Source organism: Pseudomonas sp. R38(2017) (assembly GCF_002112395.1).
Classification (GTDB): Bacteria; Pseudomonadota; Gammaproteobacteria; order Pseudomonadales; family Pseudomonadaceae; genus Aquipseudomonas.
In genome coordinates this window covers 1-57,671 of sequence record NZ_NEHN01000011.1, presented here as the reverse complement: position 1 = coordinate 57,671, position 57,671 = coordinate 1, and the positions used below count along the sequence as shown (strand labels likewise).

The window sequence follows — 57,671 nt, the reverse complement described above, 5'->3', positions numbered from 1 at the left end:
GCTGCTGCGCGGAGGGCAGGTTTACTACCTGCACAACGATGTGAAGACCATCGAGAAATGCGCCGCCGAACTGGCCGAACTGGTGCCGGAAGCGCGAATCGGCATCGGCCACGGGCAGATGCGCGAACGCGAACTCGAACAGGTGATGAGCGACTTCTACCACAAGCGTTTCAACGTGCTGATCGCCTCGACCATCATCGAGACCGGCATCGACGTACCGAGCGCGAACACCATCATCATCGAGCGCGCCGACAAGTTCGGCCTGGCGCAGTTGCACCAGTTGCGTGGTCGCGTCGGCCGCAGTCACCACCAGGCTTACGCTTACCTGCTGACTCCTCCGCGCCAGCAAATCACCGGTGATGCGGAAAAACGTCTGGAAGCGATTGCCAATACTCAGGATCTGGGTGCGGGCTTCGTGCTGGCCACCAACGACCTGGAAATCCGTGGCGCCGGTGAATTGCTGGGCGACGGTCAGAGCGGGCAGATTCAGGCAGTCGGCTTCACGCTGTACATGGAAATGCTCGAGCGCGCGGTGAAGTCGATCCGCAAGGGCGAACAACCGAACCTCGATCAGCCGCTCGGCGGTGGCCCGGAAGTCAATCTGCGGGTGCCGGCGCTGATTCCGGAAGATTATCTGCCGGATGTTCACGCACGCCTGATCCTGTACAAGCGCATCGCCTCGGCCACCGACGAGGAAGGCCTGAAGGATCTGCAGGTGGAGATGATCGACCGCTTCGGGCTGCTGCCGGAACCAACCAAGAATCTGGTGCGCATCACTGCGTTGAAATTGCAGGCCGAACAGCTGGGTATCAAGAAAGTCGATGGCGGCCCGCAAGGCGGACGCATCGAGTTCGCGGCGCAAACGCCGGTCGACCCGATGACTCTGATCAAACTGATCCAGAGTCAGCCAAAACGCTACAAATTCGAAGGCGCCACGATGTTCAAGTTCCAGGTGCCGATGGAGCGCCCGGAAGAACGCTTTAATACTGTAGAGGCGCTGTTCGAGCGCCTCCTCCCGAAAACTGTTTGAAGGACGCCGCATGCGCCTGTTTCGCTCATTGACCTTGCTACTGACTCTGGTAGCACCGACGGCGTTTGCCGACGACCTGTATCAGGTCGAAATGATTCTGGTACGCCAGAACGCCGTGCCGGCCATCGTCAGCCGCGCCGCGCCGGAAGACTGGGCTGCCGGTGCCCAACGCCTGGGCGATGACAGCAAGCGCACCACCGCGCTGAACGACGTCGCCACCAAACTCACCGCCAGCGGCGAGTACAGCGTGCTGATGCACAAGGCCTGGCAGCAGACACTTGGCGAGACGCCGGCGAAGGTCGCGGTCAGCGAAGGTCAGGAGCAGTTCGGCCAGTTCCCGATCGAGGGCACGATCGAAATGAAGCTCGGCCGCTTCACCGACGTGAACGCCGACTTCTGGGTCAACCAGATCGACGCCAACGGTATGGTCACCGCCAGCGAACGCCTGAAACAGGAAAGCCACACCAAGAACGGCCAGCTCAACTACCTGGACAACGGCCACTTGGCCCTGCTGATCAAGATCACTTCACTGACGGCGCCTGCGCCTCGGGAAGCGCCTGAAGTCGTACCGGACTGATTGAAGTCCTTATGTCCCCGCCTCTGAGTAAACCGCTGGCCTCCTCCTGGGTCAGCCGATTCAAGGAACAAAGCCTGGAGCGTGGCCGCCGCTACGCGCTGGAGAACCGGGTGCGGATCGTGCAGGTCGGCGATGCGACCATTACCGCCAGTTGCGAAGGCTCTGGCGGCAACATTTATCGTCAGACGATTCATCTGCGCGAGTCGGCCAAAGGCACACTGCTGATGGTCGACGCCACGTGCACCTGCCCGGTCCACAGCAACTGCAAACACTGTGCGGCGGTCTTGCTGCAGGTGCAGGAAACTCTCGAATACCCTGCCGCTGCCAAAGACGCCGAACTGCTGGAAAAACTCCAGGCTGTTCTGGAAAACCGCAGCCCCAAGGCGCCGCCACAAGTGCTGGTGGACAATGTGCAGCCGGTGCCGCGCCTGTGGCTGGCCAGCGTCGAGTTCAGCGCGTTCGAGCCGCGCAACGGCAAGATGCAGCGCTATATCCAGCATCGTGCGGCGCTGTCTTTCAGCTACCTCGACGAATACGTCAGCGGCCAGAAAAACAGCGACATCCTGATTCGCCAGGAAGCACAGACTCTGCGTGTCAAACGCCATCCTGACGTAGAGCAAAGCTACCGCGAACAATTGCGGATTCTCGGCTTCCGCATCGCCACGAGACAGAGTAAAGCCCTGCCGGAAAGCGCCGGTGAACTCTATGAGATGGTCAACGACAGCGCGTGGCTGACATTCACTCTCAACGATCTGCCAAAGCTGCGCACCCAAGGTTGGGAATTGCAGATCGACGAAGAATTCGGCTTCGATCTGACGGCCGTCGACGACTGGTACGCCACCGTCGAACAAACCCCGGAACGCGACTGGTTCGATCTTGAGTTGGGCATCATCGTCAATGGCGAGCGCCTGAGCCTGCTGCCGATCCTGCTCAACCTGATGCGCTCGCACACTGAAATCCTCAACCCCGAACGCCTTGCCCGGCGACGGGATGACGAGTTGATTCTGGTGAACATCCCGCAACGCAACAGCGAGCATGGCCCCTTGCAGGTCGCCCTACCCCTCGGCCGGTTGAAACCGGTGCTGGCAACGTTGGGCGAGTTCTATCTGCAAGAGCCGGGCGAAACCACCCTGCGCCTGAGCAAGGCTGACGCCACCCGTCTCAACACGCTGGAAGGCATCCCCCTGCTATGGGAGGGCGGCGAGCAGATTCGCAGTTTCGCCCAACGCCTGCGCGATATCCGCGACTACAGCGCCGAGGCGCCGGAAGGACTGAACGCGACACTGCGGCCTTATCAGCTCGAAGGCTTGAGCTGGATGCAGTCGCTGCGGCAACTTGAGGTCGGCGGGATTCTTGCGGACGACATGGGACTGGGCAAAACCCTACAGACCCTGGCGCACATTCTCAGCGAGAAAAACGCCGGACGCCTGGACCGGCCGTGCATGGTGGTGATGCCCACCAGCCTGATCCCCAATTGGCTGGACGAAGCGGCGCACTTCACGCCCCAGCTCAAAGTGATTGCTCTGTACGGTGCCAGCCGCAAAAAGCATTTTGAGCATCTGGCCGATTACGACCTGATCCTCACGACCTATGCGCTGCTACCCAAGGATGTCGAGCGCCTGGCAAAGCAGCCATTGCATGTATTGGTGCTGGATGAGGCACAATACATCAAGAACCCGAACAGCAAAGCCGCCCAGGCGGCTCGTGAACTGAACGCCCGCCAACGTCTGTGCCTCAGCGGTACGCCGCTGGAAAACCACCTGGGCGAACTGTGGTCACTGTTTCACTTCCTGCTGCCCGGCTGGCTCGGCGACGTTAAAAGTTTCAACGCCGATTACCGTGTGCCGATCGAAAAACGCGCCAGCGAAGTCAGACTTCAGCACCTCAACGGTCGGATCAAACCGTTTCTGCTGCGCCGCACCAAGGAACAGGTCGCGACCGAGCTGCCGCCGAAAACCGAGATCATCCACTGGGTCGATCTCAACGAGGCCCAGCGCGACATGTACGAAACCATGCGCCTGGCCATGGACAAGAAGGTTCGCGACGAGATCACCCACAAAGGCGTGGCACGCAGTCAGATCATCATTCTCGAAGCGCTGCTCAAGCTGCGTCAGGTCTGCTGCGATCTGCGTCTGGTCAATGACGCCACCCTGCCCGCGCGCGGCAGCACCTCGGGCAAACTCGACAGCCTGATGGAAATGCTCGAGGAGCTGTTTGAGGAGGGGCGACGGATCCTGCTGTTTTCGCAGTTCACTTCGATGCTGTCACTGATCGAGGATGAACTGAAAAAGCGCAATGTCCCCTATGCGTTGCTGACCGGGCAAACCCGGGATCGGCGCACACCGGTGAAGGAATTCCAGAGCGGCAAACGTCAGATCTTTCTCATCAGCCTGAAGGCCGGTGGCGTTGGTCTGAACCTGACGGAAGCGGATACCGTGATTCACTACGATCCATGGTGGAACCCGGCGACCGAAAATCAGGCAACCGACCGTGCGTATCGCATTGGTCAGGAGAAGCCGGTATTCGTCTACAAGATGATTGCCCGGGGCACGGTTGAAGAGAAAATTCAGCTTCTGCAACGGGAAAAATCCGACCTGGCGGCCGGTGTGCTAGATGGGCGCAAGGCCGGGGACTGGAAGTTGCAGAGTGATGATATCGAGGCGCTGTTTGCGCCGTTGCCGGACAAGTTTGAAAAGCGCTGAGATCCTCAGCGCTTATTCGTACGAGTCATTCGGAGCCAGACTCAGCCCTTGAGTACCCGCGCCAACGTCGATTTCACCTTGCCCATGCCGTCATGCAGCGCCTGCTCGATCTCGGCCATGGTGATCACCGCCGTGGTCTTGCCCGCCGCCGGGTTCACCACCAGCGACAGACAGGCGTAATCCAGATCCAGCTCGCGGGCCAGCGCCGCTTCCGGCATGCCGGTCATGCCGACGATGTCGCAGCCATCACGCTCCAGGCGCACGATCTCAGCCACGGTTTCCAGACGCGGGCCCTGGGTGCAAGCGTAAACGCCTTGATCGCTGTACTCGCAACCTTCGGCAGCCAGCGCAGCAATCAGTTGCTGACGCAGTGGCTCGCTGTAGGGAAAGCTGAAGTCGATGTGTGTGACATGCTCCAAGTCATCGGCGAAATAGGTGTGTTCGCGACCGCTGGTGTAGTCCACGATCTGATGCGGCACGCAGAAATGTCCGGTGCCCATTGCAGGATGAATCCCACCCACGGCGTTGACCGCGATGATCGCTTCGGCCCCAGCCTGCTTCAACGCCCACAGGTTGGCGCGGTAGTTGACCTTGTGTGGCGGAAAGCGATGCGGATGACCGTGACGAGCAAGAAACAGCACTTCCTTGCCGGCGTATTCGCCAATCTGTACTTCGGCCGATGGCGCACCGTAAGGCGTATCCACCGCCAGCGACTGACGAATGCTCAGGCCTTCCAGCTGAGTCAGACCGGTGCCACCGATGATTGCGTAAACCGTCATAGCGAAAAATCCTTAATCGATCAGTTGAGCGTCTTTGAGCGCGCCGACAGCGGTCAGCCAGCGCGGATCCTGACGGTATTCGGTGCTAGCGAACGCCTGACCGCGCATCCGCGCGATGCGCTGTGATGGCTTCACCTTCATGCGCTGCGCGGCGCTCAGGGCCAGCTCGGCGGCCGCCCGGTCGTTGCACACCAGGCCCATGTCGCAACCGGCGCTGAGTGCGGCTTCGATGCGGCTGGCGGCATCGCCTACGACATGCGCACCGGCCATCGACAGGTCATCACTGAAGATCACGCCGTCGAACTGCAACTCACCGCGCAGGATGTCCTGCAGCCAGCGGCGGGAGAACCCGGCTGGCTGCGCATCGACTTGCGGATAAATCACGTGGGCCGGCATGACGGCGGCCAATTGCTTACTCAGTTTGGCGAACGGCACCAAGTCGTTGGCGCGAATCTCCTCCAGGCTGCGCTCGTCGCTGGGGATTGCGACGTGAGAGTCGGCCTCCGCCCAGCCGTGGCCAGGGAAATGCTTGCCGGTGGCAGCCATGCCGGCGCTGTTCATACCTTTGATGAAAGCCCCGGCGAGCAGTGCTGCACGCTCCGGATCGCCTTCGAACGAACGAGTGCCAACCACGGCGCTGCGCTGGTAATCCAGGTCCAGCACCGGGGCAAAACTCAGATCGAGGCCGACAGCCAGCACTTCAGTGGCCATGATCCAGCCGCATTGCTCGGCCAGATACTCGGCATTCGGGTTGTCAGCGATGGCACGCATGGCCGGTAGACGCACAAAGCCCTGACGCAGGCGCTGGACGCGACCGCCTTCCTGATCCACCGCCAGCAGCAGGTCCGGGCGAATGGCACGGATCGCCGCGCTCAGCTCACGCACCTGGCGCGGATGCTCGATGTTGCGGGCAAAAATGATCAGGCCACCCACTTCGGGCTGGCGCAACAATTGGCGATCTTCGGCCGTCAGCCAGGTACCGGCGACGTCCACCATCAACGAGCCTTGCAGGCCAGCAGTCATAGAGATTCCTTGAAAACGAAAAACCCGTTGCTCACGAAACCACCACCGGGGGCATTTTCCGGCAGGTCGGTGATTTCAATGAGAAACGGGTTCAGAACGAGAGTCGGCATGGGCGGCTAGCTTAGCGGATGTCAGCTGCCGCGCCCACCCATGGACAGTTAAACCTTGGCCGGTGCCGGCGCTGATTTGCTGCGTGGTCGCAGCTGCGCGGTGGCCATCGCGGTATCGGTGACGCCGGTTTCGGCACGCATGCCGGCCGCGAGAAACGGCACCATCAGGCGCATCACCTGTTCGATGGAGGTGTTGACGCCGAAATCAGTCTCGGCAATCGCGCGCAACGCCTTGATACCCGACATGCTGAACGCCGCGGCTCCAAGCATGAAGTGCACACGCCAGAACAGTTCGATAGGAGGAATACGTGGTGCAGCTTCGTTCACCAGCAACATGTAGCGGCGGAACACCTTGCCGTACATGTCTTCCAGATAGCGCCGCAAGTGACCCTGACTCTGGCTGAATGCGAGACCCAGCAAGCGCATGAAAATCGACAGGTCGTTGCCACTACGTGGCTGTACCACCAGTGCTTGCTCGACAAGGATTTCCAGCAGCTCTTCGAGCGAAGGCTTGTTCTCTGGCTTGGCCTGGCGGCGCTCCAGCTCTTTGTCGAGGCTGATGCAGAACGGACCGAGGAAGCGCGAGAATACCGCCTGGATCAGCGCCTTCTTCGAACCGAAGTGATAGTTCACCGCAGCGAGGTTGACCCCCGCCTTGCTGGTGATCAGACGCAATGAGGTTTCAGCGAAACCTTTTTCCGCGAACAGCTGTTCTGCAGCATCAAGAATGCGTTCAACTGTTTCCGACTGGGCCATGGCTACTCCGCCTGACAAACACTTGTTTGAAACATACGTTTCAGCCTATGCCTTGTCAAGTCTGCCAGTTCGTTTTGGGAATGGTCGGTCAGATATTTAACCACAACAAGGACGCCACATTAATCAGCGTCGTCACTGACCGTCCGGCGGCATGGCAAAAAAGGATCATTGCCAAGCCCGCTTCACTGTATATAATCCCAGTCACTGTATAAAAAGACAGAGCGATCAATATGCTTAAGCTGACGCCACGCCAAGCCGAGATTCTGGCCTTTATCAAACGCTGCCTCGAAGACAACGGCTACCCGCCGACCCGCGCGGAAATCGCTCAGGAACTGGGGTTCAAATCCCCTAACGCCGCCGAAGAGCACCTCAAGGCGCTCGCCCGCAAAGGCGCGATCGAGATGACCCCGGGGGCCTCTCGCGGCATTCGAATCCCTGGCTTCGAAGCGAAGGTCGACGAGTCAACGCTTCCGATCATTGGTCGCGTGGCCGCCGGTGCACCGATTCTCGCCCAGCAGCACATCGAAGAGTCCTGCAACATCAACCCGGCCTTCTTCCACCCTCGCGCCGACTACCTTTTGCGCGTCCACGGGATGAGCATGAAGGACATCGGTATTTTCGACGGCGACCTGCTGGCCGTTCACACGACCCGAGAAGCCCGCAACGGTCAGATCGTGGTTGCCCGGATCGGCGACGAAGTGACTGTCAAACGCTTCAAGCGCGATGGCAGCAAGGTCTGGCTGATCGCCGAAAACCCTGAGTTCGCCCCTATCGAAGTCGACCTGAAAGATCAGGAACTGGTGATCGAAGGCTTGAGTGTCGGCGTCATCCGCCGCTAAAGGAGGCTTTATGCAGTTCCCACACGCACCTCAGCAAACACAACTGCCGTTGTTCGAGGCATTTCTGGCGCAACCACTGGCCCCCATCCTCAAGGATGTAGCCGAGCGACCATGGAATGTCGAACCCGAAGCGTTCAGTGAGCTGTCGCTGCGCGGCGCGGCCGGGAACTGCCTGAACCTGCTGGCGCCGATTCTTCGCGAATTGAGCGAGGATCAGGACGCGCGCTGGCTGACCCTGATCGCTCCACCTGCGAGCCTGACCCAAACCTGGTTGCGGGATGCTGGATTGAATCGTGAACGCATCCTGCTGTTGCAACCGCGCGGCACTCAGAGCGCTCAGCAATTGGCTTGCGAAGCCCTGCGCCTGGGTCGTAGTCATACAGTGGTGACATGGTTGAACCCGCTCGCCTCAGGTTCACGCCAACAACTGATCAGCGCTGCCCGCACCGGGGACGCTCAAAGCCTGAATATTCGACTGGGCTGACTGCATGCGCGCTAATTCGAGCGCGGGGCTTCTCAAGGGATAGAGAAGCCGAACCGAAGCGATAATCGACGGGCGGTGCTCAATGAAGAACCCGCGGCCCATCTTCCTTATCAAACTCGCCTTCAACCATACGACCGGCCATTTGCACGCCGACGCTCAGCATCGCCTTGGCAATTTCAACGTGTTGGCCCTGCAGAAATGCCTTGGCATCCTCGGAGAAATCAAGAGTCACCAGGGAACCCTCGTCCTCGGCCCTGCGCAGTTCGATTCGGCCGTCTGGTAGCTCGACAATTTCTAGAAAGGACGTTGGCATATAGGTCTGTTCTCCACGAAAGGCAGGGATTATATAGACATCATTCAGGATTCGCTCAGGATCTTGACCAGCAGCATGCATCTCGTCGCCACCAGCCAAGAAGCCATCAGCACTCGTTCAAGCCTTCACGGAAACGGATAGCCAGGCCCTTCAGATTCTGCCGCCAGCTCTCCAGCTCTTCACGACTCAACTCTTCCGGGGCTTGCTCTTCATCCAGATTGACCGCCTGAATCAGCGGCTGGGTCACATCGCCTTTTGGCTTGTGTGGCACTCGCGGCGGCTGAAACAGCGCCGAATGCGCGGCCAGCAATTTAGCCAGCCAGGTTTCCGGATTACCCGCCAACTCAACCATCTCGGCCAACTCGGGGATCGCAATCGACTCAAGCACTTCGCGGGTCAACAGCGTTTCCGCCCGCGGCGCGTTAGCCTGTGGCAGCCTGTAGAACCCGGCAATTTCGTGACACAACCCCAGCAACGCACCATAGAGATGAAACAGTGCGGACTCGCGCCCGGCCTGAATCAGCGCCAGCGAATTCATCGCCCGCCCCTCTTCGGCCCTGGCCAGCGCTTCCAGCGACAAACCCGCGAAATAGATCTTCTGATTGGTACGGGTATAGAGTTCGTGGGCCATGTCGGCACTCTCCACAACGAAATAATTGCTTCACACAGGCCGGACAGTGTCATGGATCAGCCGATCCGACCGCAAGCTTTAAACAAAAAGGCCGCATGAAAACCAGAAGGTTGTCATGCGGCCTTTTGTGTTGAAGATGCCTGATCAGCGCACCTTCAGTTCAGCGTTTGCTCAAGCCTTGGCTTTTGCCGGACGCTTGTCTTCGACCGTCCACTTGCCACCATCGAAGAACGCTTTCCAGCCTGTTGGCTTGCCGTCGACTTCGGTCTGAACATATTGCTCCTTGGTCTTGCGGCTGTAGCGGATCACTGCCGGCAGACCATCTGGATCCTTCTGCGGCGCTTCGCACAGGAAGTGGTACTTCGGATCGATCTCGTCCTTGTGCGGCAGAATCTCGACCACCAGCGGAGCACGGGTCTCGCGGTTTTTCGGGAACTGGCTGGCCGCCAGGAACAGGCCTGAAGCACCGTCGCGCAGGATATAGGTGTCGTTGACCTTTTCGCATTTCAGTTCAGGCATTTTCACCGGATCCATCTTCGGCGGCGCCGCGTCACCGCTCTTCAGCAGCTTGCGGGTGTTCTTGCAGGTCGGATTGGTACAACCGAAGAACTTGCCGAAACGACCGGTCTTGAGCTGCATCTCGCTGCCACACTTGTCGCATTCCAGGCTCGGACCTTCGTAACCCTTGATGCGGTAGCTGCCCTCTTCGATTTCGTAGCCGGCGCAATCCGGGTTGTTACCGCAGATATGCAGCTTGCGCTTTTCGTCGAGCAGGTAAGCGTCCATCGCCGTGCTGCAGATCGGGCAGCGATGCTTGCCGCGCAGCACCAGGGATTCCGATTCACCCTCGTCGTCCGCAGCGATTTCATCGCCCGGCACCAGGTTGACGGTGGCCTTGCAGCGCTCTTTCGGCGGCAGGCTGTAGCCCGAGCAACCGAGGAAGACGCCGGTCGAAGCAGTACGAATCTGCATCGGACGACCGCAAGTGGTGCACGGAATATCGGTCATCACCGGCTGGTTGGCACGCATGCCGGCTTCCGGATTCTCGGCTACTTCAAGTTTCTTTTTGAAGTCACCGTAGAACTCATCCAGCACGTTCTTCCAGTCGCGCTCGCCCTGGGCCACGTCATCGAGGTTCTCTTCCATGCCGGCGGTGAAGCCGTAGTCCATGAGGTTCGAGAAGCTCTCGGACAGACGTTCAGTGACGATGTCACCCATCTTTTCCGAATAGAAACGACGGTTGTGCAGGGTCACGTAACCGCGATCCTGAATGGTCGAAATGATCGCCGCGTAGGTCGAAGGACGGCCAATGCCGCGCTTTTCCATTTCCTTCACCAGGCTGGCTTCCGAGTAACGGGCCGGTGGCTTGGTGAAATGCTGGGTTGGATCAAGCTTGATCAGCTTCATCACGTCGCCCTGCGCCATGTCCGGCAGGACATCGTCATCGCCAGGCTTGGTGATTTGCGGCAGGACGCGGGTGTAGCCGTCGAACTTCAGAATACGGCCCTTGGCGCGCAGCTCGAAGTCGCCAGCGGCCACGCTGACGGTGGTCGACAAGTATTGCGCCGGCAGCATCTGGCAAGCCAGAAACTGGCGCCAGATGAGCTCGTAGAGGCGCTCAGCGTCACGCTCCATGCCAGCGAGCTTGCTTGGCGTGGTGTTCGCGTCGGAAGGACGAATCGCTTCGTGAGCCTCTTGTGCGCCTTCCTTGCTGCTGTAGACGTTCGGCGTTTCCGGCAGGTACTTCTTGCCGAACTCGTCTTCGATATAAGTACGCGCCATCGCCACGGCATCGACCGAGAGGTTGGTCGAGTCGGTACGCATATAAGTGATGTAGCCGGCTTCGTACAGACGCTGGGCCATCATCATGGTTTTCTTCACGCCGAAGCCCAGGCGGTTACTCGCGGCCTGCTGCAGCGTGGAGGTGATGAACGGCGCCGACGGTTTGCTGCTGGTCGGCTTGTCTTCACGCTTGACGATGCTGTAGCTGGAGGACTTCAGCTTCTCCAGGGCCGCCATGGCCTGCGCTTCATTGAGCGGCTTGAAAGCTTCACCCTTTTCACGGGCCACTTCGAAACGAACGGTCGAGCCCTTGGTGGTGCCGAGGTCGGCATGCACTTCCCAGTACTCTTCCGGGATGAACGCACGAATTTCACGCTCACGCTCAACCACCAGCTTCACGGCTACCGATTGCACACGACCGGCGGACAGACCGCGAGCGATCTTTGCCCACAGCAGCGGAGAAACCATGTAACCCACGACGCGGTCGAGGAAACGACGGGCCTGCTGCGCGTTCACTCGATCGATATCGAGCTCGCCCGGCTCCGAGAAGGCTTCCTGAATCGCCTTCTTGGTGATTTCGTTGAACACCACGCGCTTGTAGCGGCTGTCGTCACCACCGATGGCTTCGCGCAGGTGCCAGGCAATGGCTTCCCCCTCGCGATCCAAGTCGGTTGCGAGATAGATGGTGTCAGCATCCTTGGCGAGCCGGCGCAGCTCTTCGATGACCTTTTCCTTGCCCGGGAGGATCTCGTACTTGGCTTTCCAGCCATGATCCGGATCGACCCCCATGCGCGAGACCAGCTGCTTGCGCGCCTTCTCTTTAGGCGACAGCGCTGGCGCTTCGCCCGCAGCAGCCTTGCCGCGCTTGGCGGCAGGCTCCTTGCTGGCGCTAGCCGAACCGCTGGTGGGCAGGTCTCGGATATGGCCGATACTCGACTTCACCACGTATTGGTTGCCCAGATACTTGTTGATGGTCTTGGCCTTAGCCGGGGATTCCACAATGACCAGCGATTTGCCCATGGATCAGAAAATTCCTGAATTCTAGAAGTGAAAGGCGGTTGGCGCCTGACGCGGCACCGCTATATATAGTGGCTACAAGGTGAGGTCAAGCGCAGGGTTTTGCGCGCCCTCGCCTTATGGCTTCGAAAAAAGGCTTGGTTCGGCTTGCACCAAAGCAAAGCGCGGGACCTGCTCGCCGTCAACTTCGACGGACTCCAGGAACATGCTCAAGGGACGTACCCAAAAGCCGTAATCGCCATACAGGGCTTGGTAAAAGACCACTTCTTCTTCAGTCTCGGAATGCCGCGCAACACTGAATACGCGGTACTGCGGACCTTTGTAATGTTGGTAGAGCCCAGGTTGTATCGGCACGCTTCGGCCCTCACTCAAATTTTTTCATAATAAATACAAAAATAAATCCGCAAAAACAAAAACCGGGGCACTTGGCCCCGGCTTCCATCGACGAGACGCTTAAACGCGTTCGAAGACGGTGGAGATGCCTTGGCCAAGGCCAATGCACATGGTGGCCACCCCGAAGGTGCCGCCATTCTGCTTCATCACGTTCAGCAAGGTGCCGGAAATACGGGCACCGGAGCAACCGAACGGGTGACCCAGGGCGATCGCGCCGCCGTGCAGGTTAACCTTCTCGTTCATCTTGTCGAGCACTTTCAGATCTTTCAGCACAGGCAAGGCCTGCGCTGCGAACGCTTCGTTGAGCTCGAAGAAGTCGATATCGTTGATACCCAGGCCGGCACGCTTCAGTGCTTTCTGCGTAGCCGGTACCGGACCATAGCCCATGATCGCCGGATCCACACCTGCCACTGCCATCGAACGAATCACGGCCAGCGGCTGAATGCCCAGGTCCTGTGCACGCTGCGCCGACATCACGATCATGCACGAAGCACCATCGGTGATCTGCGACGACGTACCGGCAGTCACGGTGCCGCCCTTTGGATTGAACGCCGGCTTCAGAGCCGCCAGGCTTTCCAGGGTGGTTTCCGGACGAATGGTTTCGTCGTAGTCGAAGGTTTTCAGGAAACCATTCTCGTCATAGCCCTGCATCGGGATGATCTCGTCCTTGAACTTGCCTTCCACAGTCGCCTTGTGGGCGAGCTGGTGGGAACGCACGCCAAAGGCGTCCTGCTGTTCGCGAGTGATGCCGTGCATTTTGCCCAGCATTTCAGCGGTCAGGCCCATCATGCCCGAGGCTTTCGCCGCGTACAGGGACATGTGCGGGTTCGGATCGACACCGTGCATCATGCTCACATGACCCATATGCTCGACGCCGCCAACCACGAATACGTCACCGTTGCCGGTCATGATCGCTTGCGCAGCGGTGTGCAGCGCGCTCATCGACGAGCCGCACAGACGGCTGACGGTCTGGCCGGCCGAAGTGTGCGGGATCTGGGTCATCAGCGACGCCATGCGCGCGATGTTCCAGCCCTGCTCCAGGGTCTGGTTGACGCAGCCCCAGATCACATCCTCGACTTCGGCAGGATCGACCTTGGTATTGCGTTCCAGCAGTTTGCTGATCAGGTGCGCCGACATGTCTTCGGCGCGGGTGTTACGGTGCATGCCGCCCTTGGAGCGGCCCATCGGAGTACGACCGAAGTCGACAATCACGACGTCTCTAGGATTCAAGCTCATAAGTTCACTCTCACTCTAGTTGGGGGCGCTTAACCGAAGAAGCTCTGGCCGTTCTTGGCCATTTCGCGCAGCTTCGCGGTCGGGTGGTACAGCGCGCCCAAATCAGCGTACTGGTCGGCCAGGGCAACGAACTCGGCAACACCGATCGAATCGATGTAGCGCAGCGCACCGCCACGGAATGGAGGGAAACCAATACCGTAGACCAGACCCATGTCGGCTTCGGCGGCGGTTTCGACAATGCCGTCTTCCAGGCAACGCACGGTTTCCAGGCACAGCGGGATCATCATCCAGTTGATGATGTCTTCGTCAGTGACTTCACGCTGCTCGTAGACGATCGGCTTGAGCACTTCCAGTACCGACGGGTCGGCGACTTTCTTCTGCTTGCCTTTCTTGTCGGCCTCGTAGGCGTAGAAGCCCTTGCCGTTTTTCTGACCCAGACGCTTGGCTTCGTAAAGCACGTCGATGGCCGAACGACGGTCGTCCTTCATGCGGTCCGGGAAGCCTTCAGCCATCACGTCACGACCGTGGTGACCGGTGTCGATGCCGACCACGTCCATCAGGTATGCCGGGCCCATCGGCCAGCCGAATTTTTCCATGATCTTGTCGATACGGACGAAGTCCACACCCGCGCTGACCAGCTTGGCGAAGCCGCCGAAGTACGGGAACAGTACGCGGTTGACCAAGAAGCCCGGGCAATCGTTGACGACGATCGGGTTCTTGCCCATTTTCTTGGCGTAGGCAACGGTGGTGGCAATCGCCAGCTCGCTGGACTTCTCGCCACGGATCACTTCCACCAGCGGCATCATGTGCACCGGGTTGAAGAAGTGCATGCCGACGAAGTTTTCCGGCCGCTTGAGCGCTTTGGCCAGCAGGCTGATGGAAATGGTCGAGGTGTTGGACGCGAGGATGGTGTCTTCTTTGACCTTCTCTTCGACTTCCGCCAGAACGGCTTGCTTGACCTTCGGATTCTCGACCACGGCTTCAACAACCAGGTCGACGTGCCCGAAATCGCCGTAGGACAGCGTCGGACGAATGCCGTTGAGCACTTCAGCCATTTTCGCGGCGGTCATGCGGCCTTTATCAACGCGGCCAACCAGCAGTTTGGCGGCTTCAGCCAGACCTTGCTCGATGCCGTGCTCGTTGATGTCCTTCATCAGGATCGGCGTACCTTTGGAAGCCGACTGATAGGCGATACCGCCACCCATGATGCCGGCGCCCAGTACGGCAGCCTGCTTCACGTCCTTGGCGATTTCGTCGTAGGCCTTGGCCTTTTTCTTCAGTTCCTGATCGTTCAGGAACAGACCGATCAAGCTCTGCGCGGCAGAGGTCTTGGCCAGTTTCACGAAACCTGCGGCTTCGACTTCCAGCGCCTTGTCACGGCCGAAGTTCGCGGCTTTCTGGATGGTCTTGATCGCTTCGACCGGGGCCGGGTAGTTCGGGCCGGCCTGGCCAGCCACGAAACCTTTGGCGGTTTCGAAAGCCATCATTTGTTCAATGGCGTTCAGCTTCAGCTTTTCCAGCTTCGGCTGACGCTTGGCCTTGTAGTCGAACTCGCCGGAGATGGCGCGCTTGATCAGCTCAAGGGCAGCATCCTGCAGCTTCTCGGGAGCAACCACTGCATCGACGGCGCCGACCTTCAGCGCGTCCTCAGGACGGTTTTCCTTGCCGGCGGCAATCCACTCGATGGCGTTGTCGGCACCGATCAGGCGCGGCAGACGCACGGTACCACCGAAGCCCGGGTAGATGCCCAGTTTGACTTCCGGCAGACCGATCTTGGCCTTGGTGGACATGACGCGGTAGTCCGCTGCCAGGCACATTTCCAGACCGCCACCCAGGGCGATGCCGTTGATCGCGGCGACGGTCGGAACGTTGAGGTCTTCGAAATCGCTGAAGATCTTGTTGGCTTCGAGATTGCCAGCAACCAGCTCGGCATCCGGCAGCTTGAAGTTGTCGACAAATTCGGTGATGTCGGCGCCGACGATGAACACGTCCTTGCCACTGCTGACGATCACGCCCTTGATCGAAGCATCTGCCTTGATGGTGTCTACGGCCTGACGCAGTTCGTTCAGGGTAAGACGGTTGAACTTGTTGACGGACTCACCCTTGAGGTCGAATTTCAATTCGACGATGCCACTTTCAAGAGCTTTAACCGTGATGGCTTTACCTTCGTAAATCATCAACTGATCTCCACGATATGGAAGCTGAACAGTACACGTCGGACGCAGGCGAATGGCTCGGCAGGACGCTTTTTCGTCAATGCTGACACCAATCCACCCGGCACACCCGCCAACGCGATAGTCGGGATTCTGTAGGAGCAGTCTGCAATACAAACGCTCAATTCATACGCCCGTTTGATTTGGGTACGCCACCTTCACGGAATTTCCGACAATTGTCAATCGCCCTAAATACGGGTTGAAATGCGACTTTGCGGTCATTTCTGTAAGACGCAGCCCGTCCACACATGCTTGCATGTCAGGGCATTCATAAGATTAATAGTTAGAAAAGTCGCCCTAATTCACCGCAAGCCTTGTTTAACAGGCTACGCTGGCTGGACTACGAAGGAAAACAGGCGCACTTTTGCTGACCGAATCACTCCGGTTCAACGCCAAAAAGAATTTCCGGCCTGCCTGGCCAACCCCGCCCGATGAATCATGTCGGGCTTTTTATTGCTCGTCTGCCGGACGTTTCGCACCATTGCAGCGCGAAAAGTCCGAGAGTCATGCCAGCGCTTTCAGCGTGGCATCAATTTCCAGCAAAACCGTCGCTTCGCCCTTCTCGCCCCAATAGAGCGCGATCATCTGCTTGTCGGCTTCAACCTTGAAAACGTTGCCCGGCAATTTCTCGAAATGATTCAACAGAAGCGGATCCTCACAGGCTTCCTGCCACTGATTGACCCACACGCCCGGGGATTTCTGCCAGTACGTCCAGCACACAGGCTGCTTGCTGCGCCGTGGCCGATGGTATTGCGCACATGGGTTTGGCGGCTCCTGAGACAACCAGTGCGGCCACTCCTGAGGTGCCAACTGCATGGCCAGTCCGATGCGCCGGGCCTCGGTGCGCAAGGCTATGCGGCCACTCTGTGCACGGGACGGGCGCAGCCACGCCAGGGGGCTCAACACCACCAGCAGGATTGACACCACCAGCCAGACCGTCATATCTCTACTCCCGTTTTTAAATGCGCCCATTTTGAATAAGCCCATTGCGTCACTTTGGAACCAATGCGCTTGAAACCAGCCATACTTAACAATATTGATCCCTCACGAGGAGCACCTCATGCCCTACCACCATATCCTGGTCGCCGTAGATCTGACCGAAGAGTGCGACCCTGTGATCCACCGCGCCCGAGAGCTGTCGGTGAGCAATGGCGCCAAGCTGTCGCTGGTGCATATCGTCGAACCGATGGCCATGGCCTTCGGGGGTGACGTGCCGATGGATCTGTCACAACTGCAACAACAGCAGTTCGATCAGGCCAAGGAGCGCCTCGAGCGCCTGAAGCACAAATACACCGAACTGGAAGGCTCCAACTGCCACCTGACCTATGGTCAACCACGCCAGGAAATCCACCACTTCGCCAAGGATCAGGAATGCGACCTGATCGTGGTCGGCAGCCATGGCCGACATGGTCTGGCGCTGCTATTGGGCTCGACCGCCAACGATGTCCTGCATGGCGCACCTTGCGATGTGCTGGCGGTGCACTTGGTCAAACGCTGATTCCACCTGTGAAAAGCCCGGCGTCCATCACTGGACGCCGGGCTTTTTCATGACCGGAAGCTATCAGGCGTCCAGTTCGGCCCAACGCTCTACCAAGGTGTCCAGCTCAGCCTGCAATTGCTCCAGCGAAGCAATGACTTTGGCCGTCTCGGCCGGCGGACGCTGGTAGAAACCGGCCTCTGCCATTTCAGCCTCGACAGCAGCGATCTGCTGTTCCTTTGCGTCGATGTCGCCCGGCAACGCTTCCAGCTCGCGCTGAAGCTTGTAGCTCAGTTTCTTCTTCGCAGCCGGGGCCGCAGCAACAGGTGCGGCGACCGGAGCCGGCTCGGCAGTAACCACCGCCGAATTCAGGTCAGCCTTGCCGGATTTGCTTTCAGTCACGCCCAACAGACGTGGCGAACCGCCCTGGCGGATCCAGTCCTGATAGCCGCCGACGTATTCGCGAACCTTGCCTTCACCTTCGAAGACCAGGGTGCTGGTGACCACGTTGTCGAGGAATGCCCGGTCGTGGCTGACCATCAACACTGTGCCGTTGAAGGTCAACAGCACTTCTTCGAGCAGTTCGAGGGTTTCCACGTCGAGGTCGTTGGTCGGTTCGTCGAGCACCAGCAGGTTCGCAGGCTTGCTGAACAGTTTGGCCAGCAGCAGACGTGCACGCTCACCACCGGACAGCGCCTTAACCGGCGTGCGGGCACGCTGCGGGCTGAACAGGAAATCGCCGAGGTAGCTCAGCACGTGGCGGCTCTGGCCATTGATATCGATGAAATCGCGACCTTCGGCGACGTTGTCGACCACGGTCTTTTCCAGATCCAGCTGATGGCGCAACTGGTCGAAATAGGCCACGTCGATCTTGGTGCCCTCTTCCACCTTGCCGCTGGTCGGTTGTAGACCGCTGAGCATCAGTTTCAGCAGGGTCGTCTTGCCGGTACCGTTGGCGCCGAGCAGGCCGATACGATCGCCGCGCTGCAGCACCATGGAGAAATCGCGGATCAGGAACGGACCGCCCGGGTGCGCGAAACTCACGTTATCCAGCACCATTACCTGCTTGCCGGACTTCTCCGCTGTTTCCAGCTGGATGTTGGCCTTGCCGGTGCGCTCACGACGTTCGCTGCGCTCGACACGCAGGGCCTTCAAAGCACGCACGCGGCCTTCGTTACGGGTACGACGGGCCTTGATGCCCTGACGAATCCACACTTCTTCCTGAGCCAGACGCTTGTCGAACAGAGCGTTGGCGGTTTCTTCAGCGGCCAGCTCGGCTTCTTTGTGGACCAGGAAACTGGCGTAGTCGCCGTTCCAGTCGATCAGACCACCGCGATCCAGTTCGAGGATGCGGGTGGCGAGATTCTGCAGGAAGGAACGGTCGTGCGTGATGAACAGCACGGCGCCCTGGAAATCCTTCAGTGCTTCTTCGAGCCAGGCAATCGCACCGATGTCCAGATGGTTGGTCGGTTCGTCGAGCAGCAGCAGATCCGGCTCGGACACCAGCGCCTGCGCCAGCAACACACGACGACGCCAGCCGCCGGACAACTCGGCGAGGGTCTTGTCGGCCGGCAATTGCAGGCGGCTCAGGGTGCTGTCGACCAGGGTCTGCAAGCGCCAGCCATCACGAGCTTCAAGGTCGTGCTGAACGTGCATCAACTTGTCCAGATCGGCATCGGTGACGATGTTCTGGCTCAAGTGATGATACTCGGCGAGCAAGGCGCCAACGCCGTCGAGGCCTTCAGCCACCACGTCGAACACTGTCCGCTCGTCGGCCACCGGCAATTCCTGCGGCAATTCACCGATTTTCAGACCGGGGGCACGCCACACGGCGCCGTCGTCAGGCTTCTGGTCGCCCTTGACCAGTTTCATCATGCTGGACTTGCCAGTGCCGTTGCGGCCGATGATGCACACCCGCTCACCACGGGCGATCTGCCAGGACACCTTGTCCAACAACGGCATCGCGCCGAATGCAAGGGACACATCGCTGAATTTGAGCAGGGTCATGAGCTTCTCCAAAAACCGGGCGCGCATTCTACCTGAATCGGGACCCGAGCAGGCCGGCAATTTCGCCGCTGACGCACTCTGCACAACAATTGTTGCGAACTTGTGCCGCAAGGCCCGCAAAGCTTTCGCCGGCTGCTGGCAAAAGGCTAAGCTACAGACAATTCAGTGCCGCCACTGTCGGCACTTGTCATGATTTCTCTGCCCGGATGTCTCATGCGCAGTCGCCTTTTCAGTGTTTTGTCCTGTTTGCTACTCACCGCCGCTGCTGCCCAATCCGCCCAGGCGGTGGATCTGTCCACCCAGCGCCAGTATTACGATGAGGCCAAACGTGCCCTGGCCAAGGGTGACACCGGCCCTTATTTTCGCTACAGCCAGGCCCTCGCCGATTATCCGCTGGAGCCGTATCTGGCCTACGACGAGTTGACCGCCCGCCTGAAGACTGCCAGCAACGCGGAAATCGAGAAATTCCTCGCCGAACACGGTGACCTGCCCCAGGCCAACTGGATGAAGCTGCGCTGGTTGCGTTGGCTGGCCGACCGTGGCGAATGGGCGACCTTCGTCAAGTATTACGACCCGAAACTCAACTTCACCGAACTGGACTGCCTGAATGCCCAGTACCAGATCAGCAGCGGCCACAAGGCCGAGGGTTACGCCAATGCCGACAAACTGTGGCTGACCGGCAAATCCCAACCGGCGGCGTGTGATGCGCTGTTCGGGATCTGGGCCGCCGACGGCCAGTTGACCGAGCAAAAACGCTGGGAGCGCACCAAGCTCGCCGCTCAGACACGCAACTATCCGCTGGCCAACAGTCTGGTCAACGGCCTGACCACCTTGGCCCCGCGCGGGCGTCTGCTGGTGGACGTGGCGCAGAAACCTGAACTGCTCAACCAGCCGTCGCGCTTCACCCCGGCCGACGAGCCAATGTCGGATATTGTCAGCCTCGGCCTGCGCCGTCTTGCCCGTCAGGATCCGGACAAGGCCATGGACTTGCTCGACGGGTACGCCAGCAGCATGCATTTCTCCCGCGATGAAAAAGTCGCGATCGCCCGGGAAATCGGCCTGACCCTCGCCCGTCGCTTCGACAGCCGCGCGCTGGACGTGATGACCAAATATGACCCGGAATTGCGCGACAACACTGTGTCCGAATGGCGTCTGCGCCTGTTGCTGCGTCTGGCGCGCTGGGACGATGCCTATCAGTTGACCCGCCGCCTGCCGCAGGATCTGGCCACCACCAATCGCTGGCGTTACTGGCAGGCCCGCAGCCTGGAACTGGCACAACCGCAGAACCCTGAAGCACAGACGTTGTACAAGAGCCTCGCACGGGAGCGGGATTTCTACGGTTTCCTGGCTGCCGATCGTTCACAGCTGCCCTATTCGCTGGTCAACAAACCGCTGGTACTCAGCCAGGCCACCATCAACAAGGTGCGCAACACCCCCGGCGTTCGCCGCGCGCTGGAATTCCACGCCCGCGGGCAGATCGTCGATGGCCGCCGCGAGTGGTACCACGTCAGCCGTCACTTCAACCGCGACGAGATGGTCGCCCAGGCCAAACTGGCTTACGACCTGAAATGGTATTTCCCGGCAATCCGCACCATCAGCCAGGCGCAATACTGGGACGACCTGGACATCCGCTTCCCAATGGCCCACCGCGACACCCTCGTGCGTGAAGCCAAGGTCCGCGGCCTCCATTCGAGCTGGGTATTCGCCATCACCCGTCAGGAAAGTGCCTTCATGGACGACGCCCGCTCCGGCGTCGGCGCCAGCGGCCTTATGCAACTGATGCCCGGCACCGCCAAGGAAACAGCGCGCAAGTTCAGCATCCCTCTGGCCTCGCCGCAGCAGGTGCTCGATCCGGACAAAAACATCCAGCTCGGCGCCGCCTACCTGAGCCAGGTGCACAGCCAGTTCAACGGCAACCGCGTACTCGCCTCCGCCGCCTACAACGCCGGCCCCGGCCGCGTGCGCCAGTGGCTGCGCGGCGCCGATCACCTGAGCTTCGACGTGTGGGTTGAAAGCATTCCGTTCGACGAAACCCGTCAGTACGTGCAGAACGTGCTGTCCTACTCGGTGATCTACGGCCAGAAACTCAACTCGCCGCAACCGCTGGTGGATTGGCATGAGCGGTACTTTGACGATCAGTGATCGTACAAGGATCGACGTAAACAAAAATGCCCGCATCGAAAGATGCGGGCATTTTTTTTGGCGTTCTACTAGGTCAGTTACTTAGTCGGTTACTTGGTCGGTCGAAACCAGATGCCCATCACTGAACTGCAACGCCGCCAACCGCGCATACAGCGGATTGCTCGCGATCAGTTCCTGATGCGTACCGATCGCCACCAGTTTGCCCTGGTCCATCACCGCAATCCGGTCGGCGTTTTTCACCGTGGCCAAGCGGTGGGCGATTACCAGCGTGGTGCGGTTTTGCATCAGGCTGGGCAGGGCTTGCTGGATCAGGTGTTCGCTCTGGGCGTCGAGGGCGCTGGTGGCTTCGTCCAGCAGCAGGATCGGCGCGTCGACCAACAACGCCCGGGCGATGGCCAGACGCTGGCGTTGTCCGCCTGACAGGCCAAGACCGCCATCGCCCAAGTGGGTCTGGTAGCCGTCGGGCATTTGCTCGATGAAGTCGTGGGCGTGGGCGATTTTCGCGGCTTCCTGCACCTGCTCCAGGGTGGCGGTCGGGCAGCCGTAGCGAATGTTTTCTTCAACGCTGCCGAAGAACAGCGCCGGAGTCTGCGAAACCAGTGCAAAGCAGCGGCGCAGGTCAAGCGGATCAAGGCTTGTAAGCGGCACGCCATCAATCAGGATTTGCCCTTCGCGCGGATCGTAGAAGCGCAGCAGCAAGTCATACACCGTGGACTTGCCCGCACCGGACGGACCTACAAGCGCGAGGGTTTCGCCCGCGTTGACTGTCAGACTCAAGCCGTCAACGGCAAAGCTTTGGGGACGCGAAGGGTAGGAAAAGCGCACGTCCTGCAACGCCAGCTCGCCTTTGATCCGCTCCGGCAAGGTCACCAATCCGTCTTTCGGCGGCTGGATAATGTTCTCCGAACGCAGTAGTTCGGCGATGCGCTCGGCGGCACCGGCAGCACGCTGCAATTCTCCGATCACTTCGCTCAACGTGCCAAAGGCACTGCCGACGATCAGGCTGTAGAACACGAACGCCGCCAGCTCACCGGCAGAAATCCGCCCGGCAATCACGTCCATGCCGCCGACCCACAACATTACCGCGACAGCACCGAGCACCAGCACGATCACCAGCGTAATCAGCCAGGCCCGTTGGAAAATTCTTTTTCGCGCAGTCTCGAACGCCTGCTCGACCGTCGAGGCAAATCGCTGTTCGTCCTGCACCTGATGGTTATAGGCCTGAACGGTCTTGATCTGACCGAGGGTTTCCGAGACATAGCTGCCAATGTCGGCGATCCGGTCCTGACTCAGCCGCGAGAGATTACGCACGCGGCGTCCAAAAATCAGGATCGGCGCAATCACCAGTGGCAGCGCAATCACCACGATACTGGTGAGCTTGGCATTGGTGATGAACAGCAGCACGACGCCGCCGATGACCATCAGCAGATTGCGCAGGAACAGAGACAGCGACGAACCGATCACCGATTGCAGCAACGTCGTGTCAGCGGTCAGGCGCGACTGGATTTCCGAACTGCGATTGTCCTCGTAGAACCCGGGATGCAGGTACACCAGATGGTTGAACACCTGCCGACGGATGTCAGCCACCACCCGCTCGCCGATCCATGACACCAGATAGAACCGGGCAAAAGTGCCGACCGCGAGCCCCAGCACCAAGAGCATGAACAGGCCAATGGACTGGTTGAGCAGATGCGGCGACTGGGTCATGAAGCCCTGATCGACCAGCAGCTTGATGCCCTGCCCCATCGACAAGGTGATGCCGGCCGTGACGATCAGCGCGAGCAACGCACCGAAGGCCGGCCAGCGATAGGGCGCAAGAAAATGACTGGTCAGGCGCAGGGCCCGGCGATGTCGCGAGGAAAGCATCGGGATCATTCAAATTCACGTCGTGTGCTGATTAATGGGGCCAGCCTGGACACTCAATGGGGTGGAACTCTGCAAATCACAATGAGTCAGGTTAATTATGACCGGCCAGACTACCCCCTAGATGCTATCGGTCTAATGTCCGGGTTGAGACGAACGGTCAATTCTGCTTGAGTGAAGATACCGTTCCGGAAAGATCGAAGGGAGTTGTCACAGCCTGGTCACCTGACGGTTTTATTGTGCTTACACAACCTGATGAGGAGACAGGCCATGTCCTTGCAACACAGCAGCGACGACAAGATTCAAGTGATCCGCACCAAGCCCGGCCAACCTCTGGGTTGCTCGATTATCGATAAGGATGGGCGCGAAGTGCCAATCACTGAAGACATGATCCAGGACGCTTGCCGCGAACTGGAGAAGCGATTGGTCAAGCCTGCCGAACAAAAGTGATGTAGCCACCGTCTTCCTGACCCGGCCCCTGTAGGCCGGGTTTTTTCTGCCCGCGGTTTATACGGCCAAAGCGCCCAGTGCCGTCACGATCTGCTGCAACGCTGGCGAATCACCGTCGATCCGCACTTTCAGCCCTTCGATCTCGCGACGTGCCGGATATTGTTTGCGCAATACATCGAAAGCCGCACGTTGCTCACCGACGCTACCCAACAGGGTGCGACGGAAATCTGCATCATCCCGGCGCGGGTCGTACACGCCACGGCACAACATCGCCAATACCCAGGCCGGATCGCTGTCGGCATGCAGCGAAACTTCCGACAACCACGGTGCGGGCAACAGATCGCCGAGCTGAATGCTGGCCGGTTGGCCGATGAAGTCACAGTACGCCTGATAGATCTGCGCCGTGCCGCGTTGCTTGCCATCGAGGCTGTAACCGGCGATATGCGGGGTCGCCAGCACACAGAGTTCGGCCAGCGCCACATCGACTTCAGGCTCGGCTTCCCACACATCGAGGACCGCTTGCAGGTCTTCACGCTCCAGCAGCACTTCGCGCAACGCGGCGTTATCCACCACCGGACCACGGGCGGCATTGATCAGCCAGGCGCCGGGCTTGAGTTGCTGCAAACGTTGCTCGTCGAACAAGTGCCAGGTCGCGCCTTCACCACTGCGGGTCAGCGGGGTGTGCAGACTGATCACGTCGCACTGCGCGATGATCTGCTCCAGGCTGACATAGTCGCCGCCCTCGGCCGCCTGACGCGGCGGATCGCAGACTTTCACGTTCCAGCCCAGCCCTTTCAGCACCTTGATCAAGCGACCGCCCACTTCACCGGCGCCGATCACGCCATAGGTACGTTCACTCAAATCGACACCTTCGATTTCAGCCAGGGTCATCAGGCTGCCCAGCACATAATCCACCACACCACGAGCATTGCAGCCCGGCGCGCTGGACCAGGTGATGCCGGCCTCGTTGAAGTATTCGAGATCCAGATGATCGGTGCCGATGGTGCAGGTGCCGACAAAACGCACCTTGCTGCCTTCGAGCAACGCGCGGTTGACGTTGGTCACCGAGCGCACCAGCAACACGTCGGCCTGTTCGACCGTGGCCCGGTCAATGGAACGGCCCGGCACCCGGCGGATCTCGCCGAAACCGGCAAAAAAGGCATCGAGCAGCGGGATATTTTCGTCGGCAACAATCAGCATGGCGGGGCTCCTTGGGCGGATCGGCAGTGTAGGCGCTGAGACTGCGATGAGCCAGCAGGCTGTTGATTACAAATCCGCAACAGAGGATTTTTCCTGACCGTAACGTCAGCGGCGTAGAATGCCCGGCCTTGCGCATCAACCCCTGTGGACGCTTTGCCTGTGAACTCCGTAACCGAACGCCCTGACGCCGTTTCCCTCAACCGCCCTGCCCGGGTTCGCCTGGAGCTGAAAAATCTGCTCGGCCTTGCACTGCCGATCATGATCGCGCAGCTGGCAACCACCGCCATGGGCTTCGTCGATGCGGTGATGGCCGGGCGCGTCGGGCCAAAGGATCTGGCGGCCGTGGCACTGGGCAACTCGATCTGGGTACCGGTGTTTCTGCTGATGACCGGCACCCTGCTGGCCACCACGCCGAAAGTCGCCCAGCGCTTCGGCGCCGGCACCCACAGCGAGATCGGCCCGATCGTGCGTCAGGCCCTGTGGCTGGCGCTGGTGGTCGGACTGATGGCAACCACCCTGCTGTTCTGCGCCGAACCGATCCTGCACCTGATGAAAGTCGATCCGGAACTGATCGGCCCGTGCATGCAATACCTGCACGGCATCGCCAGCGGTCTGCCAGCAGTGGCCTTCTACCATGTGCTGCGCTGCACCAGTGACGGCCTCGGCCGCACCCGGCCGGCGATGGTGCTGGGCCTGTGTGGCCTGGCGCTGAACATTCCGCTGAACTACGTGTTCATTTACGGTCACTTCGGCGTGCCGGCCATGGGCGGCGTCGGTTGCGGCTGGGCCACGGCGATCGTGATGTGGGTGATGGCGCTGGGCCTGGCCGGTTATGAGCGCTGGGCGCCAGCCTACAAGTCGAGCGAACTGTTCAGCCGTTTCGACTGGCCGCAATGGGCGGTGATCAAGCGTCTGCTGGCCATCGGTCTGCCGATTGGCATCGCGGTGTTTGCCGAGTCGAGCATTTTCGCGGTGATCGCGCTGCTGATCGGCAGCCTCGGCGCCACGGTGGTGGCCGGGCATCAGATCGCGCTGAACGTCAGCTCGCTGGTGTTCATGATTCCGTATTCATTGGGTATGGCCGTGACCGTACGGGTCGGCCAGGCTTTGGGCCGTGAAGAACCTCGCGAAGCGCGTTTTGCGGCAGGTGTCGGCATGGGCACCGCGCTGGCCTACGCCTGCCTGTCGGCGAGCATGATGTTGCTGATGCGCGAACACATTGCAGCGATCTACACCTCGGATCCGATGGTGATTCACATCGCCGCGATGCTGATCGTGTATTCGGCGCTGTTCCAGTTCTCCGACGCGATCCAGGTAACCGCCGCTGGCGCCCTGCGCGGTTATCAGGACACGCGGGTGACGATGATCCTGACCCTGTTCGCCTACTGGGGCATCGGCCTGCCGGTGGGTTACGCCCTCGGCCTGACCGACTGGTTCGGCGAGCCACGCGGCCCGAGCGGCTTGTGGGAAGGCCTGATCGTAGGCTTGAGCTGCGCGGCGCTGATGCTGTCGATCCGCCTGACACGCAGCGCACGCAAACGCATTCGCATCAGCCGCTCGATGGGGTGACCGGCCATAAAAAAAGACCTGCACATGCAGGTCTTTTTTTTGCCTTCCGATCAACCGGACTTCTTGCGAATCCAGTACAGATAGGTCCCGGCCTCTTCGTGCTGCCCCACCAGTTCATGGTCGAGAAACACACAGAACTTGGGGATGTCGCGGCGGGTCGACGGGTCGGTGGCGATCACCTTGAGCAGGCCGCCGGGCACCAGGTCACGGATGTGCTGGTGCAGCATCATCACCGGCTCCGGGCAGTTGAGGCCCGTAGCGTCGAGGGTACCGTCGACCGGCGTATTGATCATTTCACTCATGATTCACTCCTGAAACTGGCCGGCATTGTCGCCCAATGCCGGGTGTTCGGTCACCTGTCGCGCGCTCAGCGGGCCTTGGCTTTTTTCACGTCATGGCGGCGCAAATGGCAGGTCACTTCCTCACGGTCGTGGTACAGCTGCTTGCAGCCGATATCGACTTTGATCCCGCGGGCCTTGAAACCATCGGCGATGCGTTCGAGCAGACGCTTCACTTCGGCGTAACGCTGCTTCATCGGCAACTTGAGGTTGACCACCGCTTCCCGGCAATGCCCCTCGCCGATCCATTCTTCGAGCATCGCGGCGTTGCGCGCCGGTTTCTCGACGATGTCGCAGACCATCCAGTCCACCGGCTGCTTGGGCTTGAAGGTGAAACCGTCGGCCATCAAATGCTGCACCAGACCGGTGTCCATCAGGCTTTCGGCCATCGGGCCGTTATCGATGGCCGTCACCAGCATGCCGCGATTGACCAGTTGCCAGGTCCAGCCACCCGGCGCCGCACCGAGGTCGACACCGGTCATGTCGCTGTGCAGGCGCTCGTCCCACTGATCCCGGGGGATAAAGTGGTGCCAGGCTTCTTCCAGCTTCAACGTGGAACGGCTCGGCGCCTCACGCGGAAACTTCAAACGCGGAATACCCATCGGCCACATCGCCGAGTTTCCGGCATCGGCCAGACCGAGGAACACCTCACGGCCACTCTTGAAGGTCAGCAACAGGCGCGGTTTGCTGGCATCGTCCACCAGTTTGCCGGCGCCGGTCAGCGCCTTGCGCAGCGGGCCTTCGAACTTCTTGCAGAAATTCGACAGTTCCTTGCCGTCATTGGTGTCGACGACTTCCAGCCACAGGCTGCCGCACACCGGGAATTCGGCCATATGCGCGAGGATCACGCTGATGCGGTCGGTTTCCGGCAGATCGATGAAAACCCCGCGGGCCCATTGGCGCGGGAAGATCAGCTCAGCGAAACGCTGGCCACGCATCAGGCGCTCGGCGCCGTCTTCTTCGGTGCAGACGAACTCGGCGCAAGCGGTCGCCGGTTTGGCCTTGGCGTAGCCGGCCACGTTCAGTTGGGCGGCGAGGTCGGAAATTTCCGAACAGACTTCGCCTTCGAAGCCCGGCCGGCAATGCATGAATAGGGTGTTCATTCTTACTCCTGGGCAGAGGGCGATCATTCATCCCCTGCGCGATGTCCAGGCTTGCGTCAAAGCAAAGCCTGTCACGAAAACCGGCGCATGATAGCCGATGTCGGAACCTTGGTTCCTGTCATAGAGTCCAGTTATTAGCCAGCTACCTAAAACAGGGCTAAGTTTTAAGCTCTATTCGTCCCCTCAATCCGTAGCCGTGCGGATTCAAAGGAGTGATCGTAATGCCGTCCCTCGATAGCCTGCACACCCTTAAGACCCTGAAAGTCGATGACAAGACTTACCACTATTTCAGCCTGCCGGATGCCGCCAAAACCTTGGGCGATCTCGACAAGCTGCCGATGTCGTTGAAAGTCCTGCTGGAAAACCTGCTGCGCTGGGAAGATGAAAAAACTGTCACCGGCGCCGACCTCAAGGCGATTGCCGCGTGGCTCAAGGAGCGTCGCTCCGACCGGGAAATCCAGTACCGCCCTGCCCGCGTGCTGATGCAGGACTTTACCGGCGTCCCCGCCGTGGTCGATCTGGCCGCGATGCGCGCCGCCATGGCCAAGGCCGGCGGCGATCCGCAGCGAATCAACCCGCTTTCACCGGTGGATCTGGTGATCGACCACTCAGTGATGGTCGATAAATTCGCCAGCGCCAGTGCATTCGAACAGAACGTCGACATCGAAATGCAGCGCAACGGCGAACGCTACGCCTTCCTGCGCTGGGGCCAGAGCGCTTTCGACAACTTCAGCGTGGTGCCACCGGGCACCGGGATCTGCCACCAGGTCAACCTCGAATACCTCGGACGCACGGTGTGGACCAAGGACGAGGACGGCCGCACCTATGCCTTCCCCGACACGCTGGTCGGCACCGACTCCCACACCACCATGATCAACGGCCTCGGCGTACTCGGCTGGGGCGTCGGCGGGATCGAGGCGGAAGCCGCGATGCTCGGGCAACCGGTGTCGATGCTGATTCCCGAGGTGATCGGTTTCAAACTCACCGGCAAGCTCAAGGAAGGCATCACCGCCACCGACCTGGTGCTGACCGTGACCCAGATGCTGCGCAAGAAAGGCGTGGTCGGCAAATTCGTCGAGTTCTACGGCGATGGCCTCGCTGACCTGCCGCTGGCCGATCGCGCGACCATCGCCAACATGGCCCCGGAATATGGCGCGACCTGCGGCTTCTTCCCGGTCGATGACGTGACTCTCGAATACCTGCGCCTTTCCGGTCGCCCCACCGAAGTGGTGAAACTGGTCGAGGCCTATACCAAGGCCCAGGGCCTGTGGCGCCTGCCCGGTCAGGAACCGGTGTTCACCGACAGCCTGGCGCTGGACATGGGCAGCGTCGAAGCCAGCCTCGCCGGGCCGAAACGTCCGCAAGACCGGGTTTCCCTGCCGAATGTCGGTCAGGCGTTCAGCGATTTCCTCGACCTGCAATTCAAACCCACCAGCAAGGAAGAAGGACGTCTGGAAAGCGAAGGCGGCGGTGGCGTGGCGGTGGGCAATGCCGATCTGGTCGGCGAAACGGATTACGAGTACGACGGCCACACCTATCGCCTGAAAAACGGCGCGGTGGTGATTGCCGCGATCACCTCCTGCACCAACACCTCCAACCCGAGCGTGATGATGGCTGCCGGCCTGCTGGCGAAAAAAGCCGTGGAAAAAGGCCTGACCCGCAAGCCGTGGGTGAAGAGCTCGTTGGCACCGGGCTCAAAAGTGGTCACTGACTATTACAAGGCTGCAGGACTGACGCAGTACCTCGATCAGCTCGGCTTTTCATTGGTGGGCTACGGCTGCACCACCTGCATCGGTAACTCCGGGCCTCTGCCGGAACCGATCGAAAAAGCCATCCAGAAAGCTGACCTGACCGTGGCGTCGGTGCTGTCCGGCAACCGCAACTTCGAAGGCCGGGTGCATCCGCTGGTGAAAACCAACTGGCTGGCCTCGCCACCGCTGGTCGTCGCCTACGCCCTGGCCGGCACGGTGCGCACGGACATCAGCAGCGAACCGCTGGGAGAAGACAAGCAAGGCAATCCGGTTTACCTGCGCGATATCTGGCCGAGCAGCAAGGAAATCGCCGACGCGGTGAATCAGGTCAACACGGCGATGTTCCACAAGGAGTACGCCGAGGTGTTCGCCGGTGACGAACAGTGGCAAGCCATCGAAGTGCCGCAAGCCGCCACCTATGTCTGGCAGGATGACTCGACCTACATCCAGCACCCACCGTTTTTCGATGACATCGCAGGCCCCCTGCCGGTGATCACCGACGTGAAAGGTGCGCGGGTGCTGGCGTTGCTGGGCGATTCGGTGACCACTGACCACATCTCCCCCGCCGGCAACATCAAAGCCGAAAGTCCGGCCGGGCGTTATCTGCGGGAAAAAGGTGTGGAGCCGCGGGACTTCAACTCCTACGGTTCACGCCGGGGCAACCACGAAGTGATGATGCGCGGCACCTTTGCCAACATCCGTATCCGCAATGAAATGCTCGGCGGCGAAGAAGGTGGCAACACGATCTACATTCCGACCGGCGAAAAACTCGCGATCTATGACGCAGCCATGCGTTATCAGGCCTCGGGAACGCCGTTGGTGGTGATTGCCGGGCAAGAATACGGCACCGGCTCCAGCCGCGACTGGGCGGCCAAGGGCACCAATCTACTGGGCGTGAAAGCGGTAATCGCCGAAAGCTTCGAGCGAATCCACCGTTCCAACCTGGTAGGCATGGGCGTGCTGCCGTTGCAGTTCAAGTTGGATCAGAACCGCAAGAGCCTGAACCTCACCGGCAAGGAAACCCTGGAGATTCAGGGCCTGACCGGTGTCGAGCTGACGCCACGCATGAACCTGACGTTGGTAATCACCCGGGAAGACGGACGTCAGGAGAAGATCGAAGTGCTGTGCCGCATCGATACCCTGAATGAGGTGGAGTACTTCAAGTCCGGCGGGATCCTGCATTACGTGTTGCGACAGCTGATCGCCTCGTAAGACCTGCAGATGCAGAAACACCGCCAATCGGCGGTGTTTCTGCTTAGGGGCGACACTTTTCTACAGACGAAAAAAAACCCGCCGAAGCGGGTTTTTCCCAAGACCATTATCGACTCCCTGTCGGCAGCGATCCTTGCATATGGTCGATCATCCATGATCCTGAAACACTCCCTGTGCTTCAGTTGATGAGGCTAGATTACGCTGTGGATCCAATCGGCAATAGTCGAAAAAGCTACCAGCGCGTGTAAGACATTCGCCATAGCACCCCTTCCGAAAACCCTTAGGCATGTCGGGCATTGAGTGCAGCAGCCGCCAGATCCGCGACTTTCAGCTGTCCGGCGTACTTTTCCTCGTCGTCCATCGCGATTTTCAGCATCGCCGGTACGTCGCCCTGACGCACCGGCAACAGCTTGCTGCCCAGCGTGATGACCGGAACACCGTCGGGCACCAGTGCCCAACGCTTCAACCACGGATCAAACCACTCGCTGTCAGCCACCCTCACGCTCGCGTGCCCTGTCGGTTTCGGCGAGAAAGTGTTCGAGCCTGCTCAACTGCTCTTCCCAGCCACGGCTGTCCATGTAATACGCCTCTTTCTGACGCACATCGGGAATATGCGCGAAACCTGACTCGGAAACCTTCAGCAGCGTGCCGTTTTCATAGTCCTGCAGCTCGAATTTGACCAGCGTGGTCGGCTCCTGGGAGTAGTCGATATTCGGGTTCACCGCATACGGGTGCCAGCGGAAGGAAAACAACTGCTGGGGCTCGACCCGCTCCACCAGCACGTTCCAGAGCACATGTTCATAACCGGGATACGTGACCTGCCCTTGCGTCCACTCGCCTGCGATAAACCGCCGCCCTTCCAGAGCCACGCCAAACCACTGGCCAAACGCCTCGGCATCGACCAGCGCACGCCAGACATGAGAGCGCGGCGAGCGGAGCATGATTTTACGTTCAAAGCTGTTGGGTACTGGTTTCATACGTCACCTCCTGTTTTGAACAGTAGGCTTGTATGACCACATGTCCAATGCGAAGTTGTATCAATCCAGTGCAACTGTCTGAGCTGATGGAAATAACTGGCAGTATTTTGAGGCGCCGGTTCGTCAGAATACGGGCGGATCAACACTGTGGAACTGATAATGTTCCCAGCGAATTGAACGACACAAGGACGTCATCATGCAGCCCTCCCTCCCTGAACGTTACCGTGGCGCCCTCCTCGGCCTGGCCTGCGGCGATGCGGTGGGAACAACCGTCGAATTCCAGCCTCGAGGCAGCTTCCAGCCCCTGACGGACATGGTCGGTGGCGGGCCGTTCCAGCTGAAACCGGGCCAATGGACCGACGACACCTCGATGGCGCTGTGTCTGGCAGAAAGCCTGCTGAACAAGAACGCATTCGATGCCGCCGATCAGATGGGCCGCTATCTGAACTGGTGGCAATGGGGTTATCTGAGCTCAACCGGCGAATGTTTCGATATCGGCATGACCGTGAGTCAGGCGCTGGATCGCTATCAGCACACCGGAGAACCATTTGCCGGCTCCACTGATCCCTACAGCGCAGGCAATGGCTCGCTGATGCGTCTGGTGCCCGTTGTTCTGTTTTATTTCCCCGACACCCGACAAATCAGGCGATTCACTGCCGACAGTTCACGTACCACTCACGCGGCGCCCGAGGCCATCGAATGCTGCCAGTTGTTTGCCGAACTGCTCGGCAAAGCCCTGGAAGGCGCATCGAAAACTGAACTGCGCAGCCTGTCGCAAACTGCCTTCAACCAACCGAAGGTGGCGGCGATTGCCCGGGGCGACTACCTGCACAAGACCGAGCGCGACATTCGCGGAAGTGGCTACTGCGTTGAGTCCCTGGAAGCGGCGCTATGGTGCTTCCAGCATACCGACAGTTTTGCCGCGGCCGTCCTGCAGGCGGCGAATCTGGGCGATGATGCGGACACTACTGCCGCCATCGTCGGCCAGTTGGCTGGCGCCCATTACGGCGTGCAGGGAATCCCGTTCGGGTGGCTGGAGAAGCTGCATGACGGAGAGGAAATTGCCGCGACAGCGGAGCGCTTGCTCAACGCATCGAGACAGCACAAATCCTGATGGCGCCATGAAGTCGCTAAACTGCCCGGCACATTCACTCTTCAAAGCGAGATGCCCCATGTCCCCACGCCAGCTCCTGGCTCTGACGCCTTTTCTTTTCACTTCCGTTGCCCACGCTGCCGTCGACTGCGCCAATGCCAGCGATCAGGCGACGATGAATCAGTGTGCCGGGCAAGAGAACAAAGCGGCGGATAAAGAGCTGAACGCGGTGTATCAGCAAATTACCGCGCGCCTGAAAGGCGAGCCTGCCAGCAAAAAACTGCTGGTCAGTGCCCAGCGGGCGTGGATTGGATTTCGCGATGCCGAATGCGAATTTTCGGCATCCGGGGTAAAGGGCGGGAGTATGTACCCGATGATCTACAGCTCATGCATTACGCGCGTGACCAAGGATCGAACCGAGGCGCTCAAGCAATATTTGAAGTGTGAAGAAGGGGATGTGGGTTGCCCGGTGCCAGGGGCCTGATTTTTGTAGCGGTTTAGAGAGTCCCTTCGTGAGCAAGCCCCCTCCCACATTTGAACCGCATTTCAAATGTGGGAGGGGGCTTGCTCACGAAGGCGTCATCCCTGACGCCGCTTGTTACCGGACAAATATCTGCGCCGTGGTAATCGCCATATCCCCACCCGGCAACTTGATGCTGCCGGTCTGTTTCATGGTCTCGGCATCAAAAATCGCCACGTCATTGAACGTCCCGGCCAGGTAGATCTTGCTGCCATCCTTGTTGAACGAAATGCAGTAGTAGGAATGGTCCAGCGTGGCTGCCTGGATCAGTTTCTTCTGCTTGATGTCGTACTTGGCCAGACGGTTGAGCACACCGAACATCAGGTTCGGATCCTTCGGTGAGCGCATGCCGCTGAAGTAGATTTCGGTCAGCGGGCCGAAGTCGGTGGTTTCGGTCTTGCCGGTTTTCAGGTCGACGCTGAACAAGCCGTACAGGTATTCAGCGGTGGCCGGATCCTGTTTCTTGTCCTTGAACTTGGCTGCCGTGTACAGCAGCGAGAAGTCGTGGCGGTAGGTCTGCTGGTTCCACACGTAGAGCACGTCCGGCGCGCTGTAGTTCGGGCGCTTCCAGTGACGGCTGGGGATCAGCACGTCGAACTTGCCGCTCTTCACATCGACCTTGTACACATCGGCGCCAGCGACATACAGCGTGCCGTCATCGCCGCTCTGCATGATCGTCAACTGCCGTGGCGCCGGAAAGCTGCGCACCGGTTTGGCGTTCATTCCGGCGTCGGTGGCGTAGACGTCCAGACGCGGCTGCTTGACCTCGTAATGATCGTTGAGCATCAGCGTCGGGTTGGCGATGGTGTACAGCTCTTTGCCGTCATGGCTGACGGTGAACGCAAACATCGACCGTGCCTTCTCGCCCGGCTGCTGAGTGATGCTGGCGTGGAACACCTGCTTGCAGCTGTCCAGCTCGACACCGTAAACGTCGGCGTAATGGTTGTTCAGCACATAGGCAGTCTTGCGATCCGGCGACAGCTGCACGGTGCCGGGGCCGAAGGCATCGGGCATCTTGCAGGTCTTGTACAAGCTGTCGGTCGACAGGTCGATGACGTGCAGGTTGTTCGGGTAATTGGTGGTCAACATGTACTCGTGACCGTCTTGCAGCGCGGCGTTTTCATCGGCCAGAACCGGTAGCGAACAGACGCTCAGAACCGCGAGTGCGGCAAGGCCGCAGGCTTTGATGTTATGCATGCTGGAATCCTTCTTCTTATGGATCACTTGTCTTTCGGGAAGACAGTGCCCAGGTTGCGCCAGTTGTCGTTGGACGCCTGGGCATCCTTGTTCCAGTCCGGGTAGGTGCTCATCATGTCCGGCACCTGGGCCGGCCACCAGCACGGATCGGAGCAGCCATACAGGTCAGCTTCCATCGGCTGACACAGCGACGACACCCCGCCGAACGCATCGATTTCCCAGCCCGGGTCGGTGGTCGAGGCACAGCCGGCGACGGAACTCATCGCCACCACTTCCTCGATGCGGTTCTCGTCCGCAGCCTGATCCAGCTTCAACGCTTTGTTATTGATTGCCTTGAGATGTTTCATATCAGTGAGCCTTGCGCGGAGTGATGTAGCTGCTGATGAACGCAGGGTTGGCGGCCATGATCCGGGTGTAGACCTCGATGCCGAAGTCGACCCAGTCACGCATCAGTTCGCAGTAGTGATACGTCGGGTGTGCCGGATCGCCGTAGCGGGCGTAGCTCTCGTGGTAGCAACCGCCGGAGCACAGGTTGCGGATCTGACAGTCGTGGCAACCGGTGTTGGTGCGATCCAGGCGCTGGGACAGAAAGTCGTTCAGTTCGACCTGTTTAACGCCGCTGTGGACGTTGCCGAAAGTCGGCAGCGACGAGCCGGTGAAGCGATGGCACAGGTTCAGTTCGCCCTTGTGATCGACCGCCAGCATCTTCAGCCCGGCCCCGCATGGCAGGGCCTTTTTGTGGCCTTCGTGGATATCGGTGATCAACTGATGCAGGTTGGAGAAACCGATATTGCGGTGCTCCAGCGCAGCCTCCAGATAACGCCGGCCGAGGCGTTTCATGCTGGCGAACACTTCGATCAACTCGTCAGTAGTCAGGTTGAAACTGCTGATATCGCCGGAAGTCACCGGAGCAAACCCGACTTCGGCAAAACCAAGTTCGTTGAACAGGTGATCCCAGATGGTTTCAACGTCGGTGACGCCGGTGGTCAGGGTCACCCGCGCGCCGACCGGGCGACTGTTGTAGCGCGACAACAGCATTTCGGCCTTGCGCCGCACCACGTCGTAAGTACCCTGCCCGCCCACGGTGATGCGGTTGCGGTCGTGCACGGTTTTCGGCCCGTCGATGCTCACTGACAGCCCGAAGCGGTGGGCATTCAGGTAGTCCACGGTTTCTTCGGTGAGCAGCGTGGCGTTGGTGGTCATGACGAATTCGACGAACTTGCCGGCCTCGGCAAAACGCTTCTCGCAGTAATCGACCATGTACTCGATCAGCTTGCGATTGCTCAGCGGCTCGCCGCCGAAAAACACCACGGTGAAGCGCTCTTCGTCAGGGGATTCACGCAGCAGCATTTCCACTGACGCGATGGCGGTTTCGACGTCCATCTTCTTGCCGGCGGACGGCTTGTCGAGGTCTTCCTTGTAGCAGTAGGTGCAGCTCAGGTTGCAGCCGGTATTGACGTTGAGCACCACGGTATTGATCGCCGTGCGCTCGACACGTTTTACGGCGATGTCCGGCGTCAGCGGCGAGCCGTCGCTGACCAGCTCCAGCGAGATCAGCTCGCGCAGGGTCTCGTTGATTTCCTCGCCGTTGAACCGCGCGCCGAGGCGCTGGATCAGGTCTTCCGAGGAGCAGCCGGGGCCGCGCAACGCATCGATGATGGTGCCAGTCAGTTCATCGCTGGCAAACAGCGAACTGCTGGGGATGTGAAACAGCATGCGGTCGGCGTCGACGTGCACTTCATGCAGATTACGTTCGACCAGATTCAAGATAGCGCCCATTGCAAACCTCCTGTGCAAGCCCCGCCTGGCGGGACTTGCGGTCATTCCGAAAAGTGTCTGTCGCTGGCGATCAGCTCAACTCACGTTTCAACATCAGGGAATGGGTGGATTGTTCCAGCGTTGCACGGTGACGATCAGGTGGCCTTCGCCGGTCAGGGATTTCCCTGCATCGTCGACGGCGGCGATCACCTCGAGGTTGCCGGCATTGTTGGTGGACATCTTGCGTGCCGGATTCGGCCCGGCATCGCCCGGGGTGAACACGCCTGCGTCGGCCTGCATGGTACCGGCGAACTTGACGTCTTCGTCCTCTTTGGCGCGCTCGTCGAAGGCTTCGACTTTCCATTGCGCCGGGAACACGCCGATGCGATACGGCTTGCCGTCGGCGCCCTTGCCCCAGGCTTCGGCGTCGAAGCGGCCCTGGACTTTCGGCGTCGAACCACCGCCCTCGCCGATCCGCGCCACCGAGAATTCCGGCACCACTTTGACCGAAGCGATCGTGCTGTACACCGACAGGCTCGGGCCTTTCAGCCTCCCGACGCTGACGGCGCGCAGGCCCGGCTGGGCATTGGCTACGGCTTTGACTTTGACCTTGATCCGCTCGGCGTTCTGCTCGACCACTTCGACTACATCCACACCTTTGCCGAAATTCGGCTTGCCGCTCAAACCGCTGCCGATCAGGGTCACTTCGGTTTCGCTGCCGGCCTTCATGTAACCCGGCTGCACCGCCAGCAAGCGCTGGGAGCCCTGTTTGGCCGCGACAAAGTCCAGACCGCGCTCATCGTGCTCGGCCTCGAACATCCGGCCTTGCATGGCGTTGCCTTGTGCGGCGAACACCTGGCGCATGGTCACGCCATCGACGGTCACGTTGCCGCGCCATTCGTAGCCGCTGTAGAGGATCGCACTGCCATCGCCGTTGAACGGGCTTCCATCGGCATATTGACCTTTGACGGCAACCTTGAAGGTGTCGCTACCATCGGCGGTAACGCTCATGATGCCGGCCAGTTCACCCTTGCCCGGCAGGTGGCCGCTGAAGCTCCAGTCGCCCACCAGCGCTTCGGCCTTCGGTTTGGCTTTGACCCAGGCCTGCCACGCCGGGTTGTCCAGCGGATAACGTTTGGCCAGCAGCGGGACCATTTCCTTGCGGGCGATATCGAACCAGTCGCGATCACGGGCCAGCGCCTGATACTCCAGCGACGGCCACTGGCCGAGGTGGAAGTTCACCAGGCGCTCCCATTCCTGAGCCGGACGCCGTTGCAGGGCGATCCGCGCACCGGAGTGGCAGCGACCGCACATCTGCGCGGTTTTCTCGTCGAACTGCTCGACGGTGTTCAACCGGCGTTCCAGCGCATAACGCACGCCATCGGTTTCGCTCGGCGCCAGGCCCTGGGTGTCGGCCAGGTATTTGACCAGTGTGCGACGGTCTTCATCGCTGATCTGCAAACCGTGCATGGTCTGCATGCGGGCGATGCTCATCAGCCAGCCTTCCGGGGTCTTGCGCTGGTGGCTGATGCGGCTCAACTGGTCGCCGGCTTCAGGGGTGTGACAACCCTGGCAGGTCTCCTTGAGGATGGTCTGGGCGTCGCGGGCTGCCAGGCTGTGGGGCGAATGCAGGGCCACACAAGCGGCCACGGCCAGCAAACTGGCGCTCATGCCTGATCGGAGTTTTCTCTTCATCAACGTCGAACCTCGCACGGTGCTTTCTTATTGTTGTGGCTTATCGTTTTTATGGTTTCTGCCGTTCGCGGCGATGCACGAACGGAGGCAAGCGAAACGTCTGTTGTGAGCAATACACGGAGCGTGCCAGCTTGCCGATAAGCTTTTCAATCAAGCAGTTACGTGAAGATCACTGCGTCGCGCCAGCGTCCGGGGTATGGCCCGGCGTCCAATTTCGCGACAGTTGTTGCAGTGTGAGACAAGCATAGCCACGGGCGACAGCAGCGGCTGTTGTGCCACAGCGCAGCTCATCGCCCGACGATTGACGACACCCGTGCCCAGGCGCGAAATGGTGGTTCACCGAATGCCGAAAAGGAGATCTGTAATGGCCAACATCACAGTCCTGGCGGGGGACTTTCTGCAGGGTGACGGAGAGTACAGGGACGGCAACTTTACGCTGAGAACATCGCTGCATCCCTGGCCGGGTCTTACCCTCCCGCTGTCATCGATCAAGACGCTGGAAGTAGCCAACGAAGAGTCGATCAACAACTTCAAGGATGTCATCGGCTATGGCGTGGCCGGTGCGATGCTGCTGGGGCCCATCGGTGCCATTGCCGGGTTCATGCTGGCCGGTCACGAAACCGAAGTGACGTTCCTGGCCACCCTCAAGGATCAGCGCCGGATGCTGATCGCCGCCGACAGCCACACCTTTCAGGAAATATCCCGCAAGGTCGCCTGTTGACGTTTTCGCCCCCCCCCCCGCCCGCCTCTCGCGGGCGGGTTGATTCAGATGTAGTACATGGGTTCCCGGCTTTTGTGCGCCTCGATTTCCAGGCGCATATCGGCAATCAGCGTGGCCAGCGCGTGGGTGCTGTCCAGCGTCCACAGCGGGACATGGCTGGCCAGCAATTCGACCTTGCCGGTCATGCAATCGCAGACACGGATCGTCAGCGACTGATCCGCTGCCACACTGCAGGTGCAGACCAGCGGTTGAAAACTGTGTTCGATAATGTTTTGGATTTCCAGGGTTGAAATCATCGTCGCCACCTCCCGGTCGGGTGATCCAGACCTGAATGCATGCATCCTCCCAACGGGAAAGTTTATCCGCACCCAGAGCAAGTGGCAGAACCTCCGACCGGTGGCACCACGTCTCACCGGTTGTCGCTTTTTGAGAATAAAACCTTGCCGCCGTGTTATCGCTGCACTGCCACAAGCCCGGCGCGGCGCGGCCCGCGCAGCAACTTCACGCCTTTGGCACAGCCGTTGCGAAGCCCTCCTCACGTCTACAAACAACAAGAGGTCTTCACCATGCCCCTGCCCTATCTGCTTCCTGCCACCTCGGCCTTCATCCAGCGCCCGCCGCGCATGCTGATCGGCGGCGACTGGGTCGAAGCCGCCGACGGCCAGACCATGCCGCTGCACAACCCAGCCACTGGCGAAGCGTTGTGTGTGGTGCCACGCGCCACACCGGAAGATGTCGACCGTGCGGTGCTCGCCGCCCGACAAGCCTTCGATGATTCAGCGTGGAGCCGCACCCGCCCGCGTGAACGGCAGAACCTGTTGTGGAAACTCGCCGACCTTATGCAGCGCGACGCCGAACTGCTGGCACAACTGGAATGCCTGAACAACGGCAAGAGCGCTGCCGTGGCGCAAGTGATGGACGTGCAACTGGCCATCGACTTCCTGCGTTACATGGCTGGCTGGGCCACCAAGATCGAAGGTTCCAGTGTCGACGTTTCACTGCCGTTGATGCCCGGCGATCAGTTCCACAGTTTCATCCGCCGCGAAGCCGTGGGCGTGGTCGGCGCCATCGTCGCCTGGAATTTTCCGCTGCTGCTGGCCTGCTGGAAACTCGGCCCGGCGCTGGCCACCGGTTGCACCGTGGTGCTCAAACCGGCCGACGAAACCCCGCTGACCGCGCTGAAACTGGCGGAACTGGTACTGGAGGCGGGTTATCCGGAAGGCGTGTTCAACGTGGTCACCGGCACCGGCATCACCGCCGGTTCCGCCCTGACCCACAACCCGCTGGTCGACAAACTGACCTTCACCGGCTCCACCGCCGTCGGCAAGCAGATCGGCAAGATTGCCATGGATTCGATGACCCGGGTCACCCTGGAACTGGGCGGTAAATCACCGACCATCGTCATGGCCGACGCCGACCTGAAAACCGCCGCAGCGGGTGCGGCCAGTGCGATATTTTTCAACCAGGGCCAGGTCTGCTGTGCAGGCTCCAGGCTGTATGTGCAGCGCAAGCATTTCGACAATGTGGTGGCCGACATCAGCGACATCGCCAATGCGATGAAACTCGGCAACGGCCTCGACCCGAGCGTGGAAATGGGCCCGCTGATTTCCGCGCGCCAGCAGGAGCGGGTCTACAACTACATCGAAATGGGCCGGGAAAGCGGCGCAACCATCGCCTGCGGCGGCGAGCAATTCGGGCCGGGGTTCTTCGTCAAACCGACGGTGATTGTCGATGTAGACCAGCAGCATTCGCTGGTGCAGGAAGAGATCTTCGGGCCGGTGCTGGTGGCGATTCCATTCGATGACGAGGCGGATGCACTGCGCATGGCCAACGACAGTCCTTACGGTCTGGGCGCCAGCATCTGGTCGAACGACCTGGCGGCAGTGCACCGGATGATTCCACGGATCAAGTCGGGATCGGTGTGGGTCAACTGCCACAGTGCGCTGGATCCGGCGCTGCCGTTTGGCGGCTACAAGATGTCCGGGGTCGGGCGCGAGATGGGGTATGCGGCGATCGAGCATTACACCGAGTTGAAGTCGGTGTTGATCAAATTGTAATAACTGGGCTCTTGGCTCAGGGTTTGAAACCCTGAGCCAACAGCCACCCGCGAACGGCTCGTCCCTGCTCACGCGTCAACCCCGCCAGCGCCCGATCCGCCGGCTCATCGCGCAAGCGCCTTACCAGCGGCGCCAGCTCCACGCCTTGCACATGCCAGATCCCCAGCGGCTGTTCCGCCGTAATCACCACCTCGGTTTCATCGACAAACCCGTCACGCAACACCGGCATCCGCTCGATGCGTAACGCGGCAAAATCCGCCGCTGCATGGGCTACTTCCGCGTCGGGCCAATGCCGCCGCGCCTGCCAGAATGGCTGATCAAGCCAACGCTGTTCATCGGCATAAAAGTCCCGGCCGATGCGCGCAAAGCGCAGGAACAATTGCTCCACCCGTTGCCGATGAAAACGTTGCGCCAAGGCTGCTCGTTCCGGTTTGCGCAGCAACGTATTGATCACCACCGGCGCCTGCAACGCCGAGGACAGCGACTGAAAAATCCCGTTGCCGGACAGCGGGTCCACTGCCATCGCCGCATCGCCGACACGAATCCAGTTTTCACCGCAGACCTGCGGCGCAAGAATCGCCGTGCTGCTGCGAGCGTGCAGTTGCAACTCCGACTCCACGCCACTAGCAAAGAACGCTTGAGCAAAATCCGAAGCCTGACGCCGCGTGCGGCAGTAATCGAGCAACTGCGCCTTGCCCGGCAACCCGGCGCTCGCCACGTCCATGGTCCATTGCCAATAACATTGGCCGTCATCCCGCCGCGCCATCCACGCCCAACCATCTTCAAGGCTTTCCACGGCACTGGCGGTCACACCCGGCGCCCCTTGCCAACGATTGAGCAGGCTGACCGTCTCCGGTCCGCGCAGGCCTTTGCCGGATGCCGGTGCCTGTCGCCCCCGGGCCTCCACCAGGAAATCCGCCGTCAGTGTCTCACCACGGTCGAGCTCGACTCGATGACCGTCCCCCGAGGACTGCACAGTCAGGATTCGCCCTTCAATCACCTCGACGCCGGCCAGCCGCAAGTCTTCACGCAAACCACGATCGAAGGTCGGACGATCCAGCAGAAACTCGATGTTCTGCGCATGCTGCTGGCCATTCCACGAAACCTGTCGCCGGGACGGCAACGTGGCGTCCGCCAGCGCATGATTCAACCCGGCACCGCGCAACGCCTCCAGCACCCGTTGCGACACGCCTTCGAGCGCCGCAAAGCGGCGCCATTCGCTGACCAGTGTCACCGTGTAACCCAAGCGTCGAAGCCCCAACGCAACCGCTGCACCAGCCGGCCCGGCACCGAGAATCAGGATCGGCGTCATGGGCCGAAACGCCGTTCAGGGCCGCGATAACGAGCGTGCTGTTTCAGCCAATCAATGACCTCGGCATTGCTCGCCTGAGGATGCTCCAGCAAATAGCGGGCAATGTGACCGCTCAACGCGGCACACCCCAGACTGGCCCCGGACTGCCCCGGATAGGTGCCACGAACACACGCGGCAAAATCCGCCTGTGCACTGTCGAGCCAGGACCACTGTTCATCGGTGCAACGGGCGTCACCGGTCACCCGCAATACTTGCGGATAACTGGCCGGAAACACCGCCGCGCCCTGCGCCGGGCTCGATGCACACAGCAACACTCCACGAGCCACCGCCGCCGCGCAGGCTTGGCGCAACAGACTGCGATCCTGACGCAGGCCAAGGCTCAGATTGATCAGCCGCACGTCCTGCGCCACCAGCCAATCGATGGCCGCAGAAATCTGCAAGGCGCTGGTGACACCGCGTTGATCGAACACCTGAGCCACACAAATCTGCGCGGCCGGTGCGCGACGGCTGATCGCCTCGATCACCGCGCTGCCATGACCAAGCGGATCGTCGCGCAGATCCGATTCGGCCAGACCGTCCTCCAGCAATGAGAACCGTCGCCCGGCAACCACCTGCACCCGTTGCGCAGCCGAGTGTCCGCTGTCGACCACACCGATACGCAATTCAGGCTTCATGCAGCACCGTTTTCGAAATGAGTACACCGTCGAGCAACTCGAAACGCAGGTCAGCATCGGCCAGGGTCGAGGGGCGGTGGCTGATAAGGATTCGTGTGCGCCCGGCAAATAACCGGTCGATGGCTTCGATCACCTCGCGCTCGGTGGCTTCATCGACTGCCGATGTGGCTTCGTCGAGCACCAGAATCAGCGGATCCTGCAACAGCGCCCGGGCAATCGCGATGCGCTGTTTCTGCCCGCCGGACAACTGCTGACCGCGCTCGCCCAGCGGGCTGTCGAGGCCTTCGGGCAGCGACGCGATCAGGCTGTCGAGTTGCGCCAGCCGTGCGACCTCGGCGATGGCCTCGCGGCTGGCGTCCGGCACCGCGTAGGCCAGGTTGTCGGCGAGGCTGCCGCGAAACAGCACGATGTCCTGACTGACCACGGCAATGCGCCGGCGCAGTTCGAACAGTTCAAGTTCACGCAAATCCACCTCGCCGAGCAACACTCGCCCGGACTGCGGATCATGATGCCGTTGCAGCAGATCGATCAGCGTCGATTTGCCGACACCGGAGCCGCCGCTCAAGGCGACTTTCAGACCGTAGGGAATCGTCGCCTCGATGCCGCTCAATGTGCTTGGGCGACCCGGATGGCTGAAGTGCACCGTGTCGAAACGCAGCTCCCCCGAAGTCGGAAACGGTTTCGGCGTGACCGGTGAAAACACGGTGGGCTCTTCGCCGCGCAACTCCATGACTCGCCCCAGACTGACGGTCATGCGCTGGATTGCCACGTACAATCCCAACAGGCTCTGCACCGGCCCGACCGCCATCCCAAGATAGGTGGAAAACGCGATCAGCGCGCCGAGCTGCCAGGTGCCCTGTACCACCCAATAGCCACCGATCAAAAAAGCGCAGGCGCGGGACAGCGAGGTCAAGGTGCCAGGCACGGCCTGGGTGAAAAACTCGGTGACTTGCAGCCGCAGCAACTGGTTCATGTAGCCTTGCCCGAGGTTTTCCAGACGCCGTGCTTCACGCTGTTGCTGGCCGGCGGACTGGATGAATTTCATCACCGGAAGGGTCTCGACCATGAACGACGACATGTCCGCCGAACGCTCGCGCAACTGCCGCACGTCGCGCTCGACCTTGCGCCGCATCCAGCGCAGCCACAGCACGTCGAGCGGGATCAGCACCAGCGCCAGCAACGAGAGTTTCCACGACAGGGTGAACAACATCGCTATCGCCACTACCAGGCCAATCACACTCGACACCGCCGAGAACAACGAGTCCACGGCGAAGCGCTGAATCTCCGCCACATCGCCGTCCAGCCGCGACATGAGATCACCGATCCGCCGATGGCCGTAGAAGCTCGGCGACAGCTTCTGCAAATGCCGGTAAAGATCATCGCGCAGAGCAAACAGAATCCGCCCGGACAGCCGCGTGTGCAGATAACGGTTGATCCCCGACAACGCCGTGCCGAGCAGTCCCGCGATGATCATCAGCACCGCGATCATTACCAGCATCGGGAAGTTGCGTGCCAGCAGGCCGTCGTCGATCAGCAGCTTGACCAGCCACGGCTGCACCAGCACCAGCAGCGACGCGCACACCGACAGACCGAGCAGTCCGGCAATCGCAAGCCGCTGCGGCCGCACGAACCCATACAACCAACGCAATGCCGCTTGCAGCGCGGCGGGGTTCTGGCTGTCGATCAGCCGCACGAACAGGCGCTGCATCACGAGCGCAACTGTTTGAGTTTGCGGTACAGGGTCGCGCGGCTGATGCCCAGAGCGTCGGCCGCAGCCGAGACATTGCCCTGATGGGTGTCGAGGGACTGGCGGATCATCTCCAGTTCGTTCTCGCGAATGCTGCCGGTCTGGGGTTTCTCGGTGGCAGAGAGTTCATCGAGCATGCTGTCGGGCAGGTGATCGAGGGTCAGCACCGTTTCACCGGGTTCGCGCATGGCCAGCGCGGTGCGCAAGACCATTTCCAGTTGGCGGATGTTACCCGGCCAGTGATAACCCGCGAGCAAGCGATTGAGGTCGTCGTGCAACACGGCGTTCGGTGCGTCGAGTTTGCCCAACAGACGAGTGACCAGCGCGGCGAAGTCATCGCGCTCACGCAGGGCCGGAAGCATCACGCTGATGCCGTTGACCCGGTAGAACAGGTCTTCCCGGAATAGCTTGTCCTCGACCTGACGCTTGAGGTCGCGGTGGGTGGCGCAGATCAGCGCGACGTCGATGTCCTGCTCTTCCCCGGCCCCCAGCGGCGCGACTTTGCGATCCTGCAGAACACGCAGCAGCCGCGCTTGCAGGGCCAGCGGCATGTCACCGATTTCATCGAGGAACAGCGTGCCGCCGTGTGCCTGCTGTAGACGCCCGATCATGCCGCCACGGCGCGATCCGGTGAACGCACCTTCGCGATAGCCGAACAGTTCCGACTCGATCAGGCCTTCGGGAATCGCCGCGCAGTTCACAGCCACAAAAGGTTTGTCGCTGCGGCTGCCGGCCAGGTGCAGGGCGCGGGCGATCACTTCTTTACCCGTGCCGGTTTCGCCGAGCAGCAACACCGGCAACGCATTGGCCAGTCCTTGTCGGGCCATGCGCAAGGCTCGGGCATAACGGTCGTTGTTGCCGGCCAGTGCTTCCAGATCAGGTTGCGCCTTGGCGGTTTTCGCCACGCTGCGCGGCGGGCCGCCGAGGTTGACCGAACGCGCCGGGGCTCGCAGGGTCTTGTAGAAAAATTCGCCCTTGGCGGTCTGCACACTGCCGACACCACCCTGTTGCAGACGGGTCAGCAACTGCACGCCATCGACCCCGAGGAATTCCTCGCAGCGCTTGCCGACCAATGCCGAACGCTCGGCTCGCAGCAACTGACAGGCCTGGGCGCTGACCGCCAGAATCTGCCCGCCAAGACTGACCGCCAGCAGGCCTTGCCACGGCGATTCCAGATACTGACGGCGACTGTGGAAGGCGAGGACGATCTGATCGGGAAAGCTGTTATTGAAGACCCGGCTCTCGATCTGACTGACCGCCATGCTCAGCAGCGCGGTGCTGTCATGAACGCGGCCGAGAGGGCCTTCGCGGGTCAGGTCGAGGACGCCGAGAATCTCACCCTGGGGGCAATGGATCGGCACTGAGGTGCAGGAAAAATCGCTCAGGCGGTCGAGGTAATGCTCGCCGCAATCGATCAGAGTGGGCCGAGCTTCGACCAGCGCCGTGCCGAGGGCGTTGGTGCCACGGGCAGCTTCGCTCCAGCAGGCGCCGAGGGTGATGTCCTGCAGACCGCTACCCTTGAGCCGGTCGGCCCGTCCCTCGACGGCGAGGATGGTGGCGTCGGAATTGGCGAGGATGATCAGGCCTTCCTTGCCCTGACGTTCGGCCAGGTAATCGATGGCCGGTATTGCCGCATCGATCAGCAGGCGATTGCTTGCCAGCAATACATCGAGACTGGCGTTCGATTCCAGTGCCAGCTCATGCTTGCCATTGAAATGCACGCCGTGGCTCAGGCTGCGCCGCCACGAAGCATCGATCTCCGCACGCAACACGCCATCCGGGACTTGCCCTTCGAGATGGAGTTTTTCCCGGGCCAGCCGGGCTTCGTGGTGAGACTTGGGATCGGTTGTTTTTATTAGAGTCATCAAGCGCTCCGGAGCGGTCCGCTTTGCGCTTCTTTACTTCAGCGCCCTGACGCCAATGTTTACGTTAACGTCAGGGCGATGGCAAGCACCGCAGGGCGCTTCGTCAGGTGGATCGTCTCAGCGCTGCCACACCTCGGTATTCACGAAAAACGCCCGGGCGTTGTCTTCGAGACTTTCCAGGTGATAGCCGCCTTCCTGCACGATCAGGCATGGCAGGCCCAGGCTGCGGATTCGCTCACCCAATGCTGCAAAGCCGTCACGGGTCACGGCGACTTTGCTTTGTGGGTCCAGTTCATAGATATCGAAGCCCAGCGACAGCACCAGCACCTCGGCGCCGAACTCCCGCACCGCCGTCGATGCGACTTCAAGTTGCCCAAGGAAATCCGCTTCGCTTGATCCATGAGCCATCGGCAGGTTGAGGTTAAAGCCCTCCCCTGCGCCGCTGCCGCGTTCGTCGGCGAACCCGGCGACGCCCGGATAGAAGTTGGTCGGATCGCCATGCACCGAGACGTAAAGAACGTCATCGCGGTCGTAGAAAATTTCCTGGATGCCTTGGCCGTGGTGCATGTCGGTGTCGAGCACGGCGACTTTATCGAACTTGTCGCGCAACACCTGCGCCGCCACCGCCGCGTTGTTCACGTAGCAAAAACCGCCCGCCGCTGCGGCCCGTGCGTGATGTCCCGGTGGACGGCACAGCGCATAAGCCGCCGGCTCGCCATCGATCAATGCCTGAGCCCCCGCCACTGCGCTTTGCGCCGACCAGTAGGCCGAGCGCCAGGTCTGTTCGCCGACCGGGCAACTGCCGTCCGCCAGATAGCGCGCCGCCTGGGCGAGGATGCCGCGCAATGCGTTGGGCTCACGGACGAAAATGTTCGACATCACCTCGTCGCCCCAGTCTTCGGGGATTTCCTTCCAGCGTGCGTGGGCTTCCTGAAGAAAGGTCAAATACGGGGCGCCGTGTACCGCCAGCAACGGCGCAAGGCCTGCATCGGCAGGTTGCTCGACACTGAAGCCCAGACCGTGGGCGGCCTGCACCAGGCGTTGCGCACGCTCGGGGACTTCCTGCGGCGTACGCATCTGTCCGCGCGAGTAATAGCTACGTGGATGGTGGAGCAATTGTTCGGGGTGGAAAAAACTGCGCATGGTTCAGGCTCCCTGTTCGATTCGTCCGGCGCGGGCCAGCACGGCGTTGAGCAATACATCAGTGCCCTGCTTCACGTCTTCGGGCAACACATCTTCGGCTTCGTTGTGGCTCAGGCCATCCACGCACGGGATGAACACCATCGCCGTCGGGCAGTAGCGCGCCAGATGAATCGCGTCATGCCCGGCGCCGCTGACAATCGACTGCTGAGCGTAGCCCAGCGCATCCACCGCCTCCTGCACCGCCGCGACGCATTCGGCGTCGAACGGCGTGGCCGGGCTGATCCAGTGCGGGGTGATCGTCAGGTTCAGGCCACGGCCATCGGCGATGGCCTGCAGGCGGGCGCGGACTTGTTGCTCCATGGCGGCAATGGCGTCGTCGCGGTGATGACGCAGATCGACGGTGAAATTCACCAGCCCCGGAATGGTGTTGCGCGAGGACTTGTTGATGCTCAACTCACCGACGGTGGTCAGGCCCTCCGGCGCAAAATCCGTGGCCAGACCTTCGATTGCCTGGATCATCCGCGCCACGCCGTACAAGGCGTCTTTACGCAGCGGCATCGGCGTGGTGCCGGCATGGGCGGCCATGCCTTCCACGCGCACGTCGAGCCAGCGGATCGCCTGACCGCCCGTGACCACGCCGATACTCTTGGCGTTGTCTTCAAGGATCGGGCCCTGCTCGATGTGTGCTTCAAAATACGCATCCACCGCGCCGCCCAACGGACGCTCTCCGGCGTAACCGGTACGCTGCAAAGCCTCGGCAACGCTGATGCCATCGACATCGCGCACCGCCAGCGCGGCGTTCAGATCCATGATCCCGGTGAACACTGCCGAGCCGAACATGGCCGGGGTGAAGCGTGCGCCTTCTTCGTTGGTCCACACCGCCACTTCCAGCGGTTTGCGGGTCTGGATGTTGAGGTCGTTGAAGCAACGCACCACTTCCAGCCCGGCGAGCACGCCGTAGACACCGTCGAAACGCCCGCCTTCGGGCTGGGTGTCGAGGTGGCTGCCCATCATCACCGGGGCGGCATCCGGATCGGTGCCGGCGCGGCGGGCGAACAGGTTGCCGATGGCATCCACGCTCAAGGTCATGCCGGCTTCGCGGCACCAGTGGGCGAACAGTTCGCGGCCGGCCTTGTCTTCGTCGCTCAATGCCAGACGGCAGCTGCCGCCTCGGGCTGTCGCACCGATTTCGGCCATGGCCATCAGGCTCGCCCACAGGCGTTCGCCATTGATTTTCAACATGAGGTTCTCCTGAAATTCCGGGTCAGGCACGGGCAATTTCCGCGCGATGGGCACTGGCGTGACGACGGGCGAGGGACAGCACGCAGACCAGCGAGATACCGGCGATCAGGCTGTAGAACACTGCCATCGGCCACCACTGCCCGGTGAACTTGTGCGCCAGCATCGTGCCGATCAGCGGCGTCAGGCCGCCGGCCACCGCACCGCAAATCTGATAGGCCAGGGAGATCGCGGTGTAGCGCACGCGTGTCTCGAACATGCCGCTGACGTAACCGGCGATCACCGCATAGAACGACGCCATGCACACTACCGCCAGGGCGATGCCGAGGATGATCAGCGGCGCCTGGGCCGAGCTGACCAGCACGAACATCGGATACGGCGAGGCCATCGCCAACAGCGACACCAGGCACAGGAAACGCGTCGCGCCGATCTTCTCCGCCGTCCATGCGGCCAGCGGCTGAATGCAGAACTGGATGATCGCGACGAAGAACAGGCATTCGAGAATCAGCGAACGCGGCAGCGCCAGTTGCTGAGTGGTGTAGGCGATCATGAAGGTGTTGGTGAAATACACCCCCGCGATGCCCAGCGTGTTGGCGCCAATGCACAGCAGCAGCGGACGCCACGCGGTACGCAGCACTTCCATCACCGGCGCCTGTTCTTTCTTGATTTGCTTGCTGGCCTGCTCGCGGCTGGCGAGGAATTCCGGCGACTCGTTCACGCCCAGGCGAATTGCCAGGCCCACCAGCAGCAACAGCGCACTGGCGAGGAACGGCAGACGCCAGCCCCAGCTCATCAGGTCTTCTTCAGGCAAACGGGTCACCGCGCTGAAGGCCAGCAGCGACAGAATCAAACCCGCCGGGCTGCCCAGTTGCGCGAACGACGCGAAGAAGTTGCGCCGGCCTTTCGGCGCATGCTCGCCGGCCATCAACACCGCCCCGCCCCACTCGCCACCGACGGCGATGCCCTGGACGATGCGCAGCAGAATCAGCAGCACTGGTGCCGCCGCGCCGATCTGCGCGTAGGTCGGCAATAGACCGATGCACACCGTGACCACGCCCATCATCAGCAGCGTGATGATCAGCGATTTCTTGCGGCCGATGCGGTCGCCGATGTGGCCGAAAATGATCCCGCCCAATGGCCGGGCAAAGAAGCCCACGGCGAAGGTCCCGAACGCGGCCATGGTGCTGAACAGCGGATCGTCGGAGGGAAAGAACAGCGCACCGAACACCAGCGCGGCGGCGGTGGCGTAGATGTAAAAGTCGTACCACTCGATCATGGTGCCGATAAAGGCTGCGGCCGCCGCACGGCGCGGCTGGTTCGAAGCATGGGGCTTCATGGGGTCGGGCTCCTTTGATTGTTTTTCTGGCAGGAGGGAAACGGCAAATCCGAGGTGCTCTGACGGCGCCTGTCTGGAGGTGATTTATCGTTCCGGGGCTATGATTAGTCAATTTTCTATTTATTATTCTAATTATTACCCAGCCTTATAATCGAGAAATCCCATGGCCGAACGCGATGTCCAGCGCCTGCTCAACGACCGCCTCGACTGGAACCTGCTGCGCACCTTCCGCGTGATCGGCCAGGAGCTGAGCATCAGCCGTGCCGCAGCGCGTCTGCACTTGACCCAACCGGCGGTGAGCCAGGCGCTCAAGCGTCTTGAGGAGCAACTGGGTCGCCAGTTGATTGCCCGGCGCGGTCCGCGCTTTGCCCTCACCGAAGTCGGCGAGCAGATCTTCGAGCTGGCCGGCGAGATCTACGGGCAGATGTCCCAGGTCAGCAGCCTGCTGGAGCAGCCGGCCGACGAAGTGATCGGCAAGGTGCGGCTGCTGATCATCAGCCGGATCTTTTCCGAGCGCTTCGATGACTTTCTCGCAGACTTTCATCGGCAGTACCCACGGGTGGATCTGGAGGTCGATGTGATGCGCAGTTCGGACATCGTCAGCGCCCTTCTGGAGAAAACCGCGACCCTCGGCCTGAGCCTTAATCGCCGCCCGCAACCGCGTCTGGAACAGCGTCTGTTCCTGCGTCAGCGTTATGCGTTTTTCTGCGGCAAACACCACGCGCTGTTCGGCCGACAGGACATCGGTGAAGGCGACTTGCAGCGGGAGAATTTCGTCAGTTTCACCAGTGACCAGATTGGCGGGATGCTTTCGCCGTTGACGATTTTTCGTGATCAGCAAGGCTTCAGCGGACGTATCGTTGCCTCATCGCCGAGCCTGGAGGAAGTGCGGCGACTGGTGATTGCCGGGTTCGGCATCGGCTGCCTGCCGGAGCACGTGGTGGCGGCGGACGTCGAGGCCGGATTGCTCTGGCGCCTGCCGCCCCACGAAGGGATTGCCGATGTCGACATTCATCTGCTGTGGAACCGCGATCAGCGTATGAGCCGCGCCGAGACGCTGTTCATCGAGCGCTTGCAGGCCTGTCTGGCGGATCAGTAACCGAGCAGTCGATCCGCGCTGTTGAGCAAAGGCTCGCCGGCATTCAGACGGCGGAAGTTCTCGGCGATCTGCTCGGCGATGCAGTCATGAGACGCCGCCGAAGCCATGTGCGGTGTGATGGTCACTCCCGAGGTTTTCCACAGAGAATGGCTTGCGGGCAGCGGTTCCTGTTCGAAGACATCGAGCAGCGCCCCGCGCAGTTTTCCACGGGCCAGCGCCTGTTGCAGATCCTCGATGTTCAGATGCCCGCCGCGTCCGACGTTGATCAGTGCCGCGCCGTTGGCCAGTCGTTCGAAGGTCTGGCGATTGAGGATGCCGCGTGTCTCGTGAGTGAGTGGCAACAGATTGATCAGCAATTCCACACCGTCGAGAAATGGATTGAAGGCATCGGTGCCGGCGAAGGTCTGCACGCCCGGCAGATCCTTGCTGCTGCGCGCCCAGCCACGTACGCCGTAACCGGCGGTTGCCAGGTCTTGGGCGATTGCGCTCCCGAGCGAGCCGAGGCCCATCACGCCGATCCGAAACTCATGGGCCGGGCGTTGCAGCGGTCTCTCCCAATGCTGCTGGCGCTGTTGCTCCAGCACCTGATCGAAGCCACGATGAAAGTGGATCACCGCCCAGCGCACGTACTCGGTCATGCCCTGACGATGGCCGGGATCGACCACCCGGCACACCGGCAGGTCCGGGCACGACGGATCGTGCTCCAGATGATCGATGCCGGCGGCGACCGAGTGAATCACTTGCAGATTGGGTAACGCGGCAAGACTGCCTGGCAGCGGAAACCAGCACGCCGCGATCTGCGCATTCGCCGCCCGTGGATCATCGGCCAGCACCGCTGACAGCTGCGGCGCGCGGCGGGCAAAGGCTTCCTGCAATTGTTTGAGCAACAGCGTGTCACGGGACATCAGTGCAACGGTGTTCATGACAGATAGGACTCGCGCTGGGATTCGATCAGGGTCAGTGCGGCCTCCCAGGCCAGGTCGATGATGTTGTCCTGTTCAGCGCGGTCGAACTGTTCGGCGGTGTGGGCGCAGACTTCCGGCGACGGGAAATGCAGCTCGCAACCGCCGGCCAGCGCTTGGACCTGGGCCTGACAGGCACGCTCCAGGAAGTGGATTTCCTGGAATGCCTGGGCCACGCCGGAACCACCGACCAGCAAGCCGTGATTGCGCAGGATCATCGCGCGATGCGGGCCGAGATCGGCGATCAGCCGCTCGCGCTCATCCAGCGACAGCGCGATGCCTTCGTAGGTGTGGTAAGCCAGTTTTCCGTAGAACTTCAGCGCGTGCTGACTGATCGGCAGCAGGCCTTGCTTCTGCGCGGCGACGGCCATGCCCGCAGCGGTGTGGGTGTGAATCACGCAGTTCAGATCCGGCCGCGCCATGTGGATTGCCGAGTGGATCACGAAGCCGGCAGCGTTGACCCGATGCCCGGCGTATTCAGGGTCTACGATGCGCCCGTCCTGATCGATGCGCACCAGATCGGAAGCGCGCATGCGGTCAAAGATCACGCCGTAGCGGTTGATCAGGAAATGATGCTCCGGCCCCGGAATCCGCAGGGTGATATGAGTGTCGATCAGGTCGGTCATGCGAAAGTGCGCGATCAATCGGTACAGCGCGGCGAGCTCACAACGGGCTTGCCATTCGATCGGGTCGATGTGGGCGGGTTTACTCACGAATACACCTCTTTGTTTGTGTGAAGGACGGCCGGGTTGGCCCGCAGACGCGCGAGGCCGCAGACACCGATCAACGACAGGGTCGACAACAGCGTGAAGAACATCGCCAGCGGCAACCATTGCCCGGAAAACTTGCTGGCCAGCAGCGTGCCGATCAGCGGCGTGGTACCGCCGGCAACCGCACAGCTCAACTGGTAAGCGATGGAAATGCCCGAGTAGCGCAGGTGTACCGGGAAGGCCTGGGTCATGTACCCGGCGATCACCGCATATAGCGCCGAGAGGATCACCACCGCGATGGCGATGCCGAGGGTCATCAACAGAATGTTTTGAGTGCCGACGAGCAGGAACATCGGGTACGGCGTGACCATGCACAGCAATGCCACCAGCATCAGGAACCGCCCTTCGCCAATGCGTTCGGCCAGCAGCGCCGACAGCGGTTGCGAGAGCAATTGAATGACCGTCACCAGGAACAGGCAGTCGAGAATGGTCGCTCGTGGGATGCCCTGATACTGGGTGACGTAGGTGATCATGAAGGTATTGGTGAAGAAAAATCCGGCCGAGCCGATGGTCACGGCGGCGGCAGCGAACAGGATCTGCCGCCAGCACTGTCGGATAACGTCCTTCACTGGATACTGGGCGGTTTCGTTGTTGTCTTTGGCCTTGGCGAACTCCGGCGATTCATGCACACCGGAACGGATCATCAAGCCGACCATCATCAGTACGCCGCTGGCGAGGAACGGCAGACGCCAGCCCCAGGCGAGGAAGTCCTCCGGCGACAGCGACGTCACCAGACGGAACGCGATCAGTGCCAGCAGCAAACCCGCCGGGCTGCCGAGTTGCGCAAAGGAGGCGTAGAAGGTCTTGCGCTTGACCGGCGCATGTTCGCTGGCCATCAACACCGCCCCGCCCCACTCGCCCCCGACGGAGATGCCCTGAATCAAGCGCAGGATTATCAGACCGATTGGCGCCCAGATACCGACGCTGGCATAACTCGGCAACAGGCCGATGCCAGCAGTGGCCAGGCCCATCAACGCCATGGTCACCAGCAGCATTTTCTTGCGACCGAGGCGATCGCCCAGATGGCCGAACACCATGCCGGCCATCGGGCGGGCGATGAAACCAACGGCGAAACTGCCGAACGCGGCGAGCGTGCTGGTCACCGGGTCGCTGCTGGGAAAGAACACTTGCCCGAGCACAAGCGCGGCGGCGGTGGCGTAGATGTAGAAATCGTAGAATTCGATGGTCGTGCCAATGAAGGCAGCGGCCGCGGCGCGACGCGGCTGAGCGGTGGTGTGCATGCAAGAACCCTGTGTATTTATAGTTTTGGGCAGGTGTCGAGGCAGCTGACGGTCGCGCTCTGTGGCGCTTGTGGGCTTTATCGCTTCCGTGAAAGGATTAGTCAATTTTCAAAAACTTATCTTTACTATTAGCGTGGCTACTGCATGAGTTCTTCCTCGAATCCCTGGGTCGGACGGCGTTTTCTCAATGATCGGCTGGACTGGAACCTGCTTCGCACCTATCTGGTGATCGGGCAAGAAGGCAGCATGAGCCGCGCCGCCGCCCGATTGCACATCACCCAATCGGCGGTCAGTCAGGCATTGAAACGTCTCGAAGAACAACTGGATTGTGTGCTGATTGCGCGCAGCGGACGGCGCTTTGATCTGACGGAAACCGGGGAGGAAGTCCTGCGGATTGCGGCGGATATCTACGGCGACATTTCCCGATTGGGCACCGTTTTAGAGAACCGTCACGACGATGTGGTGGGCAAGATCCGCATCCTGACTGTCAGTGGCGTGCAGGCGCGGCATTACGACGAGTTTCTTGCGGATTTCCACGAAACTCACCCGAAAATCGAGCTGGAAGTCGAAGTGATGGGCAGCTCGAACATCATCAGTTCACTGCTGCAAAAGACCGCCACGGTCGGTGTCGGATTATGTCGTCTGCCTCAACCAAGGCTAGAGCAACGGGTGCTGTTTCGTGAGCGCTATGCGTACTTTTGCGGGCAGCGGCATCGACTGTTCGGGCAGCAGAATCTGACGCTTGAGCAGCTCGCTTCGGAGAACTTCGTCAGCTTTACCAGCGATCAGCTTGGCGGCAATCTTTCGCCGTTGACACTATTTCGTGACCAGCAGGGTTTTACCGGCAAGATCGTTGCTTCATCTACCAGTTTCGAAGAAATTTACCGCCTGATCTGTGCGGGGTTTGGTATTGGTTGTCTGCCGACGCACCTGGTGCGACGGGATGTCGAGCAGGGTCTGCTGTGGCGCTTGCCGCCGGAGGACGGGGTGGTGGATTTCGATATCCAGCTGCTGTGGAATCGCGAGCAGAAGATGACTCAGGCTGAAACGGTGTTCCTCGACAGCTTCCAGCACATGCTCAGCTTGCGTGAGCCTGTGCTGTGAAGCTGCAGTGAATTACACGTGTGGATCACCCGGCGCCTTGGTCGGCGCAGCGTATTGAGGTTTGAGGTGACCGTCCTGATCGAGTAGCCAGGCGTCCATGATCTGCCGCACCACGGGGCCTGCGACTCGGCCACCTGCCTCGCCGTTTTCGATCATCACCGAAATCGCGATTTTCGGATGCTCGGCCGGGGCAAAGCCGACGAACAAGGCGTTGTCACGATGACGCTCGAGGGTTTTCTCGCGGTTGTAGCGCTCACCTTGCTTGATCGCCACCACCTGCGCCGTACCACTCTTGCCGGCGATGCGGTATTGCGCGCCGGCTGCAGCGGCGCGGGCGATACCTCGGGCGTCGTGCATCACCATTTGCATGCCGTGGTTGACCTGATCCCAGTCGCGCGGGTCCTTGAGCAGGATGTTCGGCATCGGGTGCTCATCCACCGGCGGTACACCGTCGACAGTCTTGGCCAGATGTGGACGATTCCATACGCCCTTGTTGGCAATCAGTGCAGTGGCCTGAGCCAGTTGCAGCGGCGTGACCTGCATGTAGCCCTGGCCGATGCCGAGGATCACCGTCTCACCGGGGAACCAGGCTTGCCGGCGCGTGGCGCGCTTCCAGGCCTGGGAAGGCATCAGGCCTGGAGACTCTTCGAACATGTCGAGCGAGACTTTCTCGCCGAGACCGAACATTGCCATGTAGTCGTGCAGGCGATCGATACCGAGCTTGTGCGCCAGGTCGTAGAAGTAGGTGTCGTTGGAGCGCATGATCGCTGCGTCCATGTCCACCCAGCCGTCACCGCTGTGGTTCCAGTTGCGGTACTTGTGGTCGAAATCCGGCAATTGGTAATAGCCAGGATCGAAGACGCGGGTCTGTGGCGTGACCACGCCAGCGTCGAGTCCGGCAATCGCCACCTCTGGTTTGATCGTCGAACCGGGCGCGTACAGGCCGCGCAGTACGCGGTTGAACAGCGGCCGGTCGATGGAGTCACGCAGCGCCGAGTATTCCTTGGAGCTGATACCGGTCACAAACAGATTGGGGTCGAAGCTCGGGTTGCTGACCATGGCCAGCACTTCTCCGGTCGATGGATCCAGTGCAACCACCGAACCACGACGATCACCCAATGCGGCTTCGGCGGCTTCCTGGAGCTTGATGTCGAGGCTCAGGACAATGTTTTTGCCGGGAATCGGATCGGTATGTTTCAGGACCCGCAATACGCGGCCCTGAGCGTTGGTTTCCACTTCCTCGTATCCGACGTGACCGTGCAGTTGCGGTTCGTAGAAGCGTTCGATGCCAGTCTTGCCGATGGACTGCGTGCCACGGTATTCGACCGAATCGAGGGTCTTGGATTCTTTTTCGTTGATGCGTCCGACGTAGCCGATCGAGTGTGCGAAGTGCGCCCCGAGCGGGTAGTTACGGACGAACTGCGGTTCGACATCCAGGCCCGGCAGGCGAAACTCGTTGACGGCGAGTACAGCGATCTGTTCTTCGGTCAGCTCATAGAACAGGGTTACCGGAGTAAACGGATGGCGCGACTGCTTCATCGCCTTGTCGAAGACCGTGCGATCCTCGGCGGGCAGGTGCAGGAGGCTGATGACTTCGTTCAGCTCCTGGTTGACGTCAGTCGCACGTTCTCTTGTGATCGTCAGGTTATAGCTGGGACGGTTATCGGCCAGCAATACGCCATTACGATCGTAGATCAGGCCACGTGTCGGCGGGATCGGCAGGACATGGACGCGGTTGTTTTCGGAGATGGTCGAGTGATAGTCGAACTCGACGACTTGCAGGATGTACAGGCGCACAACCAAGGCGCAACTGACGGCGAAGACGAACAAGGCACAGGCGATCAGGCGTTTGTTGACCAGTCGTGTCTCTTTTTCGTGATCCTTGATAGGGATGGGTTCGGGCATTTCTGCAGCCACTCTTTGACAAAAAATGAGCGCCGATCCTTGGGCGTGACATCAGTCCATTAAAAAACGAGCTGCACCATACCAAAAACCGGGCGGTCATTTCAGAGGGATTTCCCCAATGGTTGCTGTTACGACGGTCGAGTACTTTCCTGCGGGCAAAACAAAACCCCAACTGCTTTCGCAATTGGGGTTTCGGAATTTAATCTTGACGATGACCTACTCTCACATGGGGAAACCCCACACTACCATCGGCGATGCA

General features: G+C 60.6%; 49 protein-coding genes (1 of these 49 running past the window's edge). 16 read left to right on the top strand and 33 right to left on the bottom strand.

Annotated features, from left to right (window positions below; genetic code table 11):
• The 3 genes in view from mfd to CAF87_RS24685 are tightly spaced (at most 11 nt apart) and all read left to right on the top strand, a layout consistent with a single transcriptional unit that may run on beyond the window.
• Positions 1 to 1,030, top strand: the end of a protein-coding gene (gene mfd, locus CAF87_RS24695) for a transcription-repair coupling factor (RefSeq protein ID WP_085733489.1). 2,420 nt of this gene lie to the left of the window's left edge; 1,030 of the gene's 3,450 nt are visible here — the last part of the coding sequence; its start codon lies off the left edge, out of view; the stop codon is at positions 1,028 to 1,030.
• A gap of 10 nt (positions 1,031 to 1,040) precedes the next feature.
• On the top strand, positions 1,041 to 1,607 hold the full coding sequence (locus CAF87_RS24690; RefSeq protein ID WP_085733488.1) for a CsiV family protein: 567 nt from the start codon (positions 1,041 to 1,043) through the stop codon (positions 1,605 to 1,607).
• An 11-nt stretch (positions 1,608 to 1,618) separates the two neighbouring features.
• Positions 1,619 to 4,309 (top strand): DEAD/DEAH box helicase, encoded by a 2,691-nt coding sequence (locus tag CAF87_RS24685; RefSeq protein ID WP_085733487.1) that lies wholly within the window; start codon positions 1,619 to 1,621, stop codon positions 4,307 to 4,309.
• Between the two features lie 41 nt (positions 4,310 to 4,350).
• On the opposite strand, the gene CAF87_RS24680 is transcribed toward CAF87_RS24685, so the two are convergent.
• The 3 genes from CAF87_RS24680 to CAF87_RS24670 all read right to left on the bottom strand — a co-directional run bounded on the left by CAF87_RS24680 (position 4,351) and on the right by CAF87_RS24670 (position 6,977).
• Positions 4,351 to 5,088, bottom strand: a complete 738-nt coding sequence (locus CAF87_RS24680) for an S-methyl-5'-thioinosine phosphorylase (protein WP_085733486.1) — start codon at positions 5,086 to 5,088, stop codon at positions 4,351 to 4,353.
• A gap of 12 nt (positions 5,089 to 5,100) precedes the next feature.
• Positions 5,101 to 6,111 (bottom strand): beta-N-acetylhexosaminidase, encoded by a 1,011-nt coding sequence (gene nagZ, locus CAF87_RS24675; protein ID WP_085733485.1) that lies wholly within the window; start codon positions 6,109 to 6,111, stop codon positions 5,101 to 5,103.
• A 158-nt stretch (positions 6,112 to 6,269) separates the two neighbouring features.
• Positions 6,270 to 6,977: a TetR/AcrR family transcriptional regulator gene (locus tag CAF87_RS24670; protein WP_007953037.1), complete on the bottom strand. Its 708-nt coding sequence runs from the start codon at positions 6,975 to 6,977 to the stop codon at positions 6,270 to 6,272.
• A 230-nt stretch (positions 6,978 to 7,207) separates the two neighbouring features.
• On the opposite strand from CAF87_RS24670, the gene lexA reads away from it, so the two are divergent.
• Together lexA and sulA are read left to right on the top strand one after the other, a co-directional pair.
• Entirely contained in the window at positions 7,208 to 7,816 is a 609-nt protein-coding gene (lexA, locus tag CAF87_RS24665; protein WP_085713140.1) for a transcriptional repressor LexA, read from the top strand.
• A gap of 10 nt (positions 7,817 to 7,826) precedes the next feature.
• Positions 7,827 to 8,300, top strand: coding sequence for an SOS-induced cell division inhibitor SulA (gene sulA, locus CAF87_RS24660; protein WP_085733484.1), 474 nt, complete (start codon positions 7,827 to 7,829; stop codon positions 8,298 to 8,300).
• A 79-nt stretch (positions 8,301 to 8,379) separates the two neighbouring features.
• On the opposite strand, the gene CAF87_RS24655 is transcribed toward sulA, so the two are convergent.
• The 7 genes from CAF87_RS24655 to CAF87_RS24620 form a co-directional block, all read right to left on the bottom strand.
• The gene (locus tag CAF87_RS24655) at positions 8,380 to 8,613 is read right to left on the bottom strand and encodes a hypothetical protein (RefSeq protein WP_085733584.1); all 234 of its coding nucleotides are present in this window, start codon (positions 8,611 to 8,613) and stop codon (positions 8,380 to 8,382) included.
• A 106-nt stretch (positions 8,614 to 8,719) separates the two neighbouring features.
• Positions 8,720 to 9,244, bottom strand: a complete 525-nt coding sequence (locus CAF87_RS24650; RefSeq protein ID WP_085733483.1) for a DUF6586 family protein — start codon at positions 9,242 to 9,244, stop codon at positions 8,720 to 8,722.
• A 171-nt stretch (positions 9,245 to 9,415) separates the two neighbouring features.
• Entirely contained in the window at positions 9,416 to 12,046 is a 2,631-nt protein-coding gene (topA, locus tag CAF87_RS24645) for a type I DNA topoisomerase (RefSeq protein WP_085733482.1), read from the bottom strand.
• 114 nt (positions 12,047 to 12,160) lie between these two features.
• Positions 12,161 to 12,397, bottom strand: a complete 237-nt coding sequence (locus CAF87_RS24640) for a DUF1653 domain-containing protein (protein WP_007953059.1) — start codon at positions 12,395 to 12,397, stop codon at positions 12,161 to 12,163.
• Positions 12,398 to 12,496: 99 nt separating this feature from the next.
• Positions 12,497 to 13,672: an acetyl-CoA C-acyltransferase FadA gene (fadA, locus tag CAF87_RS24635; RefSeq protein WP_007953060.1), complete on the bottom strand. Its 1,176-nt coding sequence runs from the start codon at positions 13,670 to 13,672 to the stop codon at positions 12,497 to 12,499.
• A gap of 29 nt (positions 13,673 to 13,701) precedes the next feature.
• Positions 13,702 to 15,849 carry a fatty acid oxidation complex subunit alpha FadB gene (gene fadB / locus CAF87_RS24630; protein ID WP_085733481.1) on the bottom strand — a complete coding sequence of 716 codons (2,148 nt, stop codon included), beginning with the start codon at positions 15,847 to 15,849 and terminating at the stop codon, positions 13,702 to 13,704.
• Positions 15,850 to 16,389: 540 nt separating this feature from the next.
• Positions 16,390 to 16,827: a hypothetical protein gene (locus CAF87_RS24620; protein ID WP_085733480.1), complete on the bottom strand. Its 438-nt coding sequence runs from the start codon at positions 16,825 to 16,827 to the stop codon at positions 16,390 to 16,392.
• A 118-nt stretch (positions 16,828 to 16,945) separates the two neighbouring features.
• Between CAF87_RS24620 and CAF87_RS24615 the strand changes: the two genes are divergently transcribed.
• Positions 16,946 to 17,383: a universal stress protein gene (locus CAF87_RS24615; RefSeq protein WP_047295289.1), complete on the top strand. Its 438-nt coding sequence runs from the start codon at positions 16,946 to 16,948 to the stop codon at positions 17,381 to 17,383.
• Positions 17,384 to 17,446: 63 nt separating this feature from the next.
• On the opposite strand, the gene CAF87_RS24610 is transcribed toward CAF87_RS24615, so the two are convergent.
• Entirely contained in the window at positions 17,447 to 19,369 is a 1,923-nt protein-coding gene (locus tag CAF87_RS24610) for an ATP-binding cassette domain-containing protein (protein WP_085733479.1), read from the bottom strand.
• A gap of 213 nt (positions 19,370 to 19,582) precedes the next feature.
• Here CAF87_RS24610 and CAF87_RS24605 point away from each other — a divergent pair, with 213 nt between their 5' ends.
• Positions 19,583 to 21,511, top strand: a complete 1,929-nt coding sequence (locus tag CAF87_RS24605; protein ID WP_085733478.1) for a transglycosylase SLT domain-containing protein — start codon at positions 19,583 to 19,585, stop codon at positions 21,509 to 21,511.
• 81 nt (positions 21,512 to 21,592) lie between these two features.
• On the opposite strand, the gene CAF87_RS24600 is transcribed toward CAF87_RS24605, so the two are convergent.
• Positions 21,593 to 23,386 carry an ABC transporter transmembrane domain-containing protein gene (locus CAF87_RS24600; RefSeq protein WP_170929655.1) on the bottom strand — a complete coding sequence of 598 codons (1,794 nt, stop codon included), beginning with the start codon at positions 23,384 to 23,386 and terminating at the stop codon, positions 21,593 to 21,595.
• A gap of 258 nt (positions 23,387 to 23,644) precedes the next feature.
• Between CAF87_RS24600 and CAF87_RS24595 the strand changes: the two genes are divergently transcribed.
• Positions 23,645 to 23,824: a PA1571 family protein gene (locus CAF87_RS24595; RefSeq protein WP_027611439.1), complete on the top strand. Its 180-nt coding sequence runs from the start codon at positions 23,645 to 23,647 to the stop codon at positions 23,822 to 23,824.
• A 57-nt stretch (positions 23,825 to 23,881) separates the two neighbouring features.
• Here the strand turns inward: CAF87_RS24595 and pdxB are convergent, their stop codons facing one another.
• A complete protein-coding gene (gene pdxB, locus CAF87_RS24590; protein ID WP_085733476.1) occupies positions 23,882 to 25,024 on the bottom strand; it encodes a 4-phosphoerythronate dehydrogenase PdxB in 1,143 nt (380 codons plus the stop codon).
• 159 nt (positions 25,025 to 25,183) lie between these two features.
• On the opposite strand from pdxB, the gene CAF87_RS24585 reads away from it, so the two are divergent.
• A complete protein-coding gene (locus CAF87_RS24585; RefSeq protein WP_085733475.1) occupies positions 25,184 to 26,593 on the top strand; it encodes an MATE family efflux transporter in 1,410 nt (469 codons plus the stop codon).
• Positions 26,594 to 26,643: 50 nt separating this feature from the next.
• Here CAF87_RS24585 and tusA read toward each other — a convergent pair whose 3' ends face one another.
• Positions 26,644 to 26,895: a sulfurtransferase TusA gene (gene tusA, locus CAF87_RS24580; RefSeq protein ID WP_011335204.1), complete on the bottom strand. Its 252-nt coding sequence runs from the start codon at positions 26,893 to 26,895 to the stop codon at positions 26,644 to 26,646.
• 65 nt (positions 26,896 to 26,960) lie between these two features.
• Positions 26,961 to 28,034, bottom strand: coding sequence for a 23S rRNA (cytidine(2498)-2'-O)-methyltransferase RlmM (rlmM, locus tag CAF87_RS24575; RefSeq protein WP_085733474.1), 1,074 nt, complete (start codon positions 28,032 to 28,034; stop codon positions 26,961 to 26,963).
• A 221-nt stretch (positions 28,035 to 28,255) separates the two neighbouring features.
• Here rlmM and acnA point away from each other — a divergent pair, with 221 nt between their 5' ends.
• Positions 28,256 to 30,997, top strand: a complete 2,742-nt coding sequence (acnA, locus tag CAF87_RS24570; RefSeq protein WP_085733473.1) for an aconitate hydratase AcnA — start codon at positions 28,256 to 28,258, stop codon at positions 30,995 to 30,997.
• Between the two features lie 280 nt (positions 30,998 to 31,277).
• Here acnA and CAF87_RS24565 read toward each other — a convergent pair whose 3' ends face one another.
• Together CAF87_RS24565 and CAF87_RS24560 are read right to left on the bottom strand one after the other, a co-directional pair.
• Positions 31,278 to 31,493: an aminoglycoside phosphotransferase family protein gene (locus CAF87_RS24565; RefSeq protein ID WP_139831748.1), complete on the bottom strand. Its 216-nt coding sequence runs from the start codon at positions 31,491 to 31,493 to the stop codon at positions 31,278 to 31,280.
• Positions 31,486 to 31,974, bottom strand: a complete 489-nt coding sequence (locus tag CAF87_RS24560) for an SRPBCC family protein (RefSeq protein WP_085733472.1) — start codon at positions 31,972 to 31,974, stop codon at positions 31,486 to 31,488. Before CAF87_RS24560 ends, CAF87_RS24565 begins: the two co-directional genes overlap by 8 nt.
• Before the next feature lie 196 nt (positions 31,975 to 32,170).
• Here CAF87_RS24560 and CAF87_RS24555 point away from each other — a divergent pair, with 196 nt between their 5' ends.
• Complete coding sequence (locus CAF87_RS24555) at positions 32,171 to 33,088, top strand: ADP-ribosylglycohydrolase family protein (RefSeq protein ID WP_085733471.1); 918 nt, start codon at positions 32,171 to 32,173, stop codon at positions 33,086 to 33,088.
• A 58-nt stretch (positions 33,089 to 33,146) separates the two neighbouring features.
• On the top strand, positions 33,147 to 33,551 hold the full coding sequence (locus CAF87_RS24550) for a lysozyme inhibitor LprI family protein (protein ID WP_085733470.1): 405 nt from the start codon (positions 33,147 to 33,149) through the stop codon (positions 33,549 to 33,551).
• Between the two features lie 114 nt (positions 33,552 to 33,665).
• Here CAF87_RS24550 and peaD read toward each other — a convergent pair whose 3' ends face one another.
• The 4 genes from peaD to peaA form a co-directional block, all read right to left on the bottom strand.
• Positions 33,666 to 34,784, bottom strand: coding sequence for a quinohemoprotein amine dehydrogenase subunit beta (gene peaD, locus CAF87_RS24545; RefSeq protein WP_085733469.1), 1,119 nt, complete (start codon positions 34,782 to 34,784; stop codon positions 33,666 to 33,668).
• A gap of 23 nt (positions 34,785 to 34,807) precedes the next feature.
• Positions 34,808 to 35,131 (bottom strand): quinohemoprotein amine dehydrogenase subunit gamma, encoded by a 324-nt coding sequence (gene qhpC, locus CAF87_RS24540; protein ID WP_008016081.1) that lies wholly within the window; start codon positions 35,129 to 35,131, stop codon positions 34,808 to 34,810.
• Position 35,132: 1 nt separating this feature from the next.
• Complete coding sequence (gene peaB / locus CAF87_RS24535; RefSeq protein ID WP_085733468.1) at positions 35,133 to 36,563, bottom strand: quinohemoprotein amine dehydrogenase maturation protein; 1,431 nt, start codon at positions 36,561 to 36,563, stop codon at positions 35,133 to 35,135.
• A gap of 93 nt (positions 36,564 to 36,656) precedes the next feature.
• Entirely contained in the window at positions 36,657 to 38,237 is a 1,581-nt protein-coding gene (gene peaA, locus CAF87_RS24530) for a quinohemoprotein amine dehydrogenase subunit alpha (RefSeq protein ID WP_085733467.1), read from the bottom strand.
• A gap of 364 nt (positions 38,238 to 38,601) precedes the next feature.
• On the opposite strand from peaA, the gene CAF87_RS24525 reads away from it, so the two are divergent.
• Positions 38,602 to 38,958: a hypothetical protein gene (locus CAF87_RS24525; RefSeq protein ID WP_085733466.1), complete on the top strand. Its 357-nt coding sequence runs from the start codon at positions 38,602 to 38,604 to the stop codon at positions 38,956 to 38,958.
• Between the two features lie 44 nt (positions 38,959 to 39,002).
• On the opposite strand, the gene CAF87_RS24520 is transcribed toward CAF87_RS24525, so the two are convergent.
• Positions 39,003 to 39,254 carry a DUF1652 domain-containing protein gene (locus tag CAF87_RS24520; RefSeq protein WP_085733465.1) on the bottom strand — a complete coding sequence of 84 codons (252 nt, stop codon included), beginning with the start codon at positions 39,252 to 39,254 and terminating at the stop codon, positions 39,003 to 39,005.
• A gap of 270 nt (positions 39,255 to 39,524) precedes the next feature.
• Between CAF87_RS24520 and CAF87_RS24515 the strand changes: the two genes are divergently transcribed.
• A complete protein-coding gene (locus CAF87_RS24515) occupies positions 39,525 to 41,015 on the top strand; it encodes an aldehyde dehydrogenase (protein ID WP_085733464.1) in 1,491 nt (496 codons plus the stop codon).
• 16 nt (positions 41,016 to 41,031) lie between these two features.
• Here the strand turns inward: CAF87_RS24515 and CAF87_RS24510 are convergent, their stop codons facing one another.
• The 7 genes from CAF87_RS24510 to CAF87_RS24480 all read right to left on the bottom strand — a co-directional run bounded on the left by CAF87_RS24510 (position 41,032) and on the right by CAF87_RS24480 (position 50,331).
• On the bottom strand, positions 41,032 to 42,327 hold the full coding sequence (locus tag CAF87_RS24510; protein WP_085733463.1) for an NAD(P)/FAD-dependent oxidoreductase: 1,296 nt from the start codon (positions 42,325 to 42,327) through the stop codon (positions 41,032 to 41,034).
• Entirely contained in the window at positions 42,324 to 43,001 is a 678-nt protein-coding gene (locus CAF87_RS24505) for a S8 family serine peptidase (protein ID WP_085733462.1), read from the bottom strand. The genes CAF87_RS24510 and CAF87_RS24505 overlap by 4 nt, the downstream gene beginning before the upstream one ends.
• A complete protein-coding gene (locus CAF87_RS24500; RefSeq protein ID WP_085733461.1) occupies positions 42,991 to 44,709 on the bottom strand; it encodes an ABC transporter ATP-binding protein in 1,719 nt (572 codons plus the stop codon). The genes CAF87_RS24505 and CAF87_RS24500 overlap by 11 nt, the downstream gene beginning before the upstream one ends.
• Complete coding sequence (locus tag CAF87_RS24495) at positions 44,709 to 46,613, bottom strand: sigma-54-dependent Fis family transcriptional regulator (RefSeq protein ID WP_085733460.1); 1,905 nt, start codon at positions 46,611 to 46,613, stop codon at positions 44,709 to 44,711. Before CAF87_RS24495 ends, CAF87_RS24500 begins: the two co-directional genes overlap by 1 nt.
• Positions 46,614 to 46,730: 117 nt before the next feature.
• Positions 46,731 to 47,756, bottom strand: coding sequence for a histone deacetylase family protein (locus CAF87_RS24490; protein ID WP_085733459.1), 1,026 nt, complete (start codon positions 47,754 to 47,756; stop codon positions 46,731 to 46,733).
• 3 nt (positions 47,757 to 47,759) lie between these two features.
• Entirely contained in the window at positions 47,760 to 48,998 is a 1,239-nt protein-coding gene (locus tag CAF87_RS24485) for a Zn-dependent hydrolase (RefSeq protein WP_085733458.1), read from the bottom strand.
• A gap of 22 nt (positions 48,999 to 49,020) precedes the next feature.
• The gene (locus CAF87_RS24480; RefSeq protein ID WP_085733457.1) at positions 49,021 to 50,331 is read right to left on the bottom strand and encodes an MFS transporter; all 1,311 of its coding nucleotides are present in this window, start codon (positions 50,329 to 50,331) and stop codon (positions 49,021 to 49,023) included.
• Positions 50,332 to 50,494: 163 nt separating this feature from the next.
• On the opposite strand from CAF87_RS24480, the gene CAF87_RS24475 reads away from it, so the two are divergent.
• The gene (locus tag CAF87_RS24475; protein ID WP_085733456.1) at positions 50,495 to 51,430 is read left to right on the top strand and encodes a LysR family transcriptional regulator; all 936 of its coding nucleotides are present in this window, start codon (positions 50,495 to 50,497) and stop codon (positions 51,428 to 51,430) included.
• On the opposite strand, the gene CAF87_RS24470 is transcribed toward CAF87_RS24475, so the two are convergent.
• From CAF87_RS24470 to CAF87_RS24460, 3 genes are read right to left on the bottom strand one after another with little or no spacing between them, the layout of a single operon-like run.
• The gene (locus CAF87_RS24470) at positions 51,424 to 52,353 is read right to left on the bottom strand and encodes a glyoxylate/hydroxypyruvate reductase A (protein WP_085733455.1); all 930 of its coding nucleotides are present in this window, start codon (positions 52,351 to 52,353) and stop codon (positions 51,424 to 51,426) included. The two genes, CAF87_RS24475 and CAF87_RS24470, sit on opposite strands and share 7 nt — an antisense overlap.
• Positions 52,350 to 53,105: a class II aldolase/adducin family protein gene (locus CAF87_RS24465; RefSeq protein ID WP_085733454.1), complete on the bottom strand. Its 756-nt coding sequence runs from the start codon at positions 53,103 to 53,105 to the stop codon at positions 52,350 to 52,352. The genes CAF87_RS24470 and CAF87_RS24465 overlap by 4 nt, the downstream gene beginning before the upstream one ends.
• Complete coding sequence (locus CAF87_RS24460; RefSeq protein ID WP_085733453.1) at positions 53,102 to 54,403, bottom strand: MFS transporter; 1,302 nt, start codon at positions 54,401 to 54,403, stop codon at positions 53,102 to 53,104. Before CAF87_RS24460 ends, CAF87_RS24465 begins: the two co-directional genes overlap by 4 nt.
• A 144-nt stretch (positions 54,404 to 54,547) precedes the next feature.
• Between CAF87_RS24460 and CAF87_RS24455 the strand changes: the two genes are divergently transcribed.
• Positions 54,548 to 55,507: a LysR family transcriptional regulator gene (locus CAF87_RS24455; protein WP_085733452.1), complete on the top strand. Its 960-nt coding sequence runs from the start codon at positions 54,548 to 54,550 to the stop codon at positions 55,505 to 55,507.
• 12 nt (positions 55,508 to 55,519) lie between these two features.
• Here CAF87_RS24455 and mrdA read toward each other — a convergent pair whose 3' ends face one another.
• A complete protein-coding gene (gene mrdA / locus CAF87_RS24450) occupies positions 55,520 to 57,412 on the bottom strand; it encodes a penicillin-binding protein 2 (protein WP_085733451.1) in 1,893 nt (630 codons plus the stop codon).
• Positions 57,413 to 57,671 lie beyond the last annotated feature (259 nt).

Bases quoted from the DNA above. Each gene is read 5' to 3' on its own strand.
- CAF87_RS24690 (WP_085733488.1), top strand. From the start codon at position 1,041: ATGCGCCTGTTTCGCTCATTGACCTTGCTACTGACTCTGGTAGCACCG.
- CAF87_RS24685 (WP_085733487.1), top strand. From the start codon at position 1,619: ATGTCCCCGCCTCTGAGTAAACCGCTGGCCTCCTCCTGGGTCAGCCGA.
- CAF87_RS24680 (WP_085733486.1), bottom strand. From the start codon at position 5,088: ATGACGGTTTACGCAATCATCGGTGGCACCGGTCTGACTCAGCTGGAA.
- nagZ (WP_085733485.1), bottom strand. From the start codon at position 6,111: ATGACTGCTGGCCTGCAAGGCTCGTTGATGGTGGACGTCGCCGGTACC.
- CAF87_RS24670 (WP_007953037.1), bottom strand. From the start codon at position 6,977: ATGGCCCAGTCGGAAACAGTTGAACGCATTCTTGATGCTGCAGAACAG.
- lexA (WP_085713140.1), top strand. From the start codon at position 7,208: ATGCTTAAGCTGACGCCACGCCAAGCCGAGATTCTGGCCTTTATCAAA.
- sulA (WP_085733484.1), top strand. From the start codon at position 7,827: ATGCAGTTCCCACACGCACCTCAGCAAACACAACTGCCGTTGTTCGAG.
- CAF87_RS24655 (WP_085733584.1), bottom strand. From the start codon at position 8,613: ATGCCAACGTCCTTTCTAGAAATTGTCGAGCTACCAGACGGCCGAATC.
- CAF87_RS24650 (WP_085733483.1), bottom strand. From the start codon at position 9,244: ATGGCCCACGAACTCTATACCCGTACCAATCAGAAGATCTATTTCGCG.
- topA (WP_085733482.1), bottom strand. From the start codon at position 12,046: ATGGGCAAATCGCTGGTCATTGTGGAATCCCCGGCTAAGGCCAAGACC.
- fadA (WP_007953060.1), bottom strand. From the start codon at position 13,672: ATGAGCTTGAATCCTAGAGACGTCGTGATTGTCGACTTCGGTCGTACT.
- fadB (WP_085733481.1), bottom strand. From the start codon at position 15,849: ATGATTTACGAAGGTAAAGCCATCACGGTTAAAGCTCTTGAAAGTGGC.
- CAF87_RS24620 (WP_085733480.1), bottom strand. From the start codon at position 16,827: ATGACGGTCTGGCTGGTGGTGTCAATCCTGCTGGTGGTGTTGAGCCCC.
- CAF87_RS24615 (WP_047295289.1), top strand. From the start codon at position 16,946: ATGCCCTACCACCATATCCTGGTCGCCGTAGATCTGACCGAAGAGTGC.
- CAF87_RS24610 (WP_085733479.1), bottom strand. From the start codon at position 19,369: ATGACCCTGCTCAAATTCAGCGATGTGTCCCTTGCATTCGGCGCGATG.
- CAF87_RS24605 (WP_085733478.1), top strand. From the start codon at position 19,583: ATGCGCAGTCGCCTTTTCAGTGTTTTGTCCTGTTTGCTACTCACCGCC.
- CAF87_RS24600 (WP_170929655.1), bottom strand. From the start codon at position 23,386: ATGATCCCGATGCTTTCCTCGCGACATCGCCGGGCCCTGCGCCTGACC.
- CAF87_RS24595 (WP_027611439.1), top strand. From the start codon at position 23,645: ATGTCCTTGCAACACAGCAGCGACGACAAGATTCAAGTGATCCGCACC.
- pdxB (WP_085733476.1), bottom strand. From the start codon at position 25,024: ATGCTGATTGTTGCCGACGAAAATATCCCGCTGCTCGATGCCTTTTTT.
- tusA (WP_011335204.1), bottom strand. From the start codon at position 26,895: ATGAGTGAAATGATCAATACGCCGGTCGACGGTACCCTCGACGCTACG.
- rlmM (WP_085733474.1), bottom strand. From the start codon at position 28,034: ATGAACACCCTATTCATGCATTGCCGGCCGGGCTTCGAAGGCGAAGTC.
- acnA (WP_085733473.1), top strand. From the start codon at position 28,256: ATGCCGTCCCTCGATAGCCTGCACACCCTTAAGACCCTGAAAGTCGAT.
- CAF87_RS24560 (WP_085733472.1), bottom strand. From the start codon at position 31,974: ATGAAACCAGTACCCAACAGCTTTGAACGTAAAATCATGCTCCGCTCG.
- CAF87_RS24555 (WP_085733471.1), top strand. From the start codon at position 32,171: ATGCAGCCCTCCCTCCCTGAACGTTACCGTGGCGCCCTCCTCGGCCTG.
- CAF87_RS24550 (WP_085733470.1), top strand. From the start codon at position 33,147: ATGTCCCCACGCCAGCTCCTGGCTCTGACGCCTTTTCTTTTCACTTCC.
- peaD (WP_085733469.1), bottom strand. From the start codon at position 34,784: ATGCATAACATCAAAGCCTGCGGCCTTGCCGCACTCGCGGTTCTGAGC.
- qhpC (WP_008016081.1), bottom strand. From the start codon at position 35,131: ATGAAACATCTCAAGGCAATCAATAACAAAGCGTTGAAGCTGGATCAG.
- peaB (WP_085733468.1), bottom strand. From the start codon at position 36,563: ATGGGCGCTATCTTGAATCTGGTCGAACGTAATCTGCATGAAGTGCAC.
- peaA (WP_085733467.1), bottom strand. From the start codon at position 38,237: ATGAAGAGAAAACTCCGATCAGGCATGAGCGCCAGTTTGCTGGCCGTG.
- CAF87_RS24525 (WP_085733466.1), top strand. From the start codon at position 38,602: ATGGCCAACATCACAGTCCTGGCGGGGGACTTTCTGCAGGGTGACGGA.
- CAF87_RS24520 (WP_085733465.1), bottom strand. From the start codon at position 39,254: ATGATTTCAACCCTGGAAATCCAAAACATTATCGAACACAGTTTTCAA.
- CAF87_RS24515 (WP_085733464.1), top strand. From the start codon at position 39,525: ATGCCCCTGCCCTATCTGCTTCCTGCCACCTCGGCCTTCATCCAGCGC.
- CAF87_RS24510 (WP_085733463.1), bottom strand. From the start codon at position 42,327: ATGACGCCGATCCTGATTCTCGGTGCCGGGCCGGCTGGTGCAGCGGTT.
- CAF87_RS24505 (WP_085733462.1), bottom strand. From the start codon at position 43,001: ATGAAGCCTGAATTGCGTATCGGTGTGGTCGACAGCGGACACTCGGCT.
- CAF87_RS24500 (WP_085733461.1), bottom strand. From the start codon at position 44,709: ATGCAGCGCCTGTTCGTGCGGCTGATCGACAGCCAGAACCCCGCCGCG.
- CAF87_RS24495 (WP_085733460.1), bottom strand. From the start codon at position 46,613: ATGACTCTAATAAAAACAACCGATCCCAAGTCTCACCACGAAGCCCGG.
- CAF87_RS24490 (WP_085733459.1), bottom strand. From the start codon at position 47,756: ATGCGCAGTTTTTTCCACCCCGAACAATTGCTCCACCATCCACGTAGC.
- CAF87_RS24485 (WP_085733458.1), bottom strand. From the start codon at position 48,998: ATGTTGAAAATCAATGGCGAACGCCTGTGGGCGAGCCTGATGGCCATG.
- CAF87_RS24480 (WP_085733457.1), bottom strand. From the start codon at position 50,331: ATGAAGCCCCATGCTTCGAACCAGCCGCGCCGTGCGGCGGCCGCAGCC.
- CAF87_RS24475 (WP_085733456.1), top strand. From the start codon at position 50,495: ATGGCCGAACGCGATGTCCAGCGCCTGCTCAACGACCGCCTCGACTGG.
- CAF87_RS24470 (WP_085733455.1), bottom strand. From the start codon at position 52,353: ATGAACACCGTTGCACTGATGTCCCGTGACACGCTGTTGCTCAAACAA.
- CAF87_RS24460 (WP_085733453.1), bottom strand. From the start codon at position 54,403: ATGCACACCACCGCTCAGCCGCGTCGCGCCGCGGCCGCTGCCTTCATT.
- CAF87_RS24455 (WP_085733452.1), top strand. From the start codon at position 54,548: ATGAGTTCTTCCTCGAATCCCTGGGTCGGACGGCGTTTTCTCAATGAT.
- mrdA (WP_085733451.1), bottom strand. From the start codon at position 57,412: ATGCCCGAACCCATCCCTATCAAGGATCACGAAAAAGAGACACGACTG.